At 64.4% G+C, this 55,959-nt stretch carries 54 protein-coding genes, 1 tRNA gene and 2 pseudogenes (2 of these 57 only partly in view); 29 read left to right on the forward strand and 28 right to left on the reverse strand.

Annotation, left to right across the window (positions count from 1 at the left end):
- Positions 1–74, reverse strand: the 5' portion of a protein-coding gene (locus IVB36_RS21910; RefSeq protein ID WP_247362426.1) for a hypothetical protein. It extends 199 nt beyond the left edge of the window; the window shows 74 of its 273 coding nt (coding positions 1–74); its start codon is at positions 72–74; its stop codon lies beyond the left edge, outside the window.
- Positions 75–386: 312 nt separating this feature from the next.
- On the opposite strand from IVB36_RS21910, the gene IVB36_RS21915 reads away from it, so the two are divergent.
- Entirely contained in the window at positions 387–848 is a 462-nt protein-coding gene (locus IVB36_RS21915; protein WP_247392975.1) for a host attachment protein, read from the forward strand.
- Positions 849–878: 30 nt separating this feature from the next.
- Here IVB36_RS21915 and IVB36_RS21920 read toward each other — a convergent pair whose 3' ends face one another.
- Positions 879–1,142, reverse strand: coding sequence for a hypothetical protein (locus IVB36_RS21920; protein WP_247362432.1), 264 nt, complete (start codon positions 1,140–1,142; stop codon positions 879–881).
- A gap of 289 nt (positions 1,143–1,431) precedes the next feature.
- On the opposite strand from IVB36_RS21920, the gene IVB36_RS21925 reads away from it, so the two are divergent.
- The 3 genes from IVB36_RS21925 (at position 1,432) to IVB36_RS21935 (ending at position 3,692) form a co-directional block, all read left to right on the forward strand.
- Entirely contained in the window at positions 1,432–1,878 is a 447-nt protein-coding gene (locus IVB36_RS21925; RefSeq protein ID WP_007603109.1) for a hypothetical protein, read from the forward strand.
- A gap of 102 nt (positions 1,879–1,980) precedes the next feature.
- On the forward strand, positions 1,981–2,853 hold the full coding sequence (locus tag IVB36_RS21930; protein WP_247392976.1) for a DMT family transporter: 873 nt from the start codon (positions 1,981–1,983) through the stop codon (positions 2,851–2,853).
- Positions 2,854–2,951: 98 nt separating this feature from the next.
- Positions 2,952–3,692 carry a hypothetical protein gene (locus IVB36_RS21935; protein ID WP_085351318.1) on the forward strand — a complete coding sequence of 247 codons (741 nt, stop codon included), beginning with the start codon at positions 2,952–2,954 and terminating at the stop codon, positions 3,690–3,692.
- A gap of 62 nt (positions 3,693–3,754) precedes the next feature.
- Here the strand turns inward: IVB36_RS21935 and IVB36_RS21940 are convergent, their stop codons facing one another.
- Both IVB36_RS21940 and IVB36_RS21945 read right to left on the reverse strand, forming a co-directional pair.
- Positions 3,755–4,069: a hypothetical protein gene (locus tag IVB36_RS21940; protein WP_018455277.1), complete on the reverse strand. Its 315-nt coding sequence runs from the start codon at positions 4,067–4,069 to the stop codon at positions 3,755–3,757.
- 66 nt (positions 4,070–4,135) lie between these two features.
- On the reverse strand, positions 4,136–5,635 hold the full coding sequence (locus tag IVB36_RS21945; RefSeq protein ID WP_346731058.1) for a deoxyribodipyrimidine photo-lyase: 1,500 nt from the start codon (positions 5,633–5,635) through the stop codon (positions 4,136–4,138).
- Between the two features lie 95 nt (positions 5,636–5,730).
- Between IVB36_RS21945 and IVB36_RS21950 the strand changes: the two genes are divergently transcribed.
- Positions 5,731–7,461 (forward strand): Cache 3/Cache 2 fusion domain-containing protein, encoded by a 1,731-nt coding sequence (locus IVB36_RS21950; protein WP_247392977.1) that lies wholly within the window; start codon positions 5,731–5,733, stop codon positions 7,459–7,461.
- 56 nt (positions 7,462–7,517) lie between these two features.
- Here IVB36_RS21950 and IVB36_RS21955 read toward each other — a convergent pair whose 3' ends face one another.
- Complete coding sequence (locus IVB36_RS21955) at positions 7,518–8,177, reverse strand: peroxiredoxin (protein ID WP_018455274.1); 660 nt, start codon at positions 8,175–8,177, stop codon at positions 7,518–7,520.
- Positions 8,178–8,569: 392 nt separating this feature from the next.
- On the opposite strand from IVB36_RS21955, the gene IVB36_RS21960 reads away from it, so the two are divergent.
- A complete protein-coding gene (locus IVB36_RS21960; RefSeq protein ID WP_247371800.1) occupies positions 8,570–9,142 on the forward strand; it encodes a hypothetical protein in 573 nt (190 codons plus the stop codon).
- A 57-nt stretch (positions 9,143–9,199) separates the two neighbouring features.
- On the opposite strand, the gene IVB36_RS21965 is transcribed toward IVB36_RS21960, so the two are convergent.
- The 5 genes from IVB36_RS21965 to IVB36_RS21985 form a co-directional block, all read right to left on the reverse strand.
- On the reverse strand, positions 9,200–11,065 hold the full coding sequence (locus tag IVB36_RS21965; protein ID WP_247377520.1) for an alkaline phosphatase family protein: 1,866 nt from the start codon (positions 11,063–11,065) through the stop codon (positions 9,200–9,202).
- 914 nt (positions 11,066–11,979) lie between these two features.
- On the reverse strand, positions 11,980–12,297 hold the full coding sequence (locus IVB36_RS21970; protein WP_085351323.1) for a LuxR C-terminal-related transcriptional regulator: 318 nt from the start codon (positions 12,295–12,297) through the stop codon (positions 11,980–11,982).
- Between the two features lie 48 nt (positions 12,298–12,345).
- On the reverse strand, positions 12,346–13,569 hold the full coding sequence (locus IVB36_RS21975) for an ABC transporter permease (RefSeq protein WP_018455269.1): 1,224 nt from the start codon (positions 13,567–13,569) through the stop codon (positions 12,346–12,348).
- Positions 13,566–14,291, reverse strand: a complete 726-nt coding sequence (locus tag IVB36_RS21980; RefSeq protein WP_085351324.1) for an ABC transporter ATP-binding protein — start codon at positions 14,289–14,291, stop codon at positions 13,566–13,568. The genes IVB36_RS21975 and IVB36_RS21980 overlap by 4 nt, the downstream gene beginning before the upstream one ends.
- The gene (locus IVB36_RS21985) at positions 14,288–15,715 is read right to left on the reverse strand and encodes an efflux RND transporter periplasmic adaptor subunit (RefSeq protein WP_249803199.1); all 1,428 of its coding nucleotides are present in this window, start codon (positions 15,713–15,715) and stop codon (positions 14,288–14,290) included. Before IVB36_RS21985 ends, IVB36_RS21980 begins: the two co-directional genes overlap by 4 nt.
- 643 nt (positions 15,716–16,358) lie before the next feature.
- On the opposite strand from IVB36_RS21985, the gene IVB36_RS21990 reads away from it, so the two are divergent.
- The 6 genes from IVB36_RS21990 to IVB36_RS22015 all read left to right on the forward strand — a co-directional run bounded on the left by IVB36_RS21990 (position 16,359) and on the right by IVB36_RS22015 (position 19,314).
- Positions 16,359–17,018, forward strand: coding sequence for a response regulator (locus tag IVB36_RS21990; RefSeq protein ID WP_018455266.1), 660 nt, complete (start codon positions 16,359–16,361; stop codon positions 17,016–17,018).
- A 165-nt stretch (positions 17,019–17,183) separates the two neighbouring features.
- Positions 17,184–17,585 (forward strand): hypothetical protein, encoded by a 402-nt coding sequence (locus IVB36_RS21995; RefSeq protein ID WP_018455265.1) that lies wholly within the window; start codon positions 17,184–17,186, stop codon positions 17,583–17,585.
- 119 nt (positions 17,586–17,704) lie between these two features.
- Entirely contained in the window at positions 17,705–18,097 is a 393-nt protein-coding gene (locus IVB36_RS22000) for a curlin (protein ID WP_247392979.1), read from the forward strand.
- Positions 18,098–18,129: 32 nt separating this feature from the next.
- Positions 18,130–18,507, forward strand: a complete 378-nt coding sequence (locus IVB36_RS22005; protein WP_247336127.1) for a curlin — start codon at positions 18,130–18,132, stop codon at positions 18,505–18,507.
- Positions 18,508–18,590: 83 nt separating this feature from the next.
- Positions 18,591–19,004, forward strand: coding sequence for a curlin (locus IVB36_RS22010; protein ID WP_276576958.1), 414 nt, complete (start codon positions 18,591–18,593; stop codon positions 19,002–19,004).
- A gap of 19 nt (positions 19,005–19,023) precedes the next feature.
- On the forward strand, positions 19,024–19,314 hold the full coding sequence (locus IVB36_RS22015; protein ID WP_247392981.1) for a hypothetical protein: 291 nt from the start codon (positions 19,024–19,026) through the stop codon (positions 19,312–19,314).
- Positions 19,315–19,367: 53 nt separating this feature from the next.
- On the opposite strand, the gene IVB36_RS22020 is transcribed toward IVB36_RS22015, so the two are convergent.
- Positions 19,368–19,652 (reverse strand): hypothetical protein, encoded by a 285-nt coding sequence (locus IVB36_RS22020; protein ID WP_018455258.1) that lies wholly within the window; start codon positions 19,650–19,652, stop codon positions 19,368–19,370.
- A gap of 282 nt (positions 19,653–19,934) precedes the next feature.
- Between IVB36_RS22020 and IVB36_RS22025 the strand changes: the two genes are divergently transcribed.
- Positions 19,935–20,375 carry a hypothetical protein gene (locus IVB36_RS22025; RefSeq protein ID WP_026232911.1) on the forward strand — a complete coding sequence of 147 codons (441 nt, stop codon included), beginning with the start codon at positions 19,935–19,937 and terminating at the stop codon, positions 20,373–20,375.
- Positions 20,376–20,393: 18 nt separating this feature from the next.
- Here the strand turns inward: IVB36_RS22025 and IVB36_RS22030 are convergent, their stop codons facing one another.
- On the reverse strand, positions 20,394–21,236 hold the full coding sequence (locus IVB36_RS22030) for a GNAT family N-acetyltransferase (protein ID WP_247336131.1): 843 nt from the start codon (positions 21,234–21,236) through the stop codon (positions 20,394–20,396).
- Positions 21,237–21,358: 122 nt separating this feature from the next.
- On the opposite strand from IVB36_RS22030, the gene IVB36_RS22035 reads away from it, so the two are divergent.
- The gene (locus tag IVB36_RS22035) at positions 21,359–22,063 is read left to right on the forward strand and encodes an SDR family oxidoreductase (protein WP_085384467.1); all 705 of its coding nucleotides are present in this window, start codon (positions 21,359–21,361) and stop codon (positions 22,061–22,063) included.
- 266 nt (positions 22,064–22,329) lie between these two features.
- Positions 22,330–23,151 (forward strand): outer membrane protein, encoded by an 822-nt coding sequence (locus tag IVB36_RS22040; protein WP_204511435.1) that lies wholly within the window; start codon positions 22,330–22,332, stop codon positions 23,149–23,151.
- Between the two features lie 70 nt (positions 23,152–23,221).
- On the opposite strand, the gene IVB36_RS22045 is transcribed toward IVB36_RS22040, so the two are convergent.
- Positions 23,222–24,277, reverse strand: coding sequence for a serine hydrolase (locus IVB36_RS22045; protein ID WP_204511434.1), 1,056 nt, complete (start codon positions 24,275–24,277; stop codon positions 23,222–23,224).
- Positions 24,278–24,647: 370 nt separating this feature from the next.
- Between IVB36_RS22045 and IVB36_RS22050 the strand changes: the two genes are divergently transcribed.
- Complete coding sequence (locus IVB36_RS22050; RefSeq protein ID WP_204511433.1) at positions 24,648–25,064, forward strand: metalloregulator ArsR/SmtB family transcription factor; 417 nt, start codon at positions 24,648–24,650, stop codon at positions 25,062–25,064.
- Positions 25,065–25,066: 2 nt separating this feature from the next.
- The gene (locus IVB36_RS22055) at positions 25,067–25,558 is read left to right on the forward strand and encodes an SRPBCC family protein (protein ID WP_204511432.1); all 492 of its coding nucleotides are present in this window, start codon (positions 25,067–25,069) and stop codon (positions 25,556–25,558) included.
- Positions 25,559–25,678: 120 nt separating this feature from the next.
- Here IVB36_RS22055 and IVB36_RS22060 read toward each other — a convergent pair whose 3' ends face one another.
- The 3 genes from IVB36_RS22060 to IVB36_RS22070 are packed head-to-tail and all read right to left on the reverse strand — an operon-like array spanning position 25,679 to position 28,811.
- Positions 25,679–26,899: an ABC transporter substrate-binding protein gene (locus IVB36_RS22060; protein ID WP_204511431.1), complete on the reverse strand. Its 1,221-nt coding sequence runs from the start codon at positions 26,897–26,899 to the stop codon at positions 25,679–25,681.
- A gap of 22 nt (positions 26,900–26,921) precedes the next feature.
- Complete coding sequence (locus IVB36_RS22065; protein WP_204511430.1) at positions 26,922–27,896, reverse strand: tripartite tricarboxylate transporter substrate binding protein; 975 nt, start codon at positions 27,894–27,896, stop codon at positions 26,922–26,924.
- Between the two features lie 36 nt (positions 27,897–27,932).
- A complete protein-coding gene (locus IVB36_RS22070; protein WP_204511429.1) occupies positions 27,933–28,811 on the reverse strand; it encodes an IclR family transcriptional regulator in 879 nt (292 codons plus the stop codon).
- A gap of 207 nt (positions 28,812–29,018) precedes the next feature.
- Here IVB36_RS22070 and IVB36_RS22075 point away from each other — a divergent pair.
- Positions 29,019–29,860 (forward strand): annotated as a pseudogene (locus IVB36_RS22075) (hypothetical protein).
- A gap of 4 nt (positions 29,861–29,864) precedes the next feature.
- On the opposite strand, the gene IVB36_RS22080 reads toward IVB36_RS22075, so the two are convergent.
- Together IVB36_RS22080 and IVB36_RS22085 are read right to left on the reverse strand one after the other, a co-directional pair.
- Complete coding sequence (locus tag IVB36_RS22080) at positions 29,865–30,527, reverse strand: response regulator transcription factor (RefSeq protein WP_085384464.1); 663 nt, start codon at positions 30,525–30,527, stop codon at positions 29,865–29,867.
- The gene (locus tag IVB36_RS22085; RefSeq protein WP_018455245.1) at positions 30,524–31,909 is read right to left on the reverse strand and encodes a HAMP domain-containing sensor histidine kinase; all 1,386 of its coding nucleotides are present in this window, start codon (positions 31,907–31,909) and stop codon (positions 30,524–30,526) included. The genes IVB36_RS22080 and IVB36_RS22085 overlap by 4 nt, the downstream gene beginning before the upstream one ends.
- Before the next feature lie 190 nt (positions 31,910–32,099).
- Between IVB36_RS22085 and IVB36_RS22090 the strand changes: the two genes are divergently transcribed.
- Positions 32,100–32,972: a DUF3280 domain-containing protein gene (locus tag IVB36_RS22090; protein ID WP_247370547.1), complete on the forward strand. Its 873-nt coding sequence runs from the start codon at positions 32,100–32,102 to the stop codon at positions 32,970–32,972.
- Between the two features lie 13 nt (positions 32,973–32,985).
- Here IVB36_RS22090 and IVB36_RS22095 read toward each other — a convergent pair whose 3' ends face one another.
- Genes IVB36_RS22095 through IVB36_RS22105 form a run of 3 tightly spaced genes read right to left on the reverse strand, consistent with a single transcriptional unit; the run spans position 32,986 to position 36,022 of the window.
- The gene (locus tag IVB36_RS22095; RefSeq protein WP_247370549.1) at positions 32,986–34,017 is read right to left on the reverse strand and encodes an L-idonate 5-dehydrogenase; all 1,032 of its coding nucleotides are present in this window, start codon (positions 34,015–34,017) and stop codon (positions 32,986–32,988) included.
- 26 nt (positions 34,018–34,043) lie between these two features.
- A complete protein-coding gene (locus IVB36_RS22100) occupies positions 34,044–34,811 on the reverse strand; it encodes an SDR family oxidoreductase (RefSeq protein WP_085384460.1) in 768 nt (255 codons plus the stop codon).
- A gap of 11 nt (positions 34,812–34,822) precedes the next feature.
- Complete coding sequence (locus IVB36_RS22105; RefSeq protein WP_247392982.1) at positions 34,823–36,022, reverse strand: mandelate racemase/muconate lactonizing enzyme family protein; 1,200 nt, start codon at positions 36,020–36,022, stop codon at positions 34,823–34,825.
- A 179-nt stretch (positions 36,023–36,201) separates the two neighbouring features.
- Between IVB36_RS22105 and IVB36_RS22110 the strand changes: the two genes are divergently transcribed.
- Positions 36,202–36,966, forward strand: coding sequence for a GntR family transcriptional regulator (locus tag IVB36_RS22110; RefSeq protein WP_018455240.1), 765 nt, complete (start codon positions 36,202–36,204; stop codon positions 36,964–36,966).
- Positions 36,967–36,991: 25 nt separating this feature from the next.
- Positions 36,992–38,356: an MFS transporter gene (locus tag IVB36_RS22115; RefSeq protein WP_085351341.1), complete on the forward strand. Its 1,365-nt coding sequence runs from the start codon at positions 36,992–36,994 to the stop codon at positions 38,354–38,356.
- 9 nt (positions 38,357–38,365) lie between these two features.
- Here the strand turns inward: IVB36_RS22115 and IVB36_RS22120 are convergent, their stop codons facing one another.
- On the reverse strand, positions 38,366–39,616 hold the full coding sequence (locus tag IVB36_RS22120) for an arsenic transporter (protein WP_018455238.1): 1,251 nt from the start codon (positions 39,614–39,616) through the stop codon (positions 38,366–38,368).
- 286 nt (positions 39,617–39,902) lie between these two features.
- Positions 39,903–42,380, reverse strand: coding sequence for a PAS domain S-box protein (locus tag IVB36_RS22125; RefSeq protein ID WP_085384459.1), 2,478 nt, complete (start codon positions 42,378–42,380; stop codon positions 39,903–39,905).
- Positions 42,381–42,595: 215 nt separating this feature from the next.
- On the opposite strand from IVB36_RS22125, the gene IVB36_RS22130 reads away from it, so the two are divergent.
- From IVB36_RS22130 to IVB36_RS22145, 4 genes are all read left to right on the forward strand, one after another.
- Positions 42,596–43,666, forward strand: a complete 1,071-nt coding sequence (locus IVB36_RS22130; RefSeq protein ID WP_085384458.1) for a putative zinc-binding peptidase — start codon at positions 42,596–42,598, stop codon at positions 43,664–43,666.
- A 183-nt stretch (positions 43,667–43,849) separates the two neighbouring features.
- Positions 43,850–45,865 (forward strand): acetyl/propionyl/methylcrotonyl-CoA carboxylase subunit alpha, encoded by a 2,016-nt coding sequence (locus IVB36_RS22135; RefSeq protein WP_085384457.1) that lies wholly within the window; start codon positions 43,850–43,852, stop codon positions 45,863–45,865.
- A gap of 163 nt (positions 45,866–46,028) precedes the next feature.
- The gene (locus tag IVB36_RS22140) at positions 46,029–46,895 is read left to right on the forward strand and encodes an isocitrate lyase/PEP mutase family protein (RefSeq protein WP_018455234.1); all 867 of its coding nucleotides are present in this window, start codon (positions 46,029–46,031) and stop codon (positions 46,893–46,895) included.
- Complete coding sequence (locus tag IVB36_RS22145; protein ID WP_007603158.1) at positions 46,892–47,191, forward strand: acylphosphatase; 300 nt, start codon at positions 46,892–46,894, stop codon at positions 47,189–47,191. The genes IVB36_RS22140 and IVB36_RS22145 overlap by 4 nt, the downstream gene beginning before the upstream one ends.
- 8 nt (positions 47,192–47,199) lie before the next feature.
- Here IVB36_RS22145 and IVB36_RS22150 read toward each other — a convergent pair whose 3' ends face one another.
- Positions 47,200–48,720: a PAS domain-containing sensor histidine kinase gene (locus IVB36_RS22150; RefSeq protein ID WP_247392983.1), complete on the reverse strand. Its 1,521-nt coding sequence runs from the start codon at positions 48,718–48,720 to the stop codon at positions 47,200–47,202.
- Between the two features lie 147 nt (positions 48,721–48,867).
- Positions 48,868–49,722, reverse strand: a complete 855-nt coding sequence (locus IVB36_RS22155; protein ID WP_247336146.1) for a LysR substrate-binding domain-containing protein — start codon at positions 49,720–49,722, stop codon at positions 48,868–48,870.
- A 112-nt stretch (positions 49,723–49,834) separates the two neighbouring features.
- Between IVB36_RS22155 and IVB36_RS22160 the strand changes: the two genes are divergently transcribed.
- Positions 49,835–50,257 carry a 4-oxalocrotonate tautomerase family protein gene (locus tag IVB36_RS22160; protein WP_018455230.1) on the forward strand — a complete coding sequence of 141 codons (423 nt, stop codon included), beginning with the start codon at positions 49,835–49,837 and terminating at the stop codon, positions 50,255–50,257.
- Positions 50,258–50,314: 57 nt separating this feature from the next.
- Here IVB36_RS22160 and IVB36_RS22165 read toward each other — a convergent pair.
- Positions 50,315–51,021 (reverse strand): annotated as a pseudogene (locus tag IVB36_RS22165) (DNA helicase).
- A gap of 184 nt (positions 51,022–51,205) precedes the next feature.
- Positions 51,206–51,943: a lipoyl(octanoyl) transferase LipB gene (lipB, locus tag IVB36_RS22170; protein ID WP_247370551.1), complete on the reverse strand. Its 738-nt coding sequence runs from the start codon at positions 51,941–51,943 to the stop codon at positions 51,206–51,208.
- A gap of 79 nt (positions 51,944–52,022) precedes the next feature.
- Between lipB and IVB36_RS22175 the strand changes: the two genes are divergently transcribed.
- Both IVB36_RS22175 and IVB36_RS22180 read left to right on the forward strand, forming a co-directional pair.
- Positions 52,023–52,265: a FliM/FliN family flagellar motor switch protein gene (locus IVB36_RS22175; protein ID WP_085351347.1), complete on the forward strand. Its 243-nt coding sequence runs from the start codon at positions 52,023–52,025 to the stop codon at positions 52,263–52,265.
- Positions 52,266–52,484: 219 nt separating this feature from the next.
- A tRNA-Leu gene (locus IVB36_RS22180) sits at positions 52,485–52,569 on the forward strand.
- A 186-nt stretch (positions 52,570–52,755) separates the two neighbouring features.
- Here the strand turns inward: IVB36_RS22180 and fdhD are convergent.
- Positions 52,756–53,628 (reverse strand): formate dehydrogenase accessory sulfurtransferase FdhD, encoded by an 873-nt coding sequence (gene fdhD, locus IVB36_RS22185; protein ID WP_345956887.1) that lies wholly within the window; start codon positions 53,626–53,628, stop codon positions 52,756–52,758.
- A gap of 117 nt (positions 53,629–53,745) precedes the next feature.
- Between fdhD and IVB36_RS22190 the strand changes: the two genes are divergently transcribed.
- On the forward strand, positions 53,746–55,959 hold the 5' portion of the coding sequence (locus IVB36_RS22190) for an FdhF/YdeP family oxidoreductase (RefSeq protein ID WP_204511421.1). 108 nt of this gene lie beyond the right edge of the window; the window shows 2,214 of its 2,322 coding nt (coding positions 1–2,214); its start codon is at positions 53,746–53,748; the stop codon falls past the right edge of the window.

Here is a 55,959-nt window from a genome sequence, read left to right on the forward strand (position 1 = left end):
ATGGCGGACGCCGCCGATGATGCGACCAACGCACCCAACAGGGACGCGGCGACGAGGCCAATTCTAAGCTTCATGATGTCTTTCTCCGCTTACGCAATACAGGGATATCGAAGTTTGTTCTGATCAAATTGTGGCGGGACCGAAATGTAATGCTGATGAACAGGTCTTCAGCCCAGCCCGCCGCAGGCCTGACCTTTAGCTCCGCCAGACTATCCCAGGTTCGCGCTCTTGACCAATGGCGCGCTTGCTTTGCGCTCCGCAGGACATCGCCGCCATCCTTGATCCCGCGCAATTCGTTGGTGCAGCTTCGTCCCTAATTTTGGCGTCGTGGCCAGCTTTCGAGCATTTCGATGAGCTGGCTCGCGAGGTCGCTTTGGAGCTGTGCAATGGACAAAATGAGAATCGACAAGGGTGACTGGCTGGTCGTGTGCGACGGGCGCAAGGCGCTTATTCTGGAAAACCTCGGCGACGAGATGTTTCCGAACCTCCACACCAGGGAGGTGCACGAACAGCCCAATCCCTCGACCGGTGCGCAAGGGACCGACGCGCCGGGCAGGCTTCACGGCGCGGCCGGTAGCACGCGCAGCTCGGTGGAGCAGACTGATTGGCACGACGAGGCCGAGCGCGCCTTCCTGCGCGGCCTGGCCGGACGGCTCGATGCCGCCGTCAGCTCAGGCGAGACCTCGGCCTTGACCATGGTGGCCTCGCCGCGTGCGCTTGGGATGATTCGCGCCGATTATTCGGATTTGGTGCGCAAGGCACTCCAGGGCGAGGTCGGCAAGGACCTCGTCAAACTGCCGGTCTACGAGATCGAGAAGCAATTGCTGCTGTCCGGCGCCGCCAAATAGCGGCCCCCGCAGAGGACGCGCCTGCACCCCTCAGAAGCAGGGGTGCCGACGGCGGTCCTGGCCGACATAGGCGGCTGCGCTCTGGTAGCAATGGTTGGTCGACGGGCCGTCGTAAAAGGCGAACGTCCCGGGCGTGATGCCGGGCCCGTAATTGTGCAGATAGCTGATCGGGTAGGGCAGCGGGTTCGGGTAGTGGCGATGGTACCGGTGGTATCCCCGCGCCTCTGCGAGGCCAGGGGCAAGGATTGCGGCCGACAGGGCTGCAATCGCGGCTACAAGCTTCAACTTGCTCATCTCGAATCTCCGGAACCCGCACGAATAGGTCGGCTGTTTATAGCCAGTTCGGGCGGCCGGAACACCCGTCTGCAGCCCGGAAATCGACGCCAATCCCGCAGATTCCCGGGTGGGTGTGACAGAATTGCCGGTTCTGTGGTCCGGACTTGCCCATATTTGGCCTTTTCGAGATGCTTAACGAATTCCCCACACAAGTATGACCAAAGAGAATTAGCTCAAGACTCCTGTTGCCGGCTTCTCGGGGTTCATAGACCGGTCCATTCCTGAAGGCTTTCGCCGTCACCTCGCCATGCGCATCACGCTTCTGAGCCTGCTGTTGCTCTCGGTCGTCGCCGCCACGCCGGCGCGGGCCGAGCTGCATATTACCCGCGATCACGGCGGCTATGTCGAGGAGTACAAGGCCAAGTACAAGCGGGTCCGCGAGAAGGGCGAACGCGTCATCATCGACGGCATCTGCAACTCGGCCTGCACCCTGGTGCTCGGCATCGTGCCGATGAACAAGATCTGCGTGACGCCGCGCGCCAGCCTCGGCTTCCACCAGGCTTACTACGACAAGGCCTTCACTTTCGGCATCAAGGTCACCAGCGCGGAGGGGACGTCCGACCTGATGGCCTACTACCCCGACACGGTGAAGGACTGGATTCGCCGCAATGGCGGGCTGACCACCGACATGAAAAAGATCAAGAACGGCGTCGAGCTCTGGAAGATCATCGATCCGTGTCCGGACGAATGGTGAGCCGCTGAGCCGTCCGGTCCGTCGCAGCGCAGCATCGCCCGGACGAAATTGGCCGAAATTCGCATTGCCGCATCGGCCCCCTGTGAGGCAATGAGGGCGGCAATGAACCACGATCAAGAAGCCCTGGCCGCCCGCGCCGCGCCGATCCTGTTCGTCCTGCTCTGGAGCACGGGCTTCATCGGCACCAAATACGTCGTCAACAATGCCGATCCCTTGACCTACCTCGCGATCCGCATGGCGTTCGTGGTCGGTCTGATGGCGATCATCGTCGCGATCGCGCGACCGAAATGGCCGGATCGTATCGGCATCGCGCACAGCGCAGTCGCGGGCATTCTCGTCCATGGCTTCTATCTCGGCGGCACCGCGATCGCGATCGCGCACTCGATTCCGGCCGGGCTCTCCGCGCTCATTCCGGGCCTTCAGCCGATCCTGACCTCGACCATCGCCAACCGCTGGCTCGGGGAGAAGGTGACGCCGGTGCAATGGGCGGGGCTCGTGCTTGGCCTCGGCGGCGTGGTGCTGATCCTGCACGGCCGTCCCATGACCGGCGAAGCCGGGCTCGGCTGGCTCGCCTCGGTGGTCTCGCTGATCAGCATCACGCTCGGCACGCTCTATCAGCGCCGCTACTGCAACCACATCGACTGGCGCGCCGGCAATCTCGTGCAGTACGTGTCCGTCACGATCTTCTTCGCGATCGGCGCGTTCCTGTTCGAGGACCGCGTGGTGCACTGGACGCGCGAGTTCATGCTCGCGCTGGCCTGGCTCGCCGTGGCGCTCTCGATCGGGTCGATCGGGCTGCTGTACTGGCTGATCCGCCACGCCGCCGCCACGTCTGTTGCAAGCCTGTTCTATCTGGTGCCCGCCGTGACGGCGCTGATGGCTTATCTGCTGTTCGGAGAAAAGCTCGATGCGCTGGCGATCGCGGGCATGGTGATGTGCGCGGCCGCGGTGTTCGTGGTCAACCGACGCTTCTAGGGCCGGCGGGCCAAGCCGCTCGAATACATCCCTGACGTGCGCGGCGCGTTCGTGCTAGGGTCGGCGCATTTCAGTGCCCCTTTCACAGGTGATTTTCCATGAAGAAGGCGAGACGCGCATTGCTTGGCAGGTCCCTGAAGCCAGTCCGGATTGCCTGCATTAATTATGCAGAGGAGATGATGAGCGAGCAGGTGATGGCGCGGCTCACGGCCGCGCTGCAGAAATGCTATGACGAGCACTTCCTGCCGGTCTGGGGCTACCCCGTCGATCTCGACGTTACCCGCAAGCCGAAGCCCACTGACTGGCAGTTGGTCTATTTCGACGATGCGACCCACAAGAATTTCCTCGGGCGGCATGAATTGACGCATCGGGGACAGCCGATCTCGAAGATCTTCCTCAAGGCGCTGTCCAAGGACGATCCGGTCAGTCTGGCAGCCTCGCATGAGCTGTTCGAGATGGTGCTCGACCCTATGGCCAATCTGTGGGCCGACAAGACCCGGCACACCCAATACGCCTACGAGGTCTGCGACGCAGTGGAAGAGGACGCCTTCGTCGTCAACGATCTCCCGATGTCGAACTTCGTTTATCCGTCCTGGTTCGAACCCTTCAAGCATCCCCGCGGCACGAAGTTCGACCACATGGGATTGCTCAAGGAGCCGTTCTCGATGACCGAGGGCGGCTACGTCATCAAAAAGGTGAACGGCAGGAGATTGATCAAGCAGTTCGGCTCGCCCGAGAAGCGCCGGCGCTTCAACGCCGAGGACCGGCGCGGCCATCGCAGCGAATTTCGCGATCCGCAAGGCGAGCATCACCCGGGCCGGCGCGCAGCCAAGCGGTAAGGGTAGGGTATCGCTGGAGCCGTCTCCGGGCGCGTCCGCCCCCGGAGACTTGAGCGTTGCGATCAGCGCTTGGCCTTCGTGGCCTTCTTTTTCGACTTGGCAGCTTTCTTGGTGGCCTTCTTTGCTGTTTTCTTGGCCGCCTTCTTCGACGACTTCTTTGCAGCTTTCTTCGAAGTCTTCTTGGTGGCCTTCGAAGTTTTCTTCGGAGCCTTCTTGGCTTTCTTCTTGGACGCCTTCTTCGGCGCTACCTTCTTCGCAGCCTTCTTGGCGGCTTTCCTGACCTGCTTCACCGCAGTGACAGCGGCGTCCTTGGTCGCTTCCACGGCGGTGGTGATCGTGTCCATCGCCTGTTCGGTGATCGGCTTGTCGTCGTCCATATCGTCCCCCACGGTTTGCATGGAGCGGTGACGATAGCGCGTTTCATAATTGTGTCAAAGCAACGCTCAACCTTTGCGGATCTTTGCGTAGGCGGTGAGCGCGCGCTCTCGTCCCTTGGCATGATCGACGATCGGATGCGGATAGCTCTTGCCGAGCGTGACGCCGGCGCTCGCAAGCTCGATCGGTGTCGCCTGCCAGGGCTGATGGATCAGCTCGGGTGGCACATCCTTCAACTCGGGCACCCAGCGTCGCACATAGGCTCCATCCGGGTCGAACCTCTCGCCCTGGAGCACCGGATTGAACACGCGGAAATAGGGCGCCGCGTCGGCGCCGCAGCCGGCGACCCACTGCCAGTTGGCGGGATTGCTGCCGGCATCCGCATCGACCAGCGTGTCCCAGAACCAGCTTTCGCCGTCGCGCCAGTCGATCAGGAGGTGCTTGACCAGGAACGAGGCGACGACCATTCGCACCCGGTTGTGCATCACGCCAGTGTGCCAGAGCTCGCGCAGGCCGGCGTCGACGATGGGATAGCCGGTGCGGCCGCGCTGCCAGGCGGAGAGCGCCTTGGCGTCGGGCTTCCATGGGAAGCCGTCGAAATTCGCTTGCAGGTTTTCGGTTGCAAGATTGGGGTGGTCGTGCAGCAGGTGCCGGCAGAACTCACGCCAGCCGAGCTCGCTCAGGAACTTGTCGACGCCGGGTCCGATCGCGGGATTTTCCGCCGCGGCGAACCGCGCGGCGTGCCAGACCTGGCGCGGGCTGAGCTCGCCGAACCTCAAATGCGGTGACAGGCGTGAGGTGCCCTCTCGGTCCGGGCGGTCGCGATCGCCGACATAGCCTTGTGCGGTGTGCTTGAGGAAGTCGCGCAGGCGAGCGCGGGCGGAAGCTTCGCCCGGGGTCCATGTCTCGCGCAGGCCGCCGGCCCAATCTGGCTTGCCAGGCTCGAGCTTCCAGGTCTCCAGCGTGTCACTGGCGACCGTCGGCGCAGGACGCAGGTCCTTCGGCGCCGGCAGGGGCTTTGGCGGATCGCCGAGCGCCAGCACGCGCCGCCAGAATGGCGTGAACACGCGCAAGCCGCGGCCTTCCTTGTTGCGGATTACCGCGGGCGGAACGAGCAGGTCGCCGGGGAAACATTGCGAGTGCACGCCGATCTTTGCCAGCGCGGATTCGAGCTGCCGCTCAATCGCCTGATGCGGCGCCTGTGCGATCCCGTTCCAGTGGACCGTGCGGGCTCCGCTCTCACGCGCCACCTCCGCGATCACCCTGGCTGCCGGCCCCTTGCGCAGGATCAGCGATCCGCCGCGCGTGGCAATGTCCGCGCCGAGCGCCCGCAGCGACTGCGCCAGCCACCAGCGCGCCGCGGCGCCCGGCGCTCGCCCGGCCGAATCGTCCAGCACATAGAGGCAGATCACCGGCGCGCCGGTCTTCGCAGCCGCCTTGGCGGCAGCGTGGAGGGCGGGGTGGTCGGACAGGCGGAGGTCGTCGCGAAGCCAGACGATGATAGGCGGAGCGCTTGGCGTAGTGCTTAGCGTAGTTCTGGGCGTGGTCAGGGTGGCCTCGTTAACGATTTGGAAAGCATGTCGCGTGCTGCGATGGAACCGTCATTAATGCGACCGTAAGCCGATTGCACGAGTATGCAGGAATTACGGAGGTGATTTCATTCATGTACGGACGAGCAACGGCGAAGTTTCTGCCGCAATTCAAACTTGGCACCAAGGCGCTCCTGTGCGCGGTGCTGCTGATCGCCGTGAACACGGCGCTCGTGGTTGGCGCCGGCTATTGGTCGCTCAGCTCCGCTTTCAACGATCGTGCGCTCCGCGACATCGAGGTGAGTTTGCGCACGCTGGCGCTGGCTTTTGCCGAGGTCATCCCCGACGCAAAGATCACGATGCGGGATGGCGCGGTGGCGCGCGCCGAGATTCCCAAGATGCCGGACTTTAGGGATCACGCCATCGTCGATCGCGCGGTGTCCTATGTCGGCGGCAACGCGACCCTGTTCGTGTTCGACGATGCGAGCGGGCAGTTCGTGCGGCGGTCGACCAACGTGAAGAAGGAAAATGGCGACCGCGCCGTCGGGACCCAGCTTGCCGCCGATCATCCGGCGCAGGCGCTGCTGCGTCGTGGGGAGGCCTACAAGGGCCCGGCCACCCTGTTCGGCAAGTCCTTCATGACCGCCTATTTCCCGATCGCCGACGCCAGCGGCAAGGTCGCCGGCATCCTCTATGTCGGCATCCCGATGGCCCAATTCGAGAGCATGCTGGCCCACACCATCGAAAGCATGGCGATCGCCGCCGGGCTCGCGGCGCTGCTGGTGCTGGTTCTGACCTTGCTGGTCGTCCGCCGCGTCACCAAGCCGCTCACCTCAGTGACGCGCTCGCTGACCGCGCTCGCCGAAGGCCAGAGCGACGTCGAGATCGATTGCGAGAATCGCGCCGACGAGATCGGCGAGATCGCCCGCACGGTCGCGGTGTTCAGGAGCAATTCGCAGGAGCGGGCGCGGATGCGCAGCGAGCAGGCGGCCGCTTCGGCTGCGGCCGCCGAGCAGCGCAAATCCGAGCTGCGCAATTTCGTCGAGGAGTTCCGGGGCGGTGTCGGCGGCATTCTCGACAAGGTGCTGACATCGTCAGGCGAATTCGAGCGGACGGCGCGGCAGCTCACCGACACTGCGCGCTCCACCGCCGATCTGTCGGCGCGGTCGGCCGGAGCTTCCGAAAGCGCCTCCGAGCACGTGCGTTCGGCGGCGTCGGCCTCGGACGAGCTGTCTCAATCGATCTCCGAAATCACCCGGCGGGTGCAGGAATCGAACGTCATTTCCGCTGAGGCCGTGCGGCAGGCCGAGGCGACCGATCAGCGCATCGCGCAGCTCTCCGAGGCGGGCGCGCGCATCGGCGATGTCGTCAAGCTGATCACCTCGATCGCCGAGCAGACCAACCTGCTGGCACTGAACGCGACCATCGAGGCCGCGCGCGCGGGCGATGCCGGCCGCGGTTTTGCGGTGGTGGCCCAGGAGGTCAAGACGCTCGCCGGCCAGACTGCCAAGGCGACCGACGAGATCTCGAACCAGATCGCCAGCATGCAGCTTGCGACCGAGGAATCGGTTGTCGCCATCAAGGCGATCAGCCAGACCATCGAGCGCATCAGCGGCATCGCGGGCTCGATCTCGGCGGCGGTCGAGCAGCAGAAGAGCGCGACCCAAAACATCGTCGCCAGCGTTCGCGCGGCGGTATCGGGCACGGCCGATGTCGCCGTCAACGTCCGTCAGGCCGCCGAGGGTGCGAACGAGACCGGTGAGACGTCCAGCCGGATGTTTGCCTCCGCCCAGGCGTTGTCGGGCGAGAGCCTGCACCTGAAGGCCGAGGTCGAGGGCTTCCTCGAACGCGTGCGCGCGGCGTAAGAGCTAACATCGTCGTCCCGGGCGGCGCTGACGCATCGCCCGGAATGACAGTTCCGTTATTTCGGCTGCGGCACGATCCGGATGTAGGGCTTCGGCTCCTTCCAGCCTTGCGGGTAGATCGTCTTGGCCTCGTCGTTGGAGACCGAGCCCGCGATGATGACGTCGTCACCCTGCGACCAGTCGGCCGGGGTCGCGACGCGGTGCTTGGCGGTGAGCTGGAGCGAGTCGATCACGCGGAGGATCTCCTGGAAGTTCCGACCCGTCGTCATCGGATAGACCAGCACCAGCTTGATCTTCTTGTCCGGCCCGATGATGAAGACGTTGCGGACCGTCTGGTTGTCGGCGGCCGTGCGGGTGAGGGGATCGCCCGAGATCGCGGCCGGCAGCATGCCGTAGAGCTTGGAGACGTTGTAATCGGTGTCGCCGATCATCGGATAGTTCGGGGCCGCGCCTTGCGTCTCCTTGATGTCCTCCGACCATTTGGAATGGCGGTCGACCGGATCAACCGAGAGGCCCATCAGCTTGACGCCGCGCTTGTCGAATTCCGGCTTCAGCTTGGCCAGCGCGCCGAGCTCGGTCGTGCAAACGGGTGTGAAGTCCTTCGGGTGCGAGAACAGCAGCGCCCAGCTATTGCCGATCCAGTCGTGGAACTTGATCTTCCCTTCGGTGGTCTCGGCTTCGAAGTCGGGGGCGGTGGTGCCAATCGGAAGTGTCATGGTTCTACCTCATGTTATTGAATTTACTTGCGAATTCATCTTTGACCGTCGCGGCCATTATAGGGTCTCCGCGATCCCAAGTGAACGCTAACTGAACCGCTTCAAGTAAAATGTGAATTCCTTCTTTGAAGGCCTGATTTCCTAGCACCTTTTTGTTACAGCCGCGCCCGCGGCGAAACATCTCCACCGGGGCTATACGGGCGTGATTGCCCCGAGAAAGCCTTTTATGACTTCCATCACGCTCGCCCGGCGCTTGCCAGAACCAAAATGGTCCTGACAGCGACCAATTGGCAACTATCTCAAAGAGTCGCGATCCCGGTACCGAATCATTAACCACCCCTTTACGCCGGCATGAAAATGCTGGCCGATCAGAAGAAATCTGGAAGTGAACTATGTCTGCCGCTGCGCATAAGTCTGTTGAGTCACCGTCCCTCGAACCATCCTGCCGCGATACCTCGGCCCATGCACTGACCATCGTGCGCGACGGCGTGATCACGGGCGAAGGCCCGACCACCAAGGGAAGGGTGCACTTCTCCCGCTCGCTCGATGCCGATGACACCGCCTGGTGCGCCCGCATCCTCACCGCCACGGCCGTCAACGACCAGCCGGTCAGCCGCACTGAGGCCGAAGTGCTGTTCGAGATCAACGAAGCCGCAACCGAGCGCACCGATGGCGGCCGGTTCGACGACCTGCTCGCCAAGGCGGTAGCTCATTATGCGGCGAGCGCCTCCGGCCTGAAGGTGCCGCCGCGCAGCGTGGCGCTGTCGGCCGAGTCCGACATCGAGAGCTGGGCGCCGTCCTATGCCTCCAAGGTCAACAGCGAAATGCTGGAGTGGATCGCCGGCCAGATGCGCGGCAAGCGCCAGAACAATCGTCGCCTGATGGCGATGGTGGCGACCTTCCTGGGCGCCACCGCGCTGCCTCTGGCGGGCCAATTGCCGAACGTGTTCGACATCGGCATGTAAGATTTTGGGCATGTAAAATTCTGCGCCTTTCACGAAGGACGCATTTGAACGGCGGGGTTATTTCCCCGCCGTTTTTTGTTTGCCGGCGTCCGGCTCCAGCCCGAGCGTGCGGCCGGGGAAGCCGGCCGTGTCGAAATAGCGCTGGCTGCCGACGCGCTGGAAGTTCAGCACGGTCTGCAGGCCGTTCTCGGACTTCTTCGACTTCTCGACCCCCTTGTAGGCCTTCGGCACGATGCCGTTGGGCAACGCCTCCGACATCACGCGGCCGACGAGACCGCCGTTCTGAGAAGCGCGCAGACCGAGGAGCTGAGCGGCCGTCATGCCGACGTCGGCATTGCTGACCGGGATCTCGCTGACATACCCGGCTTTGAAGTCCGGACCGATCGCGGCCATGAAGTTCATGGTGTCGCCGCGGCTGAAGCTGCCATGCATGCCCTGGCCCTGGCGCAGCACGGTGTCGGCGACCTGCACCGAGCAGTTGGTCGGCGCCTCGCCGCAATCGCTGGCATAGGAGCGGAAGTTGACCACGATCGCCGGCGTCGGCGTCGCCGCCTTGCCGCGCAGGTTGATGCTCGACAGCGGCAGCGTGCCGGGGAAGCGGCCGAGCGAGTCATCGACGAACAGGCCGGAGACGTAATCCTGCTCAAGCAGCAGCTTGACGGTCTTGGCCGCCAGCTTCTTGTCTTTGGTCGGCAAATAGATCAGGTCAGAGCCGCCATTGGTGGCGACGACGAGATCGGGCTTTTCCGGATCCTTGCCGAGCACGCCGTTGCCGGCCTTGGGATGCTTGTTGCCCTCGACCTTGGCGTTCTTGTCGTTGGGATCGAACAGCGGCAGGTCGAGCGCCTTCGCCAGATCGAGCGCCAGAAAACCCATCGGCAAAAAGTCCTTCGGCGTGTCGTCATAACTGACCTTGGCCGAGGGGCTGGTCTTGCTTTCCTTGGAGATGGTCGAGAAGCCGTGGTCGGCCTGGACCATGATGTTGGTGGTGGCGGCAAGGCCGAGCTCGTCCAGCGCCTTGCGGAGCTGGGCGAGGTTGTTGTCGGCATTCTTGATGCCGGCCATCGAGGTCGGCCCGTTGATGCCGGGCATGATCTGGTTGAGGCTGTCGCCGGTGTTGTGCTGACTGCCATCGGGGTCGCGCGACCAGAACACCAGCACGAACGGCTTGTTGCGCGCCTTGAACATCGGCAGCACGACCTTGGCCGCGACGTCGGCGAAATAGGCCTGCTGCGCGACGTTGGCCGCCGTGGTGCCGGGCGTCTTGGCATCGCCCGCCTTGGAGTTGTCGCCGCGCGGCGGCGTGGCGAGGGGCAGGCCGGCCTTGGTGAGAGCGGCCTTGACCTCGTCCGACAGCGCCACGCCGTTCTTGCCGCCGGTCGCATCGTCGAACACGACCGAATGCAGGCCGGCCTTTTCGGGCTTGTCGGTGTGGTCGAACTGATAGGTCGGACCATGCTTGCCGAGCGCGGCGGTGCTGTAGCCCTTGTCGCGGGCCAATTTCAGGATCGTGTCCTCGTTGAGGTAGTCGCCCTTGAAATGCTCGTCGATGTCGCCAAGCACGGCGTCGTTCTCGATGAAGGGGACCACGGTGTCGCCGGCGGGTACCGAGGTGTAGTTGGTCCAGATCGTATTGGAGAACACGCCGGTATCGCCGAGATAATGGCCGGTCGACATCGCCGAGCCGTTGGCCATGGTGAAGGTCGGGAACAGCGAATGCGAATTCTTGAAGTTGACGCCCTTGTCGCGGATTTCGGCCATTGCGGGGGCGGTCTCAGGCGTGACCTTCAGCGCCCGCAGACCGTCCGGAATGAACAGGATCAGGTTACGGGGCGTGTTGTTCTCTGCGGAGGCAGGTCCGGTCGAAAATCCTGCGGACAACACTGTCAGTCCGGCTGACAGCAACACCAGCGAACGGCGCATCAAAATCTCTCCCTGCGAGGCGGCTTGGCCGCCAACCGCGGCCCCCGGCTTCATTTAGTTTCGCTGCATGACGGTTTTGTTACAAGAGCGGAGCGCCATGTAAAGAAGGACAGGGGCCCCGCTCTGCGCGGCGTCCGGCGGCACGAGATCGCGGTGTCGGCACGCGCTGCTTCAGCATCGTTATTGCGAGCGCAGCGAAGCAATCCAGAATCTTTCCCCGGCGGCAGACTGGATTGCTTCGCTGCGCTCGCAATGACGGAGTGAGTGGCTGGCAGCGTCGCGCTTCGATTCGCATTCCGAGTGGCAGACACACCTTCGCCCTCTCGCGGCGCATTTCGCCCGAGCTTTGCTTGGTCGCCTCACCCTCAAAATGAAAGAGGGCGCAGGGAAGACCGGGTGCCGGCTGGCACCCGCGGTCCACTGTGCGAGATTGTCGTAAGAACAATGCACAGCGGCATACAGGTGAAGCCCAACATCCGGCCTTCCCTGCGCAGTGGCTTTACGGCTTATGTCGTGCTCTCCCCGGGGAGCGATGCACTATTGCCCCCGTCGCCTTGCGGATGGCTGATGCGTGTGCCCGGTTGGGCAACCCACATCACCGCAACGCTTGACGCACAGACCCCGGGCGTCAGGACCACACGATTTTGCCGTACGCCGATCGCACCGGTCGTGTGCGCGACGCCTTCGCTCACGGTTAGCCGCCCTGCGAAGCCATTCGCGCCGATGTGACTAACGTCCACCGCCGTCCGGCCCGCGTTCGTGACGATCGCGATACGCCCCTCTTCCTTGGGCCGGGTTGAGAAATTCCTAACAAAAATCCGAATTCTAATAAAGAGAAATATTTTGTCGCCGTTGCGTTGACCCCGGACTTGGGTGTTTCGCCAGAAATGACGCAAGGGATTGTGGCCGAGCGGTCAATCCGGTGCCGTCGGCACCGGCGTATTCTGAGCGACCGCCTTGGCCGGCGCGGCCGTCGTGGAATTGCGGCCGCCATTGGCCAGGTTGCGGCGAAGCGATGGCGGCGCCGCCCGCAGGGCAAAGATGATCGCGATCTGGGTCCGGTTCTGAAGGCGGTATTTGCGCATGATGTTGCCGATATGCGCCCGCACCGTGTTCTCCGAGATCTTGAGCTCGTACGCGATGTTCTTGTTCTGCATTCCGCGTGCGATCAGCATCATCAGGTCCCGCTCGCGCGGCGTTGGTGTGATCGAATGTTTCGGATCCCGACTCATAACTGCTCCTTCGTGGCCTTTGGTCGATGCGAACACCCCAGAATGTTCTCACTCCGTCTTGAGTGCCTCGATCGGGCTGAGCTTGGATGCCTTGTGGGCGGGATAAAAGCCGAAGATCAGGCCGGTCGCGATCGAGAAGGCGAGGGCAAGGCCGATCGCCTGACCGTCGATCGAGGTGATCCATCCTGCCATGCGAGCGACCGTCATCGAGAGCGTGACGCCGGCACCGACGCCGATCGCGCCGCCGAGCAGGCAGAGCACGAGGGCCTCGCAGAGAAACTGAAGACGGATGTCCCGCATCCGCCCGCCAAGCGCGCGGCGGATTCCGATCTCGCGCGTGCGCTCGGTGACCGAAACGATCATGACGTTCATGATGCTGATGCCGCCAACGAGCAGCGAGACCGAGGCGATGGCGACGAGCAGGAGCGCGACGGTGCGGATCGCTCCCTGCTGCGCTTCCATGGCGGCGGCCGGATCCTGGACCTTGAAGTCGTCCTCCTGGCCAGCGGGAATACGGTGGCGCTGCCGCAGCAGGTTTTCGATCTCCGTTCGCGCCCCCGCCATCTGTCCGTCCGCGGCCACCTTGGCGATGATATAGGCGACCGAATCCCGGTTGATGTTGCTTGCGCTGCCGAGGAAGCGCAGCTTGGCCGTGGTGAGCGGCACGAAGGCGACGTCGTCCTGCGCCGGTCCCTTGCGATCGAGAACGCCGACCACTTCGAGCGGCACCTTCATGATCCTGATCTGTGCGCCGATCGGGTCTTCGCCGGGCGCGAACAGCTCATGCGCCACCGTGCTGCCGAGGATCACGACCTTGCCGGCTGCTGCCTCCTCGCTGCCGGAAAAATAGCGGCCGGTCGCAAGCTGCCAGTCGCGCACCATGAAGTGCCCGGTCGTCGTCCCGTTGATGGTCGTGTTCCAGTTCTTGCTCTCGTGAATGACCTGGGCCGTTCCTGCAATCGAACCGGCCGCTGCCTGGATCTCGGGGATCTGCTCGAGGATCGCCTGCACGTCGCTCTCGGTCATGGTCAGCTTGCTGCCATCCTTGAGACGCACGCCGCCCTGGTAGACCGCGCCGGGGTTGATCATCAGCACGTTGGCGCCGATTGACCGGATCTGCTCCTGTAGGCGAAGCTGCGCGCCGGATCCGATCGCAAACACCGTCACGATCGAGGCGACGCCGATCACGATGCCGAGCATGGTGAGGATGCTGCGCAACGGATTCAGGCGCAAGGCGTGCAAAGCGATCTGAAAGCCCTGGAGCATGGTCATGGCGCAGCGTTCCGTTTCGGCAGGATCGGGACCAGCGTTTCGTCCGCGACGAGCTCGCCGTCGTGCAGGCGGATCGTGCGCCGGCACTGGGTCGCGATGCCGGGGTCATGCGTGATCATCACGATGGTCTGGCCGGTCCGGTTCAGCGCGGCGAACAGGGCCAGTATCTCGGCGCCGGTACGGCTATCGAGCGCGCCAGTCGGCTCGTCGGCGAGCACGATCAGCGGGGAGGCGATCAGGGCGCGCGCGATCGCGACGCGCTGCTGCTCACCGCCCGAAAGCTGTCGCGGGAAGTGGTGGGCCCGGTGCACCATGCCGACGGCCTCCAGGCTCTGCTCGGCGCGGGCCAGACGCTCCTTGCGGCTGATGCCGCAATAGACCAGCGGCAGCGCGACGTTCTCAATCGCATTGTGGCGAGCGAGCAGATTGTAGGACTGGAACACGAAGCCGATGCTGCGGGCGCGCAGGGACGACCGGTGGTTTTCCGAGAGATCGGCGACGTCGGCTCCCTCGAGATAGAGCGCGCCCTCGCTCGGCAGGTCGAGCAGCCCGATCATGTTCATCAGCGTCGATTTTCCGGAGCCCGAGGGTCCCATCACGGCGACGATCTCGCCTCGTTCGATGTCGAAGCTGACATTGCGCACCGCAGTCACCGCTACTCCGTCGGCGCGATAGGTCCTGGAGACCGACTGCAGGCTGATGAGGGGCGGGAGGGCCGTCATGATCCGAACCTTATGCCGAGAAATTCCATGCCGGCCGGCCGGATGGCCTGACCCACGGCGACCTGGCTGCCCTCGACGAGGTCTCCGCTCCTGAGTGCGACCTGTTCGGTGCCGGCCGCGCCGACGGTCACCGGAATACGCCGGAGTGAGCCGCTGGCGGTGCGCGCCCACACGGCGCTGCGCGCCGCGGCGTCCGGCCGCGTGCCCGAGGGCTGGAAGCGCAATGCAGCAAGCGGCACTTTCAGCACGTCGTCCTGCCGCTCGATCACGATCTTTACCAGGGCGGTCATGCCGGGCAGCAACGCGCCGTCGAGATTGGAGGTGGCCAGGACGACGGTGTAGGTCACGACGTGCTGCTGGTTCTGCGGTGCCTTGCGCACCTGCCGCACCACCGCCTCGAAGCGACGGTCCGGGTAGGCATCCACCGTGAAATGCGCGCGCTGGTCGGGGGCGATGCGTCCGATATCGGCTTCGTCGACCTGCGCGTGGATTTCCATGTCCTCCAGTCGATGCGCGACCACGAACGTGGTGCGCGATTCCAGTCCGACCGCGAGCGTCTGGCCCTCGTTGACGAACCTGCCGACGACGACGCCATCGATCGGCGAGCGGATCACGGTGCGGTCGAGATCGGCCTGGGCCGCAGCGAGAACGGCCGCCTTTTCCGGCACGGCCATGCGTGCCTGCTGCAATTCCGCCTCGATCCGGCGGACGTCGGCCTGCGCCCCATCCACTGCATAGGAGTTGAGGGACATCAGAACCTCGGCCTCGCGTTCCTGGGCCAGACGCGCGGTGAACTCCGTCTGCGCGTCGTCGACCGTCGTCGTGGCCACCACGTTTTGCGACTGGAGTGCCTGCTTCCGCTGCAAGGTCTTTTGCGCCGAGCTCTTGACTGCCTGGGCACTCTCGAGCTTGGCGGCGAGCACGTCCCGGCTACCCCTTGCGTTTTGCAGATCGATCCTGGTGCGATCGAGCTTGGCCCGTGCGACGTCGACCAGAGAATTGGCAACGGCCAGAGAGGCCCGGGCTTCGTCGACCTTGGCCGCAAAGCTGCGCGGATCGATCAGGGCGAGCGGCTGATCCTTGCTGACCGTGTCGTTGAAATCGACATAGACCCGGGCGAGCTGCCCGGACAGCTGGGAACCCACCTCGATCGTCTTGACCGGCTGCAGGGCTCCGGTGACGGTGATGGTCTGCTCGATGCTGCCGCGCTGGATTGAGGCAAAGCGGAATACGGGGGCGTCCGATCCGAAGCTCCGTGCTTCCAGCCCCACGGGTCTGAGCAGCCGTTGGCTCGATGCGTAGGCAAGGGCCGCCTTCTGCGCCGCGGCCCCGGCCGCGTCGGTGATGACGGCCGGCCCCGGGGCGTAGACCGCGGCGAGGCCACATGCAGTTCCGAGCAAGGCAATAACTGGCACAAATCGCATATCAAAAACCCGCCTCTTGAAATGGCATCGTTGGCGGCAAAGGCAGAGATCGCGCTGTGGTTGTAAACCCGCTATGGTTGTAAATCTTGAAAAACGCGGGCGATCGTCAGTGTGTCGCCGCTGCCGGGGCGACGGTCGGGTGCGCTTGATGATCCAGAAGTAAAGTCCGCGGGTGCTATTTTTCACGACTTGCCCGAAATGCATACGGAGCGTATCGATATGACGCGCGCGGTATCGAACTCGACAAGCTGACTGAACGTCTCGTCTGCTCTGGCCGAAGCGGCCAGCGCCCGGCGTTCAAGTCGGCACGTGGGTGGCGACGCCATGACGCACTCGGCGATACCGAAGTTCCCACGCCAGATCGTCGCGTTTCCGGTCGTCGCATTCCCAATCGCAGCATTGCCGATATCGCGCCTCGCCATGATGCCGCAGGTCGCGAGGGCGCATCCCCGCAATCACGAAACCCGATGTGTGAACACCTTCACTCGTCTTGAACGGGTGTTGGGCCTAAGACGTCGAAGCGGCGGATCGGAGCGACTCGCTCGATCCCCGCGAATTCATCCGAGCACCTTGATCTCGCTTGCAAGAAGAATGGATGGCTCGTTGCTTGTTCATCGAGCCCCAATCCGGGGAGCCCGTTTCCATGAGTTCAGGTCAAGCCACAGTTTATGTCATTGACGACGAGATCCAGATTCGAACCGCGATAGGAAGTCTCTGCGAGGAGACCGGGCATCAGGTGAAATTGTTTGCGTCGACCGACGAGTTTCTCGGGGAGACTATTTCCGGCGGGCCTTCATGCCTTGTGCTCGACGTCCGCTTTCCCGGCACGGCGCCGACCGGCCTCGAGCTTCAGCGCCGGCTCGCCGAGACGGGCGTGCTTATCCCGATCGTCTTCATCAGCGGCCATTCCGACGTCCGCGTCTCGGTCGAGGCCATGAAGCGCGGCGCAGTCGAGTTTCTTCCAAAACCCTTTCGCGAACAGGAGATCCTCGACGCGATCAGGCACGGCATCGAGCGCGACCGCAGGCGGCTCGAACGCGAAGATAGCGTGCGCGAAGCGCGCCAGCGCGTCGAGACGCTGACGGCGAGGGAGCGGGAGATCATGCTGTTGATGGCCGAAGGTCTCGTCGCCAAGCAGATCGCGGCGAGGCTCGGGGTGAGCGAAGTGACGGCCAAGGTCCATCGCACCAGGATGATGCGAAAGCTGGAGCTTCGCTCGCCGATCGAGGTGGTGCGGTTGGTCGACAGCATGGGACGCGAAGAAGAGACGACACGAACCGGCACGGGACAACCGTACAGCTAGTGCCGCAGGCACCAAGGCGCCGCGCAACGTCTAGTCCGTACCGATTAGCATGAACTGCAGTCTGTCGCACGCAGCACGATCGGTTCAAAGTCGGTCCTGCGATGTCGGCCTCCTCCAAGACGGCATCCGAACCCAGTCAGAGATCTTAGCCAGAAAGGATATTCCATGCGCAAATTGTTTTTTGCTTCCGTTGCCGTGCTCGCCCTCTCCTCCGCCGCGCAGGCCGCCAACACTGCGACCACGGTGCAAGTGGGCGTCGTGAACGGTTCCAGCGTCTCGCAGCAGGGCCTCACCAACGACAGCTCGTCGACCAGCCAGCTCGGCATCATCAACAGCGCGACCACGATGCAGGGCACCAGCGCGGCCTCGCTCAACAACGGCAGCACGGTCAACCAGGTTGGCGTGCAGAACTCGGCGACGACCGGCCAGGTGGCGTTCGGCAACAACGGCAGCGCGATTACCCAGAACTCGTTCGGGCCTGCCGCGCTTCAGAACAACGCCGCCGCCGTCGGACAGCTCAGCGTGTTCGGCGTCAACAGCAGCACCGTCTCGCAGACGGCGCACTAAGCCAGCCCCGTTTGGCCGGACGCGTCATCTGCGGCGCGTCCGCGCCATCCTTGAAAGCACCGCCTCGGGCGGGACGACTCGGTGAGAGCTTGTCCGCCGACTTTCGCGGAGGAAATGTCATGCATCAAAAATATCTCGTTGCCACGATCGTCGCGTTCGGCTTGCTGACCGCTGTCGATGCCCAGGCCGGCAACTCGGCCAGCGTGCTGCAATTCGGCACCACCAACAACTCCTTCATCTCGCAGAGTGGCGGCACCAACAACAGCGCCACCACGATGCAATTCGGCGCCACCAATACTGCGACCACCCTGCAGACGGGCTCGCTCCTGACCGTCAACACCTCAGTGATCGGGCAGGGCGGCACCACCGCGACGGCGTCCAACACCGCGTTACTCGGCCAGGCCGGTGGCTCCAATTCGAGCCTGATCGGCCAGATCGGCGCGGACAACGCGGCGGCCGTCGGACAGCTCGGAATCCTGAACGGCTCGACGATTTTGCAGCAGACTCCTTGATCGCAAATCCATTTTCAGTCGCGAGGCATGTCATGAGACATTTTTCCGGCGCCGCCTGCGGCGCGTTTCTCACCTTGTGTTGCATAGGCGCCGGATCGGCCGGTGCCCAGACCGCCGACATCAAGACCATCGTGTCGCTCGGCGGCCCGCCGGTCGTGCTGAACCAGAACAGTCAACTCAACATGGCCGGCGTGTTCATGATAGGCAGCAGCACCAGCGCGACCGTCACTCAAAACGGCACGAACAACGCGACCGGAATCCTGCAATTCGGCGGGACGACGTCGGCATCGGTCGGGCAGGCGGGCGTGAACAATGTCGCGTTTGTCGGCCAGGCTGGCCAGTCGACCAGCAGTTTCCTGTCCCAGTTCGGTGCGTTCAACTCGGCGACTGTTGTCCAGAATAGCCATTGAGTTGGGCGCGACCTCAGCGTCGTCAGAAATGTAATGGGGGCAAGGCAATGATATCCGGTAGACTGCTCCTGGCATTGGCGGCATTGCTCGCCGCCGTCAGCGTCGCGTCCGAGGCATCCGCCGGATCCGTCCAGCGCGGCGTGACGAACCGGAACGTGAGCATCGAAACGATCGTGCAATTCGGCAACGACGTCCAGCCGGTCACGATCGAGGAGAACAGCAGCATCAATATTGCGCGTGTCATCCAGATCGGTGGCACGGGAACGGTCGATGCGAAGATCATCCAGAACGGCACGCGAAATTATGTCGATGTGATCCAGGTGGGTGGCACCACCAATTTGGCGATCGGTCAGTCGGGTGTGAGCAACATCGCCGATATCACTCAGGTCGGCAATTCCACCAATGCCCTCCTGCTCCAGATCGGCGATATGAACACGGGAACGGTGCGACAATTCGGGCGCTTCAACTGGCTGTCGATATTTCAGTTCAGCCGGTGATCAGAAGGTGAGGTGCAATATGAGGTTCATCGTACTTGCAGCAGGAATGAGCATCATGATGGCAATGGCAGCGGGGCCGGCCGGAGCCGGCGAGTCAGGTGACGGCCACACCACGATGGTTCAGGACGAGAACGGCACGTCCGTCATCACCCAGAGCGGCGATCCGGCGCAGGCTGAGGTCAAGATCGAGAAGGAGCCTGGGCGCACGACGGTCTATCGTCGCAGCGGCGGCAACACCGCCATTGTGACGCAGGGCACCGGAAATCCACAGGACATGCTGGACTGGCTACGCAAGCAGCAGGGCCGCTGACGCACGAAGGCCCATCGTCCGTGATGGACGATGGGCCTCATCGTGAGCGGGCGTTACCAGCTGCGATAGACGCCGGTCAGGGTGCCGTTGTTGTTGCCCTCCGGGCCGACATCGCCCTGCGTCGAGCTCGGCGCGGGATGGTTGGTGCCGTTGAGCGCACTGTAAGGTCCGGCCACATCAGGATAGTACGCGCGTGGCTGAACCGGTTGGTAAGCGGGGGCGGTGCGATCCCAACCCGCGCGGGATCCGTTCCAATCATAGCCCTGGGCCGAGGCGGCCGTCGTGCCCGCGACGAGGGAAGCCGTGATCAGGCAGAGGAGTTTCGATTTGTTCTGCATTGGAGATGCTCCTTGCTGGTGTCGGGAGCCAACGACCGCAGTGCGGGAGCGTTCCGGGTGTTGTCGGCCGAAGCGATCAACTCCGATCAACTGGTTATGAAGTCCGTTTCCCGGGAACACGAGCGACATCAGCCGGAATCCCGGGCGTCTTGCCGCAGCTTGTTCCCTGTTCATCCCGTGCCTTAACCAATAATTAATTATACGTTTGCGGGTGGGCGACAGCCCGGCCTAGCGTGCGGTGGGGAGCCGCTATTCGCGAAGCCAAACGAGTTGGTGCGTATCATGATGTCGAGATCATTTGGGGCGTTGCTCGCCTCGCTCAGCGCAGCCGCGCTGCTCCTTGCCCCCAGCGTCGGTTTTGCCAGGCCCGGTGGCACCGTCGCGCATGCCGCCACGCCTTCCGGTCCGGCGGCGCGTCCGCCGATTGCGCCGGGCGCCAGGTTCCGTGGCCGCAACACGCCCTGGGTCTACTGGCCGGGCGGCGGCGGGTTCTACTATGACAATGCTGGCTACGGCCAGCCTTTCGCCGAGACCGCCCAACCCGTCTCCAGCGACGTGCGCTACACCTATACGTACGACGTTCCCTGGGACTGGACGCATCGCTTCCCGCCCAACGTGGTGCCGTCAGACCGGCCCTACGTGCCGAGCTGTCCGACGGAGCAGGTCACTGTGCCCGGCCGCGGCGGCGGCGAGCACACCGTCAACATCATGCGCTGCTACTGAGCAGCGAGTTCGGCTCAGCTAGCCCAGCTCAAAACTGGTCACGCCGAAGACGCGGTCGGTCCGCAGCGGCGCGATCGGCCCCGTGTACATCCGCGCCGTCTCGAACACCGGCTTCAGCCCGAGTGATTCCACAAGCGCAATCGCCTCGCGATTGACGGCGGGGACGTCGAGGAAGATCTCGCCGCCGTTTGCGCTTTCCAGCAAGGCCTGCACGATCGCTTCCGCCGCCGCGCGGTCGTCGGCGACGAGCGGGCCGATCTTGCGGCCGATCCGGCACGGCCGGATCACGCCCCATGCAGCGAGCTTGCCGTCGCGCAGCAGCGCGCGCCCGACATGTCCTGATGTGCCGATCCAGGCACGCAGGAAGGCACTGCGCGGAGCCGGAAAAACCGTTGCATCGTCGGCTTCAACGAGCGCGAGCGGGATCGTGTCGAGCGCAACGACATCGGCGGGCGGCCTCGATGGCGCGGCGACGAAGCCGCCATAGCGGACATTGGCGTGAGCAAGCTGGAAGCCGGACTTTCTGTAATTGTCCTGCTGTGCCACGACGCCGTCGAGGCCGATCACGCGAGCGCCCGCATGCGCGATCGCCGCGTTCCACATGCGCAGGCCGTGGCCTCTGTCGCGAAAACCCGATCGCACGATGTAGAAGCCGAGAAACGCGAAGCGATCGTCGTAGTTGACGCAGGAGACGGTCGCGACCGGCTCGCCGTGGATCTCGCCGACGAAGAAGCCCTTCGCGTCCGGGATCGCGAAACAGGCGGCGTCGGAGTGGCCCGGATTCCAGCCCTCGGCCGCGGCCCAGTCGACGGCGATGGCGATCTCCTCGGGGCGCAAATTGCGGATCTCCAAATCGCTCATCTTTCAAGTCGCCTTCGACGGTGGACCTTCCGGCCGGTCCGGCGGTAGAAGGCCTCATGATGGGCCGGGCCCACGGCTCGCCTCCACGATATCACAAAGGATGATCGCTCATGGCAGCAGAGATGGCAGCAGAGAAGGTCGCACTCGTGACCGCCGGCGGCAGCGGCATGGGGGCAGGGGCTGCGCGCCGGCTCGCAGCCGACGGCTTTCGCATCGCCATCCTGTCTTCTTCCGGCAAGGGCGAGGCGCTGGCAGCCGAGCTCGGTGGGTTAGGGATCACCGGTTCCAACAAATCGAACGACGATCTGAAGCGGCTTGTGGACGGGGCGCTTGCCCGATGGGGACGCATCGACGTGCTCGTCAACAGCGCGGGCCATGGGCCCCGGGCGGCGATCACCGAGATCACCGACGAGCAGTGGCACACCGGCCTCGACACCTATCTGCTCAACGTGATCCGTCCGACCCGGCTGGTGATGCCGATCATGCAGACGCAGAAGGGCGGAGCCATCATCAACATCTCGACCGCCTGGGCGTTCGAGCCGAGCGCGATGTTTCCGACCTCTGCGGTGTTCCGCGCCGGCCTCGCCGCCTTCACGAAGATCTTCACCGACACCCATGCCGCCGACAACATCCGGATGAACAATGTGCTGCCGGGCTGGATCGACAGCCTGCCGCAGCTGGATGCACGCCGCGACAGCGTGCCGATGCGGCGCTACGGCAAGGTCGAGGAGATCGCCGCGACGATCTCGTTCCTGGCGTCCGACGGCGCGGCCTATATCACGGGACAGAACATCCGCGTCGACGGCGGACTGACGCGTTCGGTCTGAGACGCGGAGCGTCGGATCGCGCGCGGGTTGTCGCGATGCGACAGTGGTGTGCGTCGCGCGTCACGGAGGAGGGATGACGCGTGGCCCTCCAGTCACACCCGTCACGCGTTCGCGTGCCGCACGGCTCACACTACGTCACAGTCCCTATGAACTTCGCCGCAGCCCAAGACGGCCAGGGACCGGCAGCCTATGCCCAATCTGCGCCGGACAACTTCCGCCCGCGCATTCGAAACGCGAGATCAATCGCGCGGGGCAAGGAGACTGGAATGAAGAAGTTTTTGCTGGCGGTTGCCGCGGTTGTTTTGGGCTCCGCATCCGTGCAGGCGGCCGACCTCGCGGCGCACTACACCAAGGCGCCAATGATGGCGACGGCCTACAACTGGACCGGCTTTTACGTCGGCGGCAATGTCGGCGGGCAATGGGGCAGCGCCGATCCGGCCACCTCGACCGCGTTCGATCCCGCCGGCTATTTCGCGGACACCAGTGTTACCGCGATTGCTGCAGTCGGCGCCCAGCGTGTCAACAGCTCCAGCGTCACCGGCGGTCTTACCGCCGGCTATAACTGGCAACTCAACAACGCCGTGCTCGGCCTGGAAGGCGATATCAACTATTTCGGCTTCAAGGGCAGTGCGACGGGTTCGGCGCTCTATCCGTGCTGCGCACCGACCGGCTTCACCGTGTCGTCGTCGGTCTCGGCCGACTGGCTCGCCACCATCCGCGGCCGCATCGGTTTCCTCGCTGCTCCGACCTGGCTGCTCTACGCCACCGGCGGTGCGGCGATCGCCGAGGTGACGGGCAATTTCAACTTCGTGGACACGTTCGCTGCGGCGACGGAGTCGGCCGCGTTCCGCGACACACGCCTCGGCTGGACCGCAGGTGTCGGCACCGAATATGCCTTCGGCGGCGGCTGGTCGCTCAAGGCGGAATATCTCTACGTCGACCTCGGACGCAGCACCGTGACCAGCACCAATCTGTTGGGCGGCGCGTTTCCGACCAACGTCTTCACCCACTCGGTCGATCTCAAATCGAACATCGTGCGCGTCGGCGTGAACTATAAGTTCGGCGGACCCGTCGTTGCCAGGTACTGAGCATTCCCGTTCCGACCTGGCGTGGAAAGCCCCGGCTTAGCCGGCGCTTTCTGTTTTTCGCTAGGCGGATTCAGTGCGATGCCGCCAGATGCGCCAATGCTGGCAGGATCCTGTAGCGCGCGATCTCGTGCGGATATTCGCCCCGATTGGCGAGCAGGACGATCCCGATCCGCTGCGCCGGCACCAGGCCGATATAGCCAGAGGCGTTGTTGAGCCCACCCGGCTTGTCGACGACGGTGACGCCCGGCAGACGCACCGTCTCCCAGGCCATTCCCTGCCCAAACTTGTCGTCGACGCGGAAGATCTCGTGCTGAGTCATCCGCAGGGCCTCGCGCAAGTGAGGCTCGGTCGACTGCCCATCGACGCAGGCCGCAACGAATGCGGCGAGATCCCGCGGCGAAGAAAACATCTGGCCGGTGCCGGGGAAATCAAAATAACTCTGCTGGTTGCCGATGGGGCCGATTGCCATGCCCTGATCCGAGTAGCCCTGGACCGCGAGCTGCATCCAGGCGTCGTGCATGACGGCACGGCTGTCCTCGCCGCGTTCGGGCACGGAGGTCGCATTCATGCCGATCGGCTTGAGGATGTGTTGTTCAAACAGGGTTGCGATCGGAGCGCCGTAACAGCGCTCGAGCACGAGTTGAAGCAGCACGTAGCCGGCGTGGCTGTAGACGCGCTGCTTGCCGGGCACTTCGCCGGCTTGCGGTCTCCAGCTGTTGAACATGTCGATGAGCTGCGCGCGGGAAAACGCGTCGCTCGGCCACGGCGGATGATCGGTCGGCAGCAGCATGCCTGAGGTGTGCGTGACGAGTTCGCCGACAGTGATGCGGCGAACATAGTCGCCGGTGAGCTCCGGGAGATATTTCGCCAGACGATCGTCGAGCCGCAGTTCGCCGCGGAGGGTGCCGAGCGCAACCAGCGTCGCCTCAAACGGCTTGCGTAGGGAACCGAGGTTGAACAGCGTGTCCGGCGTGACCGGCCTTCGCGTGGCGCTGTCGGCAAAGCCGTAATTGAAGTACTCGACATGGCTGCCGGCATAAAGTGCAGCGGCGAGACCGCCCGGCTGGTCCGGCGTCGCGGTCGGCGTCAGTTCGTTCGCAACGATGTCGCGCATCTGCGCGATCATGTCGGAATCCGCGGCGGCCCCGCGCGGCCATGCAAGCGCAACGGGAACGAGCGCGGCCCGGGCGAGCGCCCGTCGGGTGAGATACGATGAGGTGACAACAGACGACACGGCTCTGGCGCAAGATTCGATGCGCCCCCAGTCTCTTGTAGTGGGAAGGGCCGATCCTCCCTATTCACGATTGCGCGTGGTGGGTTCCGCGCGAATGGTCCGTTAGCCCGGATGGAGCGAAGCGCAACCCGGAAAGTGCCGCAGCCGAGCGAGCGGCCCCGATTACGCTTCCCTTCATCCAGGCTACCAGTCGGCAAAATTAACTTAGCTAATTGGCTTACAATTGTTGACGCGAGATCATGGCAGCCCTATAGTTAGCCCCATGGCTAACCAACTATCCCGGCTCGATCAGGTTTTCGCGGCCCTTGCCGATCCCACCCGGCGGGCGATCGTGATGCGGCTCTGCGCCGGCGAGGCGTCGGTCGGCGAACTCGCCGATCCCTTCGCGATGGCGCTGCCGAGCTTCATGAAGCACATCCATGTGCTGGAGACGAGCGGTCTCGTCCTGTCGGAGAAATCCGGCCGCGTGCGCACCTGCCGCCTCAGTCCTGACGCGCTCCTCACTGCGGAGGACTGGTTCCAGCACCAGCGTGCGATCTGGGAGGCGCGGCTCGATCGCTTCGAAACCTATGTGATGAAGCTGAAGAAAGAGCGGGCGGCTGCCAAACGGGCGACCAAGTCAAGTAACAAGCCGATCGACAAGACAACCGGCAAGACAACCAGACGGAAAGGTTCCTGACGATGACGAATTCTGCCAATCCCGCGCTGTCGCAATGGTCGCTCGACCGTGAGATCGTGATGTCGCGCGTGATCGACGCGCCGCGCGATCTGGTGTTCGAAGCGTGGTCCGACCCGAAGCATCTGCCGCAATGGTTCGGCCCGAAGGGCTTCAAGGTTGAGACCTTCGAGATCGACGTGCGGGTCGGCGGCGTCTGGCGCTTCAACATGATCGGCCCGGACGGCACGGTCTACCCGAACCGCATGCGCTTTCGCCGCATCGAACGGCCGTCGCTGATGGAGATGGATCACGGTACCGACCAGGACGAGGATCCCGGAATGTTCCGTTTCACCGTCACCTTCGCCGAGCAGAGCAACGGCAAGACGGTTCTGATGATGCGGCAGCTGGCGTCGAGCGCGGCGCAGCGCGACGGCATGATCAACTTCGGTGCCGTCGAATACGGCTACCAGACACTCGACAAGCTCGCGGCCTATGTGAGTGGGATGAAGAGGTAGGGCGAGCAGCCACTTCCTCTCTCATGCGGAGGAGGCCGCGGAGCGGCCGCCTCGAAGCACGAGGACCATTGGTGAAGCCTTCATTCTTCAAGGCGCGCGCCCCTCGGGATGAGGGGCGCTTCATTCCTTCGCGTCGTCCGTGACGATGTCGCCGAGTTTCTGCCAGCGCTGGCCGTCGAACTGCACCATCTGGAACTGCTTGTTGACGCGATAGTCCGTCGGCGTCGTCGTCACCGAGATCCCCGGCAGCGTCAGGTCGAGTGCGATGTTGTTCAGGCTGGCGGCCTGGCGCATCACGTTCTCGCGCGTGAGATCGTCGCCGCATTGCTTCAGCACCTGCACCAGCAGCTGCGCGGTGATATAGCCGTAGACGTTCAGGTTCGAATCCTTGTCGCCCTCCGGGTAGTACTTGGCCATGAAGGCGAGATATCGCTTCATGCCGGGATCGTCCTTCCATTCGGGATCGGCTGAATCCTTGACATAACCGACGCTGACGACGCCCTTGGCGTTGTCGAGTCCGGCAGGTTTCAGCACCGCGCTGACCGAGGAGGCGTTGATGTCGATGATGTGCAGCGGCTTCCAGCCGATCTCGGCCACCTTCTTGATCGCCTGCGCGGCCTGTTTCGGCGTGGTGGCGCTGAACAGCACGTCGGCACCGGCATCCTTCAACCGCAGGATCTGCGAGTCGATGGTCGGCTCGGTGATCTCGTAGGACGTCTCGGCGACGATCATCTTCGCTTTGTCACCGAGACCTGCCTTGAAGCCGGCGAGGTAATCCTTGCCGAGATCGTCGTTCTGATAGAGCACGCCGATCCTGGCGTTCGGATGGTTCTTCAGAAGATATTGCGCGTAGATCCGGCCCTCGACGAGGTAGGACGGATTGAAGCCCATGGTCCAGGGGAAGTTCTTCGGATCGGTGAAACGCGCCGCGCCCGTTGCCGCGAAGAGCTGCGGGACCTTCTTGGCGTTGAGATATTTTTGCACGGCGACATTGGGCGCCGTGCCAATGATCTGGAAGGTCAGCAGCACCTCGTCGCTTTCGACAAGCTTGCGGGTCTGCTCAACCGTCTTCGGAGGCGAATAGGCATCGTCATACTGGATCAGATTGACCTTGCGGCCGTTGACGCCGCCCTGGTCGTTGATCATCTTCATGTAGGCGGCCTGGGTCTTGCCGATGACGGCATAGGCCGAGGCCGGCCCGCTGAGCGGGACGGTCTGGCCGACCTTGATCTCGGTGTCGGATGCGCCGGGATCGTATTTCTTCTGGGCCTGTGCCGCCGGGATCGATAGCGCGAGAACGATCGCGACTGCCGGGACACGGTTGAGAAGTACGTTTTTCATTTCCATTCCCTGTTCGTGACCGTCACTCGCCCTTGAGACCGGCCTCGCGGATCAGCCCGGTCCACTTTTTTGTTTCGTTGTCGATGAACTGACCGAACTCGGCCGCGGTGCCGGCGCGCACTTCGAGGCCCTGGGCGGTCAGCTTGTCCATGACCACCGGCTCGGCCAGCGCGCGCAAGACTTCGGCCTGCAGCTTGTCGACGATGGCCCGCGGCGTCGTCGAAGGCGCCATGAAACCGTACCAGCCGGCCGCAGCCACGTTGGGAAAACCCTGCTCGCGCAGGGTCGGCGCTTGCGGATAGAGCGCGCTGCGTTCGGCCGAGGCGACGCCGAGCACGATGAACTTGCCGCTCTGGATGTAGGGCAGTGCGGTCGGCAGCGCCGTCAGCGTGGCATCGACGCGGCCGGCGAGCAGTTCGGTGTAGGACGCGGCATCGCCACGGAAGGGAATGTTGAGACCCTTGACGCCGGCATCCTTGAACAGGAGTTCGCCGGCAAGATGCGGCTGCGAGCCGGCGCCGGGCGAGGCGAAGGTCAGGCCATCCGGCTTCGATTTGCCGTAGGCGATCAATTCGGGAAGCGTCTTGAACGGCGCATCCGCGCTGATGATCAGGAACAGCGGCGCGATCACAGCCATCGCGACGGGCTGCAGATCCTTGCGCTCATAGGTCAGCTTGCCGAACAGCGCTTCGGCGGTCGCGTAGGGCGCCGCGACATAGAGGAGGGTATAGCCGTCGCCCGGCGCATGCGCGACCGTGTCGTTGGCGATGCGGGTGCCGGCGCCCGGCTTGTTCTCTACGATGAACTGCTGGTGCAGGTTGCGGCCGAACTCTTCGGCCAGCAGCCGCAGCGAGATGTCGTTGGAGCCGCCGGGCCCGTAAGGCGAGATCAGCCGCACCATACGCGACGGCCAGGCGTCCTCAGCGCGTGCGGCGAATGGAAGTCCGGATATCGAAAGAGCGAGGGTGCCCAAAAATGTTCGCCGTGTGATGGTCATGGTGGCCTCCCGATGGCGGAGCGCCGATTGTCTTGTTCATCGCCTGGCGCTCTTCTTGTTCTGCTTTTGTGTTTCGGTCGCCGGTGCCGCCCCAATCATGGTGCGGATGCTGTCGGCAAGAGCGGCAATGCGCGGGCCGATCTCGCCCTCCAGCTGGCCGGGCTGGAGCCGGAATGCGGGGATGCCGCAATTGATCGAAAAGGCCTGCTTCGCCTCACGCGCATGAAACAGCGGCGCGGCGACGGCATGGATCGAGGCGATGTACTCGCCGAAGCAGGTGCAGAAGCCACGGCTGATGCATTGTGCGAGGCCGGCGCGGTATGTCTCGCGGAAGGCCGACCACAGCTCGGTGTCCTCGCTTGCAATGCGCTCTTCGAGCAGCGCGGCATCGGCCTGCGGCAAGGTCGCCGCCGCGGCACGGCCCATCGCCGTCATCACCACGGAAATGGGCATGCCGATGTCGGGGACGTGCGGGCCGACGTCGCCGGAGCGCGCGGTCTCGACATAGATCATGGAGGTCGCATCGAGCAGGCCGATCGAGACCGTGCCGCGCACGCTTTGCGCGAGCTCCTGCATCATGGGCCGCGCGACCTGGCGGAACTGCATGTCGGCGAGCAGCGGATGCGCCATGCGAAGGGCGCGCGCGCCGACGCGATATTTGGCGCGTTCGGAATCGTAGCGGAGGTAGCCGAGCTCGGCGAGCGTATGCGTCAGCCGCGCCACCGTTGGACGCGGAATCCCGGTCAGCGTCGACAGCTCCATGTTGCCGAGCTGCGTCGCTCCCGCCTTGAACGCTTCGAGCACCACGAGACCCTTTGCCAGCGTCGTCGCGAACGCGGCGTCGTCGATGCTGTCCGCCAGCACGGCGGCAGCGGACGAGGAGGCGCGGATCGGTTTGGACGCGGTTTTGGCCATCGAGGATTAAATGAACCCGGTCGGGGCGGTTGTCCAATAGATTCATAAAATAGTATTTTGTGTCCACTATCCGGACACGCCGGCGTTGCCCGTGCGGATAAAATGTGCGCGACGAGCTCCGCCGCACACAGATTCTAGTCGTGATTCCGTGGGTTGGTGAGAGGATTATTACGACTGAATGTCATATCGATTACAGCGGAGCGATTCATGTTGCAGTGGCAGGCGCGGACAAATCCCCTCGCGTGGTGGTGGGGGTCCCTGACGCTGGTCAGTGCTGCCAACATTCTCGCCTGGTTCATGCTGTACCGCGCGTTCGATCCCACGTCCGCCGGCGCATCAGTGGCGGCTCCGACATCGGAGTGATGTTCCTGCTCTGCGCCGGCTATGTCTTCGGCTGCGCCTTCCGCTCGTTCCTGCCGCGCGCCGACGTGCAGCGAATCTGTCTGTTCGACACCTGGCTCTCCAGCGTCTTCGTCGGCCGCACGGTCGCGACCGTGGCCGAACTGTGCTTCGCGGCGCAATGGGCGGTCATCCTGCATCAACTCGGGACCATGACGGGCGCCGAGACGGTTGTGAACATCGCGTGGGTGATCGTGCCCATCATCATCATCGCGGAGTGCTTCTCCTGGTATGCGGTGGTGACGACAAACTTCCTTTTCAACGCGATCGAGAACTCGCTGTGGGCGGTGACATTCTTCCTCGCGGGCATCGCGCTGTGCCGGCTGATGCCGGAATTCCAGGGGCCGGTGCGCTGGGCGCTGATTGCCGGCATCGTCGGCATCGCCTGCTTTCTGGCCTTCCTCGTCACCGTCGACGTGCCGATGTATCTCAGCCGCTGGCGGGCAGGGTATGAAGAGGGCAACCGGTTGCTCGGCTTCCTCGAAGGCCTGCATGACGTCTCGACGCGCTGGGTCGTGACCCACGACATCGCGCACTGGAAGGGCGAGCTGACCTGGATGTTCCTGTATTTCACCGCCGCCGTGTGGTCGAGCCTTGCGCTTTGTGCGCTCTACGCGATGGAAGGCTATCTCACGCGCTATCTGGCTTGAGCAATCAGGCCTCGCCGAGATCGACCTCCGTCAAGATGCCCTGGCGCAGCGCCAGCCGGACCAGCTCGATGTCGGATCCGACGCCGAGCTTGTCCTTGATCAGGGAATGCAGGTTCGCCACCGTCTTCGGGCTGACATGGAGCGTCTCGGCGATCTCCTCTGTCGTATTCTCGGCGAGCAGCAGCCGCAGCACTTCGAATTCGCGCGGCGTGAGGACGTCGGCGGCAGAGCTTTCCCCGGCCAGCCGGCTCAGCGCGAGCTCATGGTCGATGTCGGGGCTGATTGCGATCCTGCCGGCGAGCACGTCCATCACGGCGCGCACCAGCGTCTCCGGCGGACTGGTCTTGGTGACGTAGCCCCTGGCGCCGGCGCGGATCGCCTGCACGGCAAAGCCGGCATTCTCGTGCATGGTGAAGACGAGGATCCTCGCGCCCTTGTCCCACTGCCTGATGCGCCTGACCGCCTCGATGCCGCCGATGCCGGGCATGCTCAGATCCATGATGACGAGGTCGGGCGCCTCCGATTTGTAGAGACGATAGGCCTCGGCGCCGTCGGCGGCTTCGGCGATGACGCGAAGTCCCGGCTGCTTCTGGAGCACGGAGCGATAGCCCTCGCGGACGACGGAATGGTCGTCGACCAGCAGAATGGTCGCGCCGGCCGCGCTCATGCGGCGTGCTCCAGCGGCGGCCGATCGGCGGCTGCGAGCGGAATGACGACGCGCAGTGCGGAGCCGCCGTTCGGCTTGGCCTCGAAGCTCAATTGGCCGCGCAAGGCCGCGACGCGCTCGCGCATGCCGAGCAGGCCCATTCCGGATTTCGCGACGGGATCGGTCGCGCGTCCGTCATCGTCGATCGCAAGCGCGATCTCGCTCGCCCCCATCGTCAATTCCAGGCTGACCCGCGTGGCGACGGCATGCTTGGCGGCATTGGTGAGCGCCTCCTGCACGATCCGGTAGAGGCTGGCGCTGATCGTGGCCGGCAGGGTCTCGAATGCGCCGTCGAACCGGATCGAGAAGCGCGTCTCGCCGCGGCTGCGCCCGTTCCAGCCCGCGACCAGGCCTTCGAGGCTGGCGACGAGCCCGAGCTCCTCGACATCCGGCGGCCGCAGCCGGAACAGTGTGCCGCGCAACGTCTCCATCATGCCGGTTGCGGTCCGCGCGATGCCGTCGCATTCGCCAAGCAAGGAAGGGCAGTCCTGCGCGGCGGTCTGGCGGGCGGAGGAGGCGAGCGCCCGGATGGCGGCGAGCGACTGGCCGAACTCGTCATGCAGCTCGCGCGCGAGATGGCGGCGCTCCTCGTCCTGGAGCGCGATCAGCTTCCGCGTCAGCTCGCTGCGTTCGGCAAGTGCGGTCTCGAGGCTTTCGGCGAGATGGTTGAAGCCGTCGCGGATCGCGGAGAGCTCGGCAAGGTCGAACGGCGGCAGCCGCGTGGTGAGGTCGTTGGCGGCAATCCGCTCCAAACCGGTGCGGATCATGCGGGTGGGGCGCAGCGCGCGTGCCAGCGCGGCGTAGACCAGGGCGCAGAGCAGCGGCAGCGCGATCGCCAGCGCCAGCATCAGGCGGCCGGCCTCGTGCCAGGCCTCCGCCGTCTGCACGGCCGGCTCGACCGAGACCACGGCGTCGCCAAGCTTCGCTCCGCGCACGATCACAGGCCGTGCCGCTTCGCGGCCGGGGTCGAACAGGCTGCGATAGAAGGCCGTGAAGGCTTGCGGCGGCGGGTTTGCCGGGGCGGGCGCGCCGCTGCAGAAGCGCTGGAGGATGTCGCCGCTCGTGCCGCGGAATGCCAGGCACAGGCCGGGCGTCATCACATAGGCCGAAACGGGGTCGAGGTTGGGAAAGTCCGAGCGCGGGCTGGCGACCCACTGGATCTTGCCCTGCTGTAGCTCCAGCGTCTTGGCGACGATGGCGGCGATGTCGTCGAGGCGCGCATGCGCCGCGCGGTCGGCCGTAATCAGGAAATAGGCGGAGATAACGGCGAAGCAGGCGGCCGATATCGCGGCCACGCGCAACGTCAGACGGACTTTGAGATCGAACCTCGGGCGGTTCCACATCGGCGGGCACCTGGTGCGAACGGGTTGTCGCGCCCGCATTAAACGGCAGAACGCACCTAGCGCAAAGCCGTCAGGTGTGAGTGCGGTGCACCGTCGTGAAATTTTCCCGGTCATCGCCGGGACCGGCGCTGCTGCGAGCCCTGATTACGCCGTCCAGATTGTGCGCCGCTCCGTCATACGAGGCACATTTATGCACCTGCGCCGGTTGATCCTCTCAGTCTGTCTCCTTGTCGTCCTTCCGCCGGCTTATGCGCTTGGTGCCGAGACTGCCGTCGGCGTCGCCATGGACGATTTCAGTTATACCGATACGTCAGCGGAGCCTGCCAACCAGACCGCCGCCCACGAGCGACGGCTGGCGGCCTTCATGGCTGCGCTCCGGCAAGATATCGGCGGAGACCGGCGCTACCGGCTGGTGCCCTCGGCCCAGGACGGCGCGGCGTTCAAGGTGATCGGCGGCATCCAGAAGACGAGCACACTGGTGCTATGGGCCAAGGTCGCCGTGATCGACGTTGGCGCCAGGAAGGTCGTGATGGACAAGCTCTACACCTTCCGCGGCGACAATGATGAATCATGGGAGCGTGCCGAGATCTTCGTGTCCCGCGAGATCATGGCCGCGCTCGGCGCACCCGCGCCGATCGCGCTGGCGGTGTTCGAATTCGAGCTCGAGGACAACACCGCGGCGCCGGCCGCCGGTCTCGCGGCCGCAGATGCATCCAATCTGGCCGAAGTGACCGGCAGTGTGCGCGATGCCCTTGGCCAATCCGGCCGCTACCGCCTCGTCGATGTCGGCAGCGCGAACGAGGAGGCGGTAAAGGCACGCGCTTTACGCGACTGCGGCGGCTGCGAAGCGGCGATGGCGCAAGGGCTCGGTGCGGATCAGTCTCTGATCGGGGTGGTGCGGCGGGTCAGCCGCACCGAATACACGCTCGGCTTCCAGGTGCGCGATGCCAGGACCGGCGCGGTGCTGGCACGCGGCGACAGCGGCCTGCGCCTGGGCGCGGACTATTCCTGGAAACGGGGCGCCGTGCGGCTGGTCAGCGACCGGCTGATCGAGAACCAATAGCAGCGCTCATCGATCAGAACGTCAATTGCACCTTCATCGACTGCGAGCGGTCGCTGGCGAGCTCGAACGCTGCGACCGCGTTCTCGAACGGCATGGTCGCCGTGATCAGCGGCTTGACGTCGATCAGGCCTTCGCCCATCAGCCGCACCGCCAGCTCGAATTCGGGATCGAAGCGGAAGGTGCCGCGCAGCTGCAATTCCTTGGCGACGATGGAGTTGATCGGCAGCGTCATTTCGCCGCCCAGGCCGAGCTGCACCAACGTGGCACCCGGCCTGAGCACGTCGAGCGCGGTGCGGAGTGCGGCCTGGTTGCCCGAGGCTTCGAACAGCGTGTCGAACACACCCTTGCCGGTGCGCCACGGATCGAGCGCCGCGGCGTCGGCCGCGACATTGATGGCATGACTGGCCCCGAGCTTCCTGGCGACCGCAAGCGGCGCCTCCGCGACGTCGGTGACCACGATCTCGGCCGCGCCGCCGAAGCGCGAGACCAGGATCATCAGCGCGCCGATCGGGCCGCAGCCGGTGATCAGCACGCGCTTGCCGAGCAGGGGCCCGGCCTGCTTGCCGGCATGCAGGCACACCGCGAGCGGCTCGGCGACCGCGGCTTCCGCCAGCGACAGCTTGTCGGCGATCGCAACGGCCTGCGCCGCATCGACCGTGATGAATTCGCGAAAGCCGCCCTGCACATGGGGAAAGCGCATCGCGCTGCCGAGAAAGCGCATGTCGAGGCACTGGTTGCGCATACCCTCCTGGCAATGCAGGCACCGGCCGCACGGCTTGCTCGGATTGACCGCGACCCGAGTGCCCGGCTTCACGTTCGTGACGCCGTCACCGACGGCTGCGACCACGCCCGCGATCTCGTGCCCCAGCGCCATCGGCTGCTGGATGCGCACGACACCGAAGCCACCGTGATGATAGTAGTGCAGATCGGAGCCGCAGATGCCGCCGTTCGCGATCTTGACGCGGACTTCGCCCGGACCGGGCGCTGCATCTGGATAGCTATCGATCCGCAGATCTTTCGGTGCGTGAATGACGACGGCGTGCATGGTTGGCTCCCTCAGCGTTTCGCGGCTCACATCGCAGCGATCATGCCGCCATCGACATAGATGATCTGGCCGTTGACATAGGTCGAGGCATCCGAGGCCAGGAAGATCGCAGCGCCCACCAGCTCGTCCGGTCGGCCCCAGCGCTTGGAGGGAACGCGGCCCATCAGCCAGTTGTTGAAGTCGGTGTTGTTGACCAGCGCCTCGTTCATGTCGGTCAGCATGTAGCCGGGGCCGATCGCGTTGGCCTGGATGCCGTGCTGGGCCCATTCCACCGCCATCGAGCGGGTCAGGTTCTTGATGCCGCCCTTGGCAGCGGTGTAGGGCGCAATCGTGGGACGCGCGAGCTCGCTGCCGAGCGAGCCGATATTGATGATTTTGCCGTACTTGCGCGGGATCATGCGCTTGGCCGCCTCGCGGCCGATCACGAAGGCGCTGGTGAGGTTGGTCTCGATCACCTTGCGCCACTCGTCGGTGGTGAACTCCACCAGCGGCTTGCGGTGCTGGATGCCGGCATTGTTGACGAGGATGTCGACCGCGATGCCCCTCTTGTCGAAGTCGTTGAAGGCGGCGACGATCGCAGGCTCGTCGGTGACATTGAAAGCGGCGCCTTCGGCCTGGTGGCCGGCGGCGCGAAACTCGGCGACGGCCTGCTCGACACGCTTGGGATCGACGCCGTTGATGATCAGCTTGGCGCCGGCCTTGGCCATGCCCTCGGCAATGGCGCGGCCGAGGCCGCGGGAGGAGCCGGTCACGAGCGCGGTGCGGCCGGAAAGATCGAAGAGGGCGGTGCTCATCTCAAGAATCCTCAGACGTTGGAACGGCGCACGGTCAGATCGGAGCGGTCGAAGACGGCAGGCAGAAGGTCGACGCCGAGGCCGGGGCCTTCCATTGGATAGACAAAACCATCCTTGATCGTGGGCATGGTGGTCACGAGCTCATTGTACCAGCCCTTGTAGAAGGCGCGCACGGATTCCTGGATCAATGTGTTGGGCTGGCTGAACGACATGTGGATGGCAGCGATGAAGCCGATCGGGCCGATGCAGTCGTGCGGTGCGAAGGGCCGGTGATAGGTCTCGGCCATCGCCGCGATCTTGCGGCCCTCGGTGAGGCCGCCGGTCCAGCACAGATCCGCCATCACCACATGCATAGCGTCGCGGTCGAGCATGTCCTTGTAGGGGAAGCGCGAGCCCAGCGTCTCGCTGGCGCAGACCCAGACGTCGGTGCAGCGGGCATATTCGGCCAGCGCCTGCGGCGAGTTCATACGGATCGGGTCTTCGTACCAGGTCGGCTTGTAGGGCTCGAGCGCGCGCGCGATCTGTTTTGCGGTTGGCAGGTTCCACAGCGAGTGAAGCTCGACCATGATCTCCATCTTGTCGCCGACCGTCTTTCGGATCTTCTCGAACGGCTCGATCGCCTGCTTCATCTGCGCGGCGGAGATGTAGAGACCCTTGTTCTCCTGCGCCGCCGGATCGAACGGCCAGATCTTCATCGCGGAGATGCCGCTCTCCAGCAGGTTTTCGGCAAGCGCGTCGGCGCGGTGCATGAAGCCGTCGAGGTCTTCGTAGGGACTTTTGGCAGCGCCAAGATTCCAGTTCGCGACCGGGCTGATATTGGTGGAGCGGACATATTGGGTGCCGGCGCAGGTGTTGTAGATGCGCTGCTTGTCGCGGCAGAGGCCGCCGAGCATCTGGTGGACCGGCTGATTGCAGACCTTGCCGAACAGGTCCCACAGCGCAATGTCGATTGCCGAAGCCGCGCGATATTCGACGCCGGTGGACGACTGCGCCATCGGCAGGTTCAGCATGTCGCGATGGATCGCCTCGACGTGCAGCGGATTGCGGCCGAGCAGGCGGCCGGCAAAGGTGTCGTGGATCTGCGCCTCGACTGCGCCGGCGCCATAAAAGGTTTCACCGAGGCCGATCATGCCCGTGTCGGTGTGGACGCGCACCCAGATGACGTTGGAGAATTCTTCGGTGCGCAGCGTCTCTATCGACGTGATCTTCACGGCAATACTCCTCCCGTCGCAGGCGCGCGCAGCGCCGTCTTGTTGTCATTCCGCACCGCAACATGGTGCGGGCGCATGCGAAGTCTTACGCTCGCTTGTAATATATCACAACATGTTTTAGGGATATCACCAACAAGGCGCCATCCAGCAACGACGGCGCGGGCTGAGGGAGAGACGGCATGGCAACGCGCAAGCGCGCGCTCGAGGTGGTGAGGAACGACGACGGCGAGGGCAAGCCCTTCCGACGCAACCGTCTCAACTTCTTCGAGCTCGCCTACCAGAGGATCGAAGAGCTGCTCGTCCATTGCGAGCTCAAGCCAGGCCAGTTCATGACGATGCTGGAATTGCAGCACATCACCGGCTTCGGCCGTACGCCGGTTCATCACGCCGTCAATCGTCTCTCCGCCGATACGTTGATCATCATCCGACCGCGCCACGGTCTGCGCATTGCGCCGATCGATCTGGCACGCGAGCGCATGCTGCTGGCCTTGCGCCGCGACATGGAGCGCTTCGTGATCCGGCTTGCGGCCGATCGCGCCAGCCTCTCGCACCGCAATCAGGCGCTGCATATCGAGCGCCTTTTGCGCGAGCGCCGCGCCACTCTGACCCTCGACGAGTTCAACAGTATTGACCGCCGCATCGACGCGCTGGTGCTGGAGGCGGCAGGCGAGCCGTTTCTGGTGCACACGCTACGGCCGTTACACACGCTGTACCGGCGCATCGGCTACATCCACCACCGGTTCATGCCGGGACAGGCCGAACTGTCAGGCACGATCGATCGTCACCTCGCCATTCTCGCCGCGGTCGCCGGCCGCCGCGTCGAGGACGCGGTGAAGGCGAGCGATGCACTGATCGACTACATGGGCGAGATGTTCACCGGCATGGAGGTCGGGATCGACCCGCGCCTGCTCGATTGCAGCATCGAGCCGCTGCTTGGCACGTAAGAAAGTTTTGAAGAGAGGACCAAAGATGTCGACGATGGCGATGCCACAACCGACCGCGAGCGAAGCCGCGGTCCGCTACCTCATCACGAACTACAGTCCCAAGGGCAACAAGGTCGGCTGGCTGATGATGGCCTCGATCCTGGTCGAAGCCTGGGATCTCTATTCGATCGCCTTCGTGCTGATCTTCATCAAGGAGCAGTTCAATCCCGATCCGCTGATGCTGGGCCTGGCCGCGGCCGGTACGCAAGGCGGCGCCCTGATCGGTGCGCTGCTCGGCGGCTGGCTCTCCGACAAGATCGGCCGCCGCGTCATGTTCCTGGTGACGATGGTGCTGTTCATCGTGCTGGCGCTGGCGCAGGCCTTCGTGCCCAATGTGTTCTGGCTCGTCGTGATCCGCTTCTTGCTCGGCGTTCCGCTCGGTTCGGACATCTCGACCGGCTACACCTACATCATGGAATCCATGGCCAAGGGTGAGCGCGAAGTCATGGGCAACCGCTGGCAATTCATGTTCGCGGTCGGTGAGGTCCTGACGATCGGCGTCATCGTGATCTTCCTGCTGCTCGACATCAACCACGAAACGCTATGGCGGGTGACGCTCGGCCTCGGCGCGCTGCCGGCGCTGATCATCCTGATCATGCGGCACGACGTGCCGGAGACGGCGGTCTGGCTGGTGCAGAAGGGACGCTACCGCGAGGCCAAGCAGGTCGCGCGCGAGATGTTCAACGACGACCTCGCCATGCTGCCGGACCATGACGTGGAGGTGCCCAAGGTGTCCACCCGCGACTTCCTCGCCGACCTCAAGAAGGATCCGATCCGCTGGCGCGCCACGATCTACGGCTGGATCGCCTGCTTCGCGCAGGCCAGCGAGTTCTCGACCTTCGCGTTCTACCTGCCGGTGCTCTTCGTGATGGTCGGCGTGTCGAGCGTGCTCGGCATCAATCTGGTGACGATGGCGCTGTTCTCCTTCGCTGCCGTGTCGGGCTGGGTCGGTCCGCTGCTGACCCCGAAAATCGGCCACCGCGGCATCTCGATCGCGGGCTTCTCGATCGTGCTGGTCTCGCTGCTGGTCGCGGCCTTCGCGCTCTACACCGACAACAAGATCCTGCTGCCGTTCGCGGCTGCCGCGATGCTGTGGGGCCATTATTGGGATGCCTCCAACTGCATGACGATCCCGACCATGGTCGCCAAGCCGAAATATCGCGGCACCGCCAGCGGCTTCGCCTACATGTTCGTGAAGCTGCCGTCGTTCCTCGCGATCTTCCTGTTCCCGTCGTTGTTCGCGGCGATTGGGCAGGCGAATGCCACGCTGTTCGTCGCGATCTTCCCGCTGATCGGATTGCTTGCCGCAATCTTCATCCTGCCGGAAGTCTACGGCTACGAGAACGACTGATCTCGCAAGTTACCTGATCGCGGCCGCCAGGGCCGCGATTAGGGCCGGCGGCGTCACGAGCAGTCCGAGCTTGAGGAACGGCCAGGCGCCGACTTCGATCTTCTCCCGCCGCAGCGCCACCAGCCACAGGATGGTGGCGAGCGAACCGGTCACCGACAGATTGGGACCGAGATCGACGCCGATCAGGATGGCGCTCACGACCGGCGCGGGCAAGTGATCGCTGGCGGCGACCGAGCCGGCAACGAGACCGACGGGAAGATTATTGGCGATGTTGTCGGCGACCGCGGTGGCGATGCCGACGCTCCAGGCCGCCTTCGTCACGGATTGTCCGACAGCTTCATGCAGCAGCGCGCTGAGCTGCCCGATCACGCCGGTCTTGATCAGCGCTTCCACCATCACGAACAATCCGCCGACCAGCGGCAGCACGCTCCAGGAGACGCCGCGCAGCACGGGGAGCGGCGATTGCCGGTTGAGCAGCAGCACGATTGCGGCTGTCACCACGCCGCAAACGAAGGTCGGCAGGCCCAATTGCTTGTCCAACGCGGAGGCCGTGACCAGCACGACGCCGATCGCCACGATGCCGATCGCCGTCAGCTTGCCGCCGCGGCCGAGCTTGGGATGCGGCACTCTGCGCGCGATCGTCTCTTCCTTCAGGGCGCGGTGCTGGGTCAGGCGCAGCACGACATAAGTCAGCAGGATCGAGGCCGCCGAGGGCAGGGCGAACAGCCGCAGCCATTCGGTGAGCGCAGGCATGTGGGCGCCGAACACGACGAGATTGGCGGGGTTGGAGATCGGCAGCACGAAGCTCGCGGCATTGGCGATGAAGGCGCAGACGAAGAGATAAGGCAGCGGCTTGGCGCCGGCCGCACGCGTCGCGGCATAGACGGCGGGGGTCAGCACGATCGCGGTGGCGTCGTTCGAGAGCAGGACGGTGACGAGCGTGCCGACAATGTAGATCAGCAGGAACAGCCGCTGCGGCGAGCCGCCGGCATGTTCCACGGCGAGCGCTGCGAGATAGTCGAACAGGCCTTCGAGCCGCGCCAGCTCGGCGATCAGCATCATGCCGATCAGGAAAAGATAGACATCCACGCCTTTCTCGATGCCGGTGAGCGCATCCCGCCAGGGCAGCAGACCGAACAGCACGAGCGCACTGGCGCCGATGATGGCCCAGATCGCCTCCGGCAGGCGAAAGGGCCGGATGATGACGCCTGCGGTCGCGACGACGATGATGCTCCAGGCCCAGATGGCGTTAGACGGCACGTTCGATCCTTGAGATGTGTCGGTTCATTCGGCAGCGATAGCGGAAGCCGATGTCGATGTCTTCCCCCCGCGAGCGCGGACGGCTATCTGCGATTGCCGCGTCTCGGCCCGAGTTTCAGTCCACAATGTTGTTCAAAAGCCCGTTGGGTTGGAGCGGCGCGATAGCGCCGTCATTGCGAGGAGCGCAGCGACGAAGCAATCCAGACTGTTTCCGCGGAAAGATTTTGGATTGTTTCGCTGCGCTCGCAACTACGGAGTTTGTGGCAGCTTCGTGCGACCATAACACTCATCGCGCCATCGACGGCTTTGCCGTGATTGCCTTGCGCAAGATGCGCGACAGCGCTTCGACCGAATACGGCTTCTGGATCAGCTCGAAACCGCGATCGGCGTTCTCGGCGAGAACGTTGCTGTAACCAGAGGTGAGCACGACGGGCAGGCCCGGATAGCGTTCGCGGATGATGCCGGCGAGCTCGACGCCGTTCATGCCGGGCATGATGACGTCGGAGAAAACGAGATCGACGGCGAACTCGTTCTCGCCGAGAATGGCGAGCGCCGCATTGGCGTTGGCGGCGCGGCGGACGACATAGCCGAGGTCTTCCAGCAGCTCGGTGGAGAACCGGCCGACCTCGTCGTCGTCTTCCACCACGAGCACGCGATAGCCGCGCCCGGTGGCCGCGGCCTCATAGGTCAGCGCCGCGGCTTCCTGATCTGTCGCGGGGCTGTGCGCCCGCGGCAGATAGATGGTGAAGGTCGCGCCTTCACCATGGGTGCTCGTCACGGCAATGTCGCCCTCGGACTGCTTTGCGAAGCCGAAGGCCTGGCTCAGGCCGAGGCCGGTGCCCTTGCCGACCTCCTTGGTGGTGAAGAACGGCTCGAAGATGGCTTCGATGTTTTCGGGCGCGATGCCGCTGCCGGTGTCGGCAACGGAGATCGCGACATAGTCGCCGCCGCGCGCCGGTTGCGTGCGGAGGTCGGGGATTCCCTGAACTTTCCGGACCGCTATGGTGAGACGGCCTTCGCCGTCCATGGCGTCGCGGGCGTTGATGGCGAGGTTGATTAGCGCGGTCTCGAATTGCGCGATATCGGCGACCGTGAAGCAGTCGCCATCGTGAACCTCCACCGCAATTTCGATGCGGCCGCCGACCAGCGGCCGGACCAGTTGCGCCACGCCTTCAACCTGGCTGCCGACGTTGAAGATCTGCGGTTTCAGCGGCTGCCGGCGCGCAAACGCCAGCAGCTGGGCGGTCAGCTTGGAGGCACGCTCGACGGTGTCCGAGATAGCATCGACATAGCGGCGACGGCGCTCCTCCGGCAGCTCGCGGCGGCGCAGGAAATCGGTGGCCGAGCGGATGATGGTGAGCAGATTGTTGAAGTCGTGCGCGACGCCGCCAGTGAGCTGGCCGATCGCCTCCATCTTCTGCGATTGCCGCAACGCTTCCTCGCCGCGGCGGCGCTCGGTGATGTCGACAGCCTCGGGCACCGCGCCGGTGATGTTGCCGTGGCGGTCGAGCACCGGGCGCATGCCGAACTCGAAATCGCGCTCGCCGATGGGAAGGCGCAGGCGCATCTCCAGCCGCACGGCTTCGCCCTTGAGCACGGTGTCGAAGGCCTCGCGCACCCGCACGCTCATGCCGTCCGTCGTGCTGAACCAGGGCGTCTGCCACAAGGGCTTTCCGATCACGTCCGCAGGGCTCGCCTTGATGGCGTCGAGCACGGTCGTGTTGGCGTAAAGCAGCTCGCCCCTGAGATTGACGAGGCCCTGATATTGGTTGCTGGTCTCCAGGATCGCGCGCAGCCGCGCCTCGTTGGATTCGAGCTCGGCGGTGCGCTCGGCGATGCGTTCTTCCAGCGTCTCGTTGAGCTGCCGGAGCTCGATCTCGGCCTGCTTGGCCACGGTGATGTCATGGGCAACGCCGATAAAGCCGATATGCCTGCCGGTCGGGTCCCAGCGCGGCTGCGATTCCGAACGCAGCCAGCGCCATTCGCCGGCGGCGTTCTTGTAGCGGGCTTCCAGCACGAACGGTTTGAGTGATGCTTCGCCCTGAACGGATTGCTGTAGCACGTGGGGCAGGTCGTCCGGATGCAGCACCTTGCGCCAGTCGAAGGCAATGGCCTGGTCGTAGGGCAGGCCGACGAAATCGACATAGGCCTGGTTGGCGAAGGACCGTGTGCGGTCGAGTTTGGTGACCCAGATCGGCACCGGAGCGCTGTCGGCGATCAGCCGGAAGCGCTCTTCGCTCTCGCGCAGGGTCTCACGCACCAGCATCTGGTCGGTGACGTCGATATGGGCGCCGACGAGGCGAAGGGCGCGGCCGCCACCGTCCCGCTCGATCTTGGCGACGACGCGGATCCAGCGGGTCTCGCCGTCGCTGGGGCGGATGATGCGGTATTCTGCGGTATAGTCCTCACTGGTGCCGGACAGCGCTTCGATGAAGTGCTTCACCGTAGCGTCCCGGTCGCCGGGATGAATGCGATTGATCCAGTCCTCGTGCGACTCGTCGGCAGCTTCCGGCGGCAGGCCGTGAAGCATCAGATATTCCGGCGAACGGCGGTTCTTGAAGCCTTCGCGGAAATCGACTTCGAGACCGCCGACCTTGCCGATGCGCTGGATGCGCGCAAGTTCGGCTTCGCGCTCCTGGAGCGCGCGATAGGCGTTGTCGCGCTCGCGCGCAACATCTTCCAGGTGCTGGCGCAGCTTTTCGGCGGCGATGGTCTCGGGCAAAGGATCGTTCAAGGCGTTGGCCGTTGTGATGCGAGAGCGCACGTGGCGGACCGATATTCACACAGACGTAGCGCGATGGCCATTGCTCAGAGGGAATATGGAAAGAAAGGCGTCGCCGGATGCAGTATGGTGGGCATGAGCGAACGCCAAGTCTGGCTATTTGTTCCGAACATTGGAACGATGAGCCCGCCGCGCGCGTATCCGCGAGGCGCCACAACTGTCATTCCCAAAAGCTCCCTTTCCGAAGAGGCTAAATCTTGAAGCTTTTTGTCTGCCAGGCCTGCGGCAACGTCCTCTATTTCGAGAACCGCACCTGTGAACGCTGCGGCCATCGGGTCGCGTTCCTGCCGGAGAAGGAGACGATGTCGGCGATCGAGCCCGACGGAGAGGTCTGGGCCACGCTCGCCGACAAGGGCAGCGGACGCATGCCGTGCCGTAATGCCGAATATGATTCCTGCAACTGGCTGACGGATGCAGGTGATACCACCGGCTATTGCCGCGCCTGCCGGCATAACGGCGTCGTGCCGGATCTGTCGGATCAGGCGCAACTCGCCGGCTGGCGCGAGCTGGAGATGGCGAAGCACCGGCTGTTCTATTCCCTGATCCGCTGGAAGCTGCCGCTCCAGACCCGGCAGGACAATCCCGAACATGGCCTGATCTTCAATTTCCTCGCCGACGATCCGCAGAGCGGGCAGAAGGTCCTGACCGGCCACGACAACGGCCTGATCACGATCGCGCTGACCGAGGCCGACGACATCGAGCGCGAGCGGCGCAGGCTGGAGATGGGCGAGCCCTACCGGACGCTGCTCGGGCATTTCCGCCACGAGGTCGGGCACTATTTCTGGGACGTGCTGGTGCGCGACGGCGGCATGCTGGACGAATGCCGCGCCGTGTTCGGCGACGATTCCGCCGATTACGGTCAGGCCTTGCAGCGCCACTATGCCGAAGGCGCCCCGCCGGACTGGCAGCAGAACTACGTTTCTGCCTACGCGACCACGCATCCCTGGGAAGATTTCGCCGAGACCTGGGCGCACTATCTTCACATCGTCGACACTCTGGAGATGGCTAGCGAGTTCGGCATGGAGGTGCGGCCCAAGGTGGACCGCGACGGGGAGTTGACGGCGCGCATCCGCTTCAACCCGTACGAAGCGAGGGACGTCGAGGCCATCGTCAACGCATGGCTGCCCTTCACCTTCGCCATGAACAGCGTCAACCGCGCCATGGGCATGCGCGATCTCTATCCGTTCATCCTCTCGCCGGTCGTTGTCGACAAGCTCGGCTTCATTCACGGCGTGGTCCGGAACGTGGGCAAGGCCGGGAAGCCGTAGGCCGTCCGGGGCCTGTCAGGCCCGTTTCGGTCTTGCTTCGGTCTTGCGCTGGTACGCCAGAGGGGCCGGATTTTGACCGTTGCCTCCAGCCTATTTTGATGTACCACGGGAGCCACACGGCCCCTCCCATAGGCTCCAACGGCCAGGGAAGGGTCCCGCCCAAGGTCGAGACTCAAGAAAAGCATGTTCAAACGCATTCTGATCGCCAATCGCGGCGAAATCGCCTGCCGGGTCATCAAGACCGCTCGCCGCATGGGAGTTCAGACGGTCGCGGTCTATTCCGAGGCCGACCGCGACGCTCTCCATGTCGAGATGGCCGACGAGGCCGTGCTGATCGGCCCGCCGGCTGCGGCCGAGAGTTATCTGGTGATCGAGAAGATCGTGGAGGCCTGCCGCAAGACCGGCGCCGAGGCCGTGCATCCCGGTTACGGCTTCCTGTCCGAGCGCGAGGCGTTTCCGCGCGCGCTGGAGGCGGCCGGCATCGTCTTCATCGGCCCCAACCCGGGCGCGATCGCGGCGATGGGCGACAAGATCGAATCCAAAAGGGCTGCCGCGAAGGCAAAAGTCTCGACCGTGCCCGGCTATCTCGGCGTCATCGAGGACGCTACGCACGCGGTCAAGATCGCTGACGAGATCGGCTATCCCGTGATGATCAAGGCCTCCGCCGGCGGCGGCGGCAAGGGCATGCGCATCGCGCATTCGACCTCCGAGGTCGCCGAAGGGTTCAACCTCGCCAAGGCGGAGGCCAAGGCCTCGTTCGGTGACGACCGGGTCTTCATCGAGAAGTTTATCGTAGATCCCCGCCATATCGAGATCCAGCTGCTCGGCGACAAGCACGGCAACGTGATCTATCTCGGCGAGCGCGAATGCTCGATCCAGCGCCGCAACCAGAAGGTCATCGAGGAAGCGCCGTCGCCGCTGCTCGACGAAGCCACCCGCCGCAAGATGGGCGAGCAGGCGGTCGCACTCGCCAAGGCGGTGAATTACGACTCCGCCGGCACCGTCGAGTTCGTCGCGGGGCAGGACAAGAGCTTCTACTTCCTGGAGATGAACACGCGCCTCCAGGTCGAGCATCCTGTCACCGAGCTCGTCACGGGCGTCGACCTCGTCGAGCAGATGCTCCGCGTCGCCGCCGGCGAGAAGCTCGCCATTGCGCAGAAGGACGTCACGCTGACCGGCTGGGCAGTGGAGTCGCGCCTCTACGCGGAGGACCCGTTCCGCAACTTCCTGCCCTCGATCGGGCGTCTGGTGAAATACCGTCCGCCGGCGGAAGCGAGCCAGGACGGTATCACCGTGCGCAACGACACCGGCGTGCAGGAGGGCGGCGAGATCTCGATCCATTACGATCCGATGATCGCCAAGCTCGTCACCCACGCGCCGTCGCGCGCCGCCGCGATCGAGGCGCAGGCCACTGCGCTGGACTCGTTCTATGTGGACGGTATCCGCCACAACATCCCGTTCCTGTCGGCGCTGATGCATCATCCGCGCTGGCGCGAAGGCCGGCTCTCCACCGGCTTCATCGCCGAGGAATTCCCCAAGGGCTTTGCCGTGCGCGTGCCTGAAGGCGAGGTCGCACGGCGGCTCGCTGCGGTCGGCGCCGCCATCGATCACGTGCTCGGCGAGCGCAAGCGGCAGATCTCGGGGCAGATGGGCGGCCGCATCGTGCAGCGCGAGCGTCGCCGTGCGGTCTGGCTCGACCGCCAGGAGATCCTGCTGGAGATCGCGCGCGAGGGCGAGGCGGTCGCGGTGCGTTTCGTCAATGCTGACGGCAAGACCGGCAATGCGCATCTGTTGCTGTCGCCGTGGAAGCCGGGCGATCCTGTCTGGCAGGGCAGCATCGACGGGCATGTCGTCGCGGTGCAGGTGCGCCCGATCGCGAACGGTATCCGCCTCGCGCATCAGGGCGTCGAGGTGCCGGTCTATGTCTGGACCGAAGCGGAAGCTGCCTCGGCGCGGCTGATGCCGGTGACCACGGCTGCCGACACCGGCAAGAAGCTGCTTTGTCCGATGCCCGGTCTCGTGGTCTCGATCGCGGTGACCGAAGGGCAGGAGGTCAAGGCCGGCGAGACGCTCGCGGTGGTCGAAGCCATGAAGATGCAGAACGTTCTGCGCGCCGAGCAGGACGGCACGGTGAAGAAGATCCACGCCAGCGCCGGCGCGACGCTCGCGGTGGATGCGCTGATTTTGGAGTTTGCGTAACGTCATTGCGAGGAGCCACCGGGTCCGCGCGAAGCGCGGCCCGATGACAGGCTCCGCGACGAAGCAATCCAGTCTGTCTCTGCGGATGCATTTCTGGATTGCTTCGCTTCGCTCGCAATGACGGAGTATGCTGCGGCCTCCGTGACCTAACCGAGACATCACCATGGCCTTTCGTTCCCGCCGCGAAAAACTGCGATCGATCCTGTCGGGCGGGACGTGCGTCCATCCCGGCTCGGTCTACGACGCTATCTCGATCCGCATCGCCGAGGATCTCGGTTTCCCGCTCGGCATGTTCGGCGGCTCGGTGGCTTCGCTCGCGGTGCTCGGCGACCCCGACATCACGCTGATCACGCTCACGGAACTTGCCGAGCAGATGCGGCGGATGTCGCGTGCTGCAGCGCTTCCGGTGTTGGTCGATGCCGATCACGGCTATGGCAACGCGCTCAACGTGCGTCGCACGGTGCAGGAGCTGGAAACGGCGGGCGCCGCCGGCCTCACCATCGAGGACACGCTGCTGCCGGCTGGCTTCGGCGAAGCGAAGACGCAGCTGATCTCGCTCGAGGAGGGCGTCGGCAAGATGAAGGCGGCACTCGACGGCCGCGGCGACCCCTCGCTCGTCATCATGGGCCGCACCGGTGCGGCCTCGATCACCTCGATCGAGGATGCGATCCGCCGCGCCAGAGCTTATGAGGCTACCGGCGTCGACGCGCTGTTCTTCACCGGCATCAAGTCGCGCGCCGAGCTCGAGGCCATCGTGTCTGCGACGCGCCTGCCGATCGTGCTCGGCGGCGCGCCGGAGGAGTTGAACGTGCTCGAATACCTCGCTGGCCAGCGCGTGCGCATCGCGCTTCAGGGCCACGCGCCGATCGCGGCCGCAACGCAGGCCGTCTACGAGACGCAGAAGGCGCTACGCGACGGCACTGCGCCGAAGAATCTCAAAGGTCTCCCATCGTCGGACTTGACCAGCCGCGTCACGCGGGAGGCCGACGTCAAGGCGCGGAGCGCCGATGTCCTCGGACTGAAACAATGAGCCGGGCGATCCTCCAGGTCATGATCCGCGGCCGCGTGCAGGGGGTAGGCTACCGGGCCTGGCTCGAGTATCAGGCGACGACGTGCGGTCTCGAAGGCTGGGTCCGCAACCGCCGTGACGGCAGCGTCGAAGCGCTGTTCGCGGGGCCGCCGAAGCACGTCGCGGACATGGTTGCGCTGTGCCGCCACGGCCCGCCGTCCTCGCGCGTCGACAGCGTCACCAGCGAGACGGCCGACGTCGATGAACTGAACTTGCGCCGAGCAGGCGAGGCGTTTTCGGTGTTGCCGACGGTGTAGCTAAAGAATCACCGCGGCAGCTTGGCGATCGCTTCGCTCAATTCGTGGATCTCGTAGGGCTTGCGCAGGATCGGGAAATCGCCGCGCACGCCTGCGGCGACTTCGCTGTAGCCGGTGGCGAGCAGAATCGGCAGGCCGGGGCGGATCTGGCGGAGGTGATGGGCGAGGCTGAGCCCGTCCATCTTGCCGGGCATGACGATATCCGAGAACACGAAGTCGACGCCGTTCTTCTCGATCTCGCTCAAGGCGGCTTCGGCGTCCGCGACCCGGCGCACCTGATAGCCGAGCTGCTCCAGAAGGCCGATGCTGACGGCGGCGACGTCCGGATTGTCCTCGACCAGCAGCACCGTGCCGCTGCCTTGGAACGCCGGTTCTCCCGCCGCCTCACGCGATGGCTCGTCTTCTCCGCGCGGCAGCAGGATGGTGAAGGTCGTGCCCTTGCCGAGCGCGCTCGCGACCCGGACCGTGCCGCCGGCCTGATGGGCGAAGCCGTGCACCTGGGAGAGACCGAGGCCAGTGCCTTTTCCGATCGCCTTGGTCGTGAAGAACGGCTCGAAGATCTTGTCGAGAACGTCGGAGGGAATGCCGAGGCCGGTATCGGTGACGTCGATCGCGATGATTTCGCCCACGAGGGGGTCCTCGTCGAGCACGAGATTGCGCGCTGCGATCGTCACCGTGCCTCCGTCGGGCATCGCGTCGCGGGCATTGATGACAAGGTTGAGCAGCGCGGTCTCGAGCTCGGAAACGTCGGTCCTGATCGGCCAGACGTCGTCGCTGACGTCGAAAGCCAGGCGCACGGAGCTGCCGACGCCGGCATCGAGTACCTCGCGGATCGCCGCGATGCGGTCGGCGAAGTCGATCGCCTGCGGATTGACGCTCTGCCGCCGCGCGAAGGTGAGGAGCTGGTTGGTTAGCGCGGCGCCGCGCCTGGTAGCGGTTTCGATGGCCGAGATCGCGCGCTGAAGCTTGGCTTCGTCGTCGGCCCCTCGTTTCAGCATGTGGAGGCTGCCGCTGATGATCATCAGGAGGTTGTTGAAATCGTGGGCGACCCCGCCGGTGAGCTGGCCGAGCGCGTCGAATTTCTGGGATTCGGCGAGCTGCTTCTGCATCGCCTCGAGCTTGAGCTGGGTATTGCGCCGCTCGGTGATGTCGCGCGTGATCTTGGCGAAGCCGACCAGCTCGCCGGCCTCGTAGATCGGATCGATCACGACGCTGGCCCAGAAGAAGGTGCCGTCCTTGCGGACGCGCCAGCCTTCCTCCTCGTAGCGGCCCTTTTCCCGCGCGATGCCGAGCGCACGGGCGGGCTTGCCGTTGGCGCGGTCGGTCTCGGTGTAGAACCGGGAAAAGTGTTGGCCGAGGATCTCCCCGGGTGAATAGCCCTTGATGCGCTCGCCGCCAATGTTCCAGCTGGTGATTCTCCCGGTGGGATCCAGCATATAGAGTGCGTAGTCCGCAACTCCTTCAACTAACAGGCGGAAACTGCGTTCGCTTTCGAACAAATCCCTCTGCTGACTAGACTTCTCGACCATTCCCGGACCCTGCCTCAACGGGGGCAAACGCAGTAGGTGGCGGATTGTTCCCGGAGGTTGGAACATTTTTAGGCAACATTGCGCGTCCGTATGCAGGACGCAAGCCAGCAGACGCTCGCCCGCATTCGAGCCGGAAAGCCGTGCGCGTCAGACCGCCGCCACGCTACGGAACGTCGCCGCCACCGCACGCAGCGCCGCCAGCTTTGCGGGATCGCTGACCTTCGAATGGAGCATCACCTTTGAGCTGCCGAGTTTCGGCAGCTTGTGGGCGGGGCCGACGTCGACCAGGCCTGCCGGCGCGATCCGTCGCGCCAGCGGCGCGATTGCAAGTCCGGCGAGCGCGGCTGCAACCACGGCGGTGACGCCTCCGCCGACGAAGCGCTCACGCCATTTCAGGCCGGCCTTGTCGAGCGCGCGCACAGCGATGGCGCGGACGCCGCAGGGCGGGGCGAGCGTCGCGAGCGGCAAAGGCTGCCCCTTTGGCACGGTGAAGCGTCGTGACGCGAACCAGCCGAATTCGTCCTCGGCCAGCGTCTCTCCGCCGCGCCGGCTGCCTTCCTGGCGCACGATCACCGCATCCAGTCGGCCCGCATCATAGGCCTCCTGCATCTCGCGCGAGAAGCCGATGATGACGGCAAGCGTGAGGTTCGACGACATCGCATGCAGGCGTTCGAGCAGGGGTACCAGCTCCGGCCCCGCAGCATGGTCGGAGATGCCGAGCGAGAGCGACTGCGCGACCGAGGCCTCGCCCGATAGCGCGCGGTCATGCGCCGCGATCAGCGCGCGGGCGCGCTCCAGGAACGTCGCGCCGTCTGCCGTGAGCCGGACCGCGCGCGGCGAGCGCTCGACGAGACGTTTTCCCAGCAGCGTCTCCAGCCGTTGCAGCTTGAGGCTGACAGCCGCCTGGGTCGTGCCGAGCGCTTCGGCGGTCCGCGTGAAACTCTGGAGGTCGGCGACCAGCAGGAAGGCCTGGACGGTGGCGATGTCGAGCGTTGCTATCATTACGATTTCTTATCACTGGTATCAACAGAGATAAGATACCAAGATGTCGAGGGCGGGTCTAGCTTCTCACCAACGCCGCGCAACATCTGCGCGACATCCGAGGAGAACGACCATGCCGCTGATCACCGTGTCCTACACCACCCCACGCCAGTCGCCGCCGCTGAAGGCCGACATCGCGAGCGCCGTATCCGAGCTCACCGCAAAAATCCTGCACAAGGACCCTGAGGTCACGGCCATTATCGTGAAGTCGGTGGAGGCGAGCGACTGGTTCGCTGGCGGCAAGTCGCTCGCAGAGCAAAAGCTCGCGAGCTACTGGATCGACATTCACGTCAGCGAAGGCACCAACACCAAGGACGAGAAGGCCGCCTATCTCGCCGCGATGTTCCAGCGCATGGCCGGGATCCTGGGCCCGCTGCATCACGAGACCTATCTGCATGTCGACGAGGTCAAGGGCGACGCCTATGGCTTTGGCGGCCTGACCCAGGAGCGGCGCTACATCGCCGGCAAGCTCGAGGTTTCGCCGGAGAAGGCGTGAGGAGGGAGGCCGCGGGTGAATAACCGCACCCGCGGCCTGAACCGTTGCCAGGGATCGTCAGCTCGCTATGCGAAACTGAACTTCGTCCTTGTTCAGGAAACAGGTCTTGTCGAACAGCTTCAGGTCGAGCGGGTTCGGCAGCCTGACATCGTCCAGGTCAGGGCAGGGTTTGAGCGAGGAATCATAGGAACGGTCGATCTGCGAGATGAAGACGACGATCAATCCCTTGTCGTGCGCGAATGATTTCAACGCGCGCACCTGAACGGTGAGGTCGGGATTTTCCCGCCGCTGGTCCAGCAACTGCAGATAGTCGATCACCACGACCGTGCCGCGCGGTGCTGCGGCATGACGACGTAGTCGGCACTGATGGCGTCGGAGCAATCGACCTCGAAGAGTTTTTCGAACCCCGCCAGATCCACGCCGATCGCCCGAAAGCGATCCAGAACGTCTTTCTCGGTGTATTCGAGCGAGAAGAACGCGGCGCGGTGGCCCGACCGCATCGCCTCTACGGCAAGCCCGAGGCTCATCAGGGTCTTGCCCTGGCCGGGACGCGCGCCCACCAGCACCAGGTCACCCGGTTGGAATTGCGGGAAAAGCCGGTTGGCCGGCGTCGCCGTGGCCGCTTTCGCCGCGAGCAGGCTCCATGCGGAAAAGCCTTGCGTCGCAGCGACGCGGTCGAGCGCATCGTGCAGCGGGATGCCTACCTCGCGGGACAAGCGCTTCGCTTTTCGTTTCAGATGATAAATGGGTGCAGACAGTCTCATCGCAAAAACCTCCCATTGCGAGCTGAAGCGCAACCCCTCCTTATGCCTTGGCGCTCGAACAGTCGGTCCGATGATCAATTCGCCCGGCATGACATCTGCTTTCCCGGCGGAGGGGGGAGGCGTGGGCGACACCGGAATCGAGGGTAGCTGATTCCGGGTTTGCCGAGAATGAGGGAGACCGAAGTTAGGCCGCTGCTTCCGGCATCAGCGCCTGGGTCGGCCCGAACAGCCCCTCGAAGGCTTGCCGAAGCGCCACGTCGACATCGCTCATCGTCAGGAGCTGGCCGAGATCGACCAGCGAGGTGACGCCGTAGCGGGGATCGGCGACGCCGCAGGGCACGATGCCGGCGAAATGTGACAGCTCCGGCTCGACATTGATGGCAATGCCGTGAAACGAGACCCAGCGCTTCAGCCGGACGCCGATCGCGGCGATCTTGTCCTCGTGCTCGGGTCCCTTGTCGGGCCGCTTGACCCAGACGCCGACCCGGTCCTCGCGCCGCTCGCCACGGATGTTGAAGGCGGCGAGCGTCTGCACAATCAGCTCCTCCAGGCTCGCGACATAGGCCCGGACATCCGGCCGGCGGCGCTTCAGGTCAAGCATGACATAGGCCACGCGCTGGCCGGGCCCGTGATAGGTGAGCTGGCCGCCGCGCCCGGTGGCAAAGGTCGGGAATCGGGCATCGAGCAGGTCGGTGGTCTTGCCCGAGGTGCCGGACGTGTAGAGCGGGGGGTGCTCCAGCAGCCAGACCAGCTCCGGGGCTGCACCGGCCGCGATCGCCGCGACGCGCGCCTCCATTTCGGCGACCGCCTCCGGATAGGGCACCGGCGCGTCCGAAATCCGCCATTCCACCGGCTCGCCGGTGGAAGCGGAAAACGGCGTCAAATCGAGCTCTTGGCGGGGGTGTTGGGGCGAATTAACCATTGGCTAACCATAACCGGGTGATGATCCCAGGAGCAAATACCAGTCCCTAGTCCTAGTCTCAAGTTGCGGTGGTGCTGAAGTGCCTACTCTCGACAAAGTCACCGTGGACCTCATGGTCGTCCTCGGGACGACGACCATGCCGATCCATCAGGTATTGCGTCTTTCCCGCGGCGCCATCATCGAGCTGGACGCAACCGAGGCCGACGAGGTCAAGGTTCTGGCCAATAATTTGCCGGTCGCCTCCGGGGTCGTGCTGGTCGACCGCAACCGCATCGCGGTCGAGGTCAAGCAGATGCTGCCACGTGTCCCGGGCACACGGTAGCGGCCCGGGCAGGCGTCGCGGCCCGGGCACGCGTCGCGGCCTGGGCACGCAGTAGCGGCCGGGCAGGCGGAAAAGGCCGATCCCGGCGCAAGGAGCCGGAACTTTCCTGCCAAGCTTGTGGAATTCAGGGCCTTTGGAGGCTTGTACCCCTCTGACGGATTTGTTAGATCGGCGCCGTTGATCCGGTTGGCCTTCAAGCCTCAAGCCGGCATCCCCAAAGCGCTCGTGGCGGAATTGGTAGACGCGCTGCCTTGAGGTGGCAGTGAGTAAAATCGTGGGGGTTCGAGTCCCTCCGAGCGCACCAAGCAAACAGACACGCGAAAGATTGTTTCGCGATTTTCGGTGCCCGCCCTGTTCGCGCTGCGGACCCTGGAACGGGGCCTCCCCAAGTCTTCGATGTTCGATCTCGCGGCCGAGGGTTCGCTCCCTCGGCGCGATCGGGCATGAAGTTGCCTGGCGAAGTTCGCTATGCCCTCACGTCCGGGTTCCCTTAGTTTGCCTGCGGTCGAGACTCCGGCTCGATCTGCGTGGCGGCGGGCTTAAACACCCTCGCCGGATGGCTGAAGATCTCGAATTCGTCGCCCCGCGCTATGCCGACAAGCGTGATCCCGCTGGCTTCGGCCGTTCGGACTGCGAGCGCGGTCGGTGCAGACATGGCAACGACGACGCCGGCGCCGATCGCGGCGGTTTTTTGCACCATCTCGACCGAAATCCGGCTGGTGAGAATGACGGCGCCAGCGCGGCCGGATGCTCCTTCCGTCGCGAGAGCGCCGGCAAGCTTGTCGAGGGCGTTGTGGCGCCCCACGTCCTCGCGCACCGTCATGGTCTTGCCGACTGGCTCGAAAAAACCCGCGGCGTGAGCGGCGCGTGTCTTGTGGTTGAGGATCTGTGACTCGCTGAGGGTTGCGACGGCCGTGCTGATCTGCTCCGCCGTGAGGTTCGCTGGCTGCTCGACGCACTGAACGATCCGCCCGGCTTCCCGCAAGCTGTCGATGCCGCACAGGCCGCAACCCGTCGGCCCGACCAGATGTCGCCGGCGCTCCTTCAGGCGGCGCCCGGCGTTCGTTCGCAGCCATAGCCGCAGTTCGATGCCGTCGCGACCGGGAACGACCGTGAGCTCCTCGATCTCGCCGATGTCCCCGATGATCCCTTCGGTCAGGCTGAATCCCACAGCAAGATCGGTCAGATCGGCGGGAGTTGCCATCACAACGGCGACGGTCGTTCCGTCGTAGACGAGTGCCACGGGACATTCCTCCGCCAGCATCCGCTCATCCCGCGTTCCGCTCGACGTCAGCCGGGGCATTCTCACGGATGCCGTGGGCATGGATGCGCGATCGTGTGCGCCGGATCGAGAGCCGTGCATGGGTGTTCGTCCTACGTCGATTCATCGACGCACGAACCGGAGCAAGGTTCCGAACGCTTGGAACTTGCCATCCCATCTCGGGTTTTGCGTGCAGGGCTTGCGATTGAAGGAAACGCCATGCGGCAAAAGGCAAAGGTCGAGAACTATGATGCGCCGGCAGGCGGCTGGGGCTCGCTCAAAGCCGTTGCCAGTATCCTGACACAGGAAGAGGTCGCCATTCTCGGCAGCGAGATCCTGCTCAAGCAGAACAAGCCGGACGGATTCATGTGCGTGAGCTGCTCCTGGGCCAAGCCGGCCAAGCCGCGTCCGTTCGAGTTCTGCGAAAACGGCGCCAAGGCGACCGCCTGGGAGATTACGCGCAAGACCGTGACACCGGAGTTCTTTGCGCAACATACGCTGGCTGAACTACGAACCTGGTCCGATCATCAGTTGGAGGAGCAGGGGCGCCTGACGACGCCGATGCGTTACGACAGGGCAAGCGACAAATATCTGCCGGTCGACTGGGAGGAGGCCTTTGCGGCTATCGGCGCCGAGCTGAACCGGCTCGATCCCCGTTCGGTCGTGATGTACACGTCTGGACGTGCCTCGCTCGAAACCAGCTACATGTACCAATTATTCGGCCGCATGTACGGCACCAACAATTTCCCCGACAGCTCGAACATGTGCCACGAAACCACGTCGGTGGCGCTGCCGGAGGTGATCGGAGTTCCGGTCGGGACCGTTCTGCTGGAGGATTTCGAGACTACCGGTTGCATCTTCTTCTTCGGCCACAACACGACCACCAATGCGCCGCGCATGCTGCATCCGCTCCAGGAGGCGGCGCAGCGCGGCGTGCCGATCATATCTTTCAATCCGCTGCGCGAGCGCGGCCTGGAGCGTTTCGTCAATCCGCAAAATCCGGTCCAGATGATCGCCGGCGGCACGCGCATCAGCTCGCAATATTATCAGGTGCGGGTCGGCGGTGATGCTGCGGCGATCGTCGGGATTTGCAAATGGGTGATCGAGGCGGACGACCTCGCGCGCAAGAATGAAGCTGCGCGCGTGGTGGATGTCGAATTCATCCAGCAGCACACGGCCGGCTTCGAGGAGTTCGCCGCATTCTGCCGTACACAGGATTGGGACGAGATCGAACGGGCCTCGGGGCTTTCGCGCGGTGCGCTGCGCGAAGCCGCGAACACCTATATGGAAGCCAAGGCTGTGATCGCCAATTACGGCATGGGCATCACCCAGCACAAGCACGGCGTCGAGACGAACAAGATGATCGTCAACCTGCTGCTGCTTCGCGGCAATATCGGCAAGCCGGGCGCGGGCATTTTGCCGATCCGGGGCCACTCCAACGTGCAGGGCCAGCGCACCGTCGGCATCTCCGAGAAGACCAAGCTGGTGCCGCTCGACAAGCTTGCGGAGCTTTACGGTTTCGAGCCGCCGCGATGGGAGGGACTGTCCACCGTCGACGCCTGCCAGGGTATTCTGAAAGGCGACGTTCGCGGCTTCGTCGGCCTCGGCGGCAATTTCCTGCGCGCCGTTCCGGAGCGGTCCCTGATGGAGCCCGCCTGGTCCTGCCTGCGCCTGTCGGTGCAGATCGCGACCAAGCTCAACCGGACCCACCTCGTGCCGGGCGAGGTCACTTATCTGCTGCCGTGCCTCGGCCGGATCGAGATCGACCGGCAGGCCAGCGGCGCACAAGCGGTGTCGATGGAGGATTCCACCACCTGCATTCACGGATCGCGCGGCCAGCGCAAGCCGGTGGCCGACCATCTCCTGTCGGAGCCGGCGATCGTCGCCGCCCTGGCAAAGGCAACGTTGAAGCCCAACCCCAAGATCGATTGGGACGCCTGGGTCGCCGACTATTCGCGGGTTCGGGACGCCATCGAGCGCACCTATCCCGACCAGTTCAAGGACTTCAATGCGCGCATGTTCGAACCCGGCGGTTTTGCGCGGCCGCTCGCGGCGCGCGAGCGGAAGTGGAAGACCCCGAACGGCAAGGCCAACTTCACCGTTCCGAAGTCGGCCTTCGCGCCGCCGCGCGAGACCGACGGCGTCTATGAGCTGATGACACTGCGCGCGGACGGGCAGTTCAATACGACGATCTACGCCGAAGGCGATCGCTTTCGCGGCATCGAGGGCGGCCGCTACGTCGTGTTCATGAATCCCGCCGACATGGAGGGAGACGGGTTGAAAGCAGGAGATACCGTCACGCTGGTGACGGAGGCGGGCGACGGTGTCGAACGCAGCCTGAGCGAACTCCAAATCGTCCCCTATGGCATCCCGCGCAGGAGCATTGCGGCTTATTATCCGGAGTGCAACGTGCTCATTCCGCTCTGGCATTAC

The organism is Bradyrhizobium sp. 35, from assembly GCF_023073215.1.
Lineage (GTDB): Bacteria > Pseudomonadota > Alphaproteobacteria > Rhizobiales > Xanthobacteraceae > Bradyrhizobium > Bradyrhizobium canariense_D.

Coding starts and splice junctions, on each gene's coding strand:
- IVB36_RS21915 (WP_247392975.1), top strand. CDS start 387: ATGGACAAAATGAGAATCGACAAGGGTGACTGGCTGGTCGTGTGCGAC.
- IVB36_RS21920 (WP_247362432.1), bottom strand. CDS start 1,142: ATGAGCAAGTTGAAGCTTGTAGCCGCGATTGCAGCCCTGTCGGCCGCA.
- IVB36_RS21925 (WP_007603109.1), top strand. CDS start 1,432: ATGCGCATCACGCTTCTGAGCCTGCTGTTGCTCTCGGTCGTCGCCGCC.
- IVB36_RS21930 (WP_247392976.1), top strand. CDS start 1,981: ATGAACCACGATCAAGAAGCCCTGGCCGCCCGCGCCGCGCCGATCCTG.
- IVB36_RS21935 (WP_085351318.1), top strand. CDS start 2,952: ATGAAGAAGGCGAGACGCGCATTGCTTGGCAGGTCCCTGAAGCCAGTC.
- IVB36_RS21940 (WP_018455277.1), bottom strand. CDS start 4,069: ATGGACGACGACAAGCCGATCACCGAACAGGCGATGGACACGATCACC.
- IVB36_RS21950 (WP_247392977.1), top strand. CDS start 5,731: ATGTACGGACGAGCAACGGCGAAGTTTCTGCCGCAATTCAAACTTGGC.
- IVB36_RS21955 (WP_018455274.1), bottom strand. CDS start 8,177: ATGACACTTCCGATTGGCACCACCGCCCCCGACTTCGAAGCCGAGACC.
- IVB36_RS21960 (WP_247371800.1), top strand. CDS start 8,570: ATGTCTGCCGCTGCGCATAAGTCTGTTGAGTCACCGTCCCTCGAACCA.
- IVB36_RS21965 (WP_247377520.1), bottom strand. CDS start 11,065: ATGCGCCGTTCGCTGGTGTTGCTGTCAGCCGGACTGACAGTGTTGTCC.
- IVB36_RS21970 (WP_085351323.1), bottom strand. CDS start 12,297: ATGAGTCGGGATCCGAAACATTCGATCACACCAACGCCGCGCGAGCGG.
- IVB36_RS21975 (WP_018455269.1), bottom strand. CDS start 13,569: ATGACCATGCTCCAGGGCTTTCAGATCGCTTTGCACGCCTTGCGCCTG.
- IVB36_RS21980 (WP_085351324.1), bottom strand. CDS start 14,291: ATGACGGCCCTCCCGCCCCTCATCAGCCTGCAGTCGGTCTCCAGGACC.
- IVB36_RS21985 (WP_249803199.1), bottom strand. CDS start 15,715: ATGCGATTTGTGCCAGTTATTGCCTTGCTCGGAACTGCATGTGGCCTC.
- IVB36_RS21990 (WP_018455266.1), top strand. CDS start 16,359: ATGAGTTCAGGTCAAGCCACAGTTTATGTCATTGACGACGAGATCCAG.
- IVB36_RS21995 (WP_018455265.1), top strand. CDS start 17,184: ATGCGCAAATTGTTTTTTGCTTCCGTTGCCGTGCTCGCCCTCTCCTCC.
- IVB36_RS22000 (WP_247392979.1), top strand. CDS start 17,705: ATGCATCAAAAATATCTCGTTGCCACGATCGTCGCGTTCGGCTTGCTG.
- IVB36_RS22005 (WP_247336127.1), top strand. CDS start 18,130: ATGAGACATTTTTCCGGCGCCGCCTGCGGCGCGTTTCTCACCTTGTGT.
- IVB36_RS22015 (WP_247392981.1), top strand. CDS start 19,024: ATGAGGTTCATCGTACTTGCAGCAGGAATGAGCATCATGATGGCAATG.
- IVB36_RS22020 (WP_018455258.1), bottom strand. CDS start 19,652: ATGCAGAACAAATCGAAACTCCTCTGCCTGATCACGGCTTCCCTCGTC.
- IVB36_RS22025 (WP_026232911.1), top strand. CDS start 19,935: ATGATGTCGAGATCATTTGGGGCGTTGCTCGCCTCGCTCAGCGCAGCC.
- IVB36_RS22030 (WP_247336131.1), bottom strand. CDS start 21,236: ATGAGCGATTTGGAGATCCGCAATTTGCGCCCCGAGGAGATCGCCATC.
- IVB36_RS22035 (WP_085384467.1), top strand. CDS start 21,359: ATGGCAGCAGAGAAGGTCGCACTCGTGACCGCCGGCGGCAGCGGCATG.
- IVB36_RS22040 (WP_204511435.1), top strand. CDS start 22,330: ATGAAGAAGTTTTTGCTGGCGGTTGCCGCGGTTGTTTTGGGCTCCGCA.
- IVB36_RS22045 (WP_204511434.1), bottom strand. CDS start 24,277: ATGATCGCGCAGATGCGCGACATCGTTGCGAACGAACTGACGCCGACC.
- IVB36_RS22050 (WP_204511433.1), top strand. CDS start 24,648: ATGGCTAACCAACTATCCCGGCTCGATCAGGTTTTCGCGGCCCTTGCC.
- IVB36_RS22055 (WP_204511432.1), top strand. CDS start 25,067: ATGACGAATTCTGCCAATCCCGCGCTGTCGCAATGGTCGCTCGACCGT.
- IVB36_RS22060 (WP_204511431.1), bottom strand. CDS start 26,899: ATGAAAAACGTACTTCTCAACCGTGTCCCGGCAGTCGCGATCGTTCTC.
- IVB36_RS22065 (WP_204511430.1), bottom strand. CDS start 27,896: ATGACCATCACACGGCGAACATTTTTGGGCACCCTCGCTCTTTCGATA.
- IVB36_RS22070 (WP_204511429.1), bottom strand. CDS start 28,811: ATGGCCAAAACCGCGTCCAAACCGATCCGCGCCTCCTCGTCCGCTGCC.
- IVB36_RS22080 (WP_085384464.1), bottom strand. CDS start 30,527: ATGAGCGCGGCCGGCGCGACCATTCTGCTGGTCGACGACCATTCCGTC.
- IVB36_RS22085 (WP_018455245.1), bottom strand. CDS start 31,909: ATGTGGAACCGCCCGAGGTTCGATCTCAAAGTCCGTCTGACGTTGCGC.
- IVB36_RS22090 (WP_247370547.1), top strand. CDS start 32,100: ATGCACCTGCGCCGGTTGATCCTCTCAGTCTGTCTCCTTGTCGTCCTT.
- IVB36_RS22095 (WP_247370549.1), bottom strand. CDS start 34,017: ATGCACGCCGTCGTCATTCACGCACCGAAAGATCTGCGGATCGATAGC.
- IVB36_RS22100 (WP_085384460.1), bottom strand. CDS start 34,811: ATGAGCACCGCCCTCTTCGATCTTTCCGGCCGCACCGCGCTCGTGACC.
- IVB36_RS22110 (WP_018455240.1), top strand. CDS start 36,202: ATGGCAACGCGCAAGCGCGCGCTCGAGGTGGTGAGGAACGACGACGGC.
- IVB36_RS22115 (WP_085351341.1), top strand. CDS start 36,992: ATGTCGACGATGGCGATGCCACAACCGACCGCGAGCGAAGCCGCGGTC.
- IVB36_RS22135 (WP_085384457.1), top strand. CDS start 43,850: ATGTTCAAACGCATTCTGATCGCCAATCGCGGCGAAATCGCCTGCCGG.
- IVB36_RS22140 (WP_018455234.1), top strand. CDS start 46,029: ATGGCCTTTCGTTCCCGCCGCGAAAAACTGCGATCGATCCTGTCGGGC.
- IVB36_RS22145 (WP_007603158.1), top strand. CDS start 46,892: ATGAGCCGGGCGATCCTCCAGGTCATGATCCGCGGCCGCGTGCAGGGG.
- IVB36_RS22150 (WP_247392983.1), bottom strand. CDS start 48,720: ATGGTCGAGAAGTCTAGTCAGCAGAGGGATTTGTTCGAAAGCGAACGC.
- IVB36_RS22155 (WP_247336146.1), bottom strand. CDS start 49,722: ATGATAGCAACGCTCGACATCGCCACCGTCCAGGCCTTCCTGCTGGTC.
- IVB36_RS22160 (WP_018455230.1), top strand. CDS start 49,835: ATGCCGCTGATCACCGTGTCCTACACCACCCCACGCCAGTCGCCGCCG.
- lipB (WP_247370551.1), bottom strand. CDS start 51,943: ATGGTTAATTCGCCCCAACACCCCCGCCAAGAGCTCGATTTGACGCCG.
- fdhD (WP_345956887.1), bottom strand. CDS start 53,628: ATGCACGGCTCTCGATCCGGCGCACACGATCGCGCATCCATGCCCACG.